The sequence below is a fragment of the Frankia sp. CpI1-P genome, from assembly GCF_001421075.1.
Lineage (GTDB): Bacteria > Actinomycetota > Actinomycetes > Frankiales > Frankiaceae > Frankia > Frankia torreyi.
Window position 1 is genome coordinate 57,672 of record NZ_LJJX01000025.1, and the last position, 50,635, is coordinate 108,306.

42 protein-coding genes and 25 pseudogenes (1 of these 67 running past the window's edge) are annotated in these 50,635 nt (G+C 73.2%); 33 read left to right on the plus strand and 34 right to left on the minus strand.

From position 1 onward, the window contains the following. On the minus strand, positions 1-140 hold the 5' end (the start) of the coding sequence (locus tag FF86_RS17385; RefSeq protein ID WP_052681148.1) for a hypothetical protein. It extends 259 nt beyond the left edge of the window; 140 of the gene's 399 nt are visible here — the first part of the coding sequence; the start codon lies at positions 138-140; its stop codon lies off the left edge, out of view. Positions 141-849: 709 nt separating this feature from the next. Between FF86_RS17385 and FF86_RS50950 the strand changes: the two genes are divergently transcribed. After that, positions 850-1,083 (plus strand): SpoIIE family protein phosphatase (locus tag FF86_RS50950; protein ID WP_396229921.1); only part of this gene is annotated, 234 nt, incomplete at its 3' end. A 1-nt stretch (position 1,084) separates the two neighbouring features. Next, a pseudogene (locus FF86_RS50955) lies at positions 1,085-1,536 on the plus strand (PP2C family protein-serine/threonine phosphatase); the annotation flags it as partial. A gap of 256 nt (positions 1,537-1,792) precedes the next feature. Here the strand turns inward: FF86_RS50955 and FF86_RS17400 are convergent. Then, the gene (locus tag FF86_RS17400; RefSeq protein ID WP_044885784.1) at positions 1,793-2,077 is read right to left on the minus strand and encodes a hypothetical protein; all 285 of its coding nucleotides are present in this window, start codon (positions 2,075-2,077) and stop codon (positions 1,793-1,795) included. Positions 2,078-2,165: 88 nt separating this feature from the next. On the opposite strand from FF86_RS17400, the gene FF86_RS17405 reads away from it, so the two are divergent. Continuing rightward, a complete protein-coding gene (locus tag FF86_RS17405) occupies positions 2,166-2,723 on the plus strand; it encodes a hypothetical protein (protein WP_044885785.1) in 558 nt (185 codons plus the stop codon). A 21-nt stretch (positions 2,724-2,744) separates the two neighbouring features. On the opposite strand, the gene FF86_RS50960 is transcribed toward FF86_RS17405, so the two are convergent. Beyond that, positions 2,745-3,006, minus strand: a 262-nt coding sequence (locus FF86_RS50960; RefSeq protein WP_242418947.1) for a cation transporting ATPase C-terminal domain-containing protein, incomplete at its 5' end; no start/stop codon positions are given. A gap of 1 nt (position 3,007) precedes the next feature. Then, positions 3,008-5,582, minus strand: a pseudogene (locus tag FF86_RS17410) (cation-translocating P-type ATPase); the annotation flags it as partial. A gap of 449 nt (positions 5,583-6,031) precedes the next feature. Between FF86_RS17410 and FF86_RS17415 the strand changes: the two are divergent. Next, a complete protein-coding gene (locus tag FF86_RS17415) occupies positions 6,032-6,736 on the plus strand; it encodes a CBS domain-containing protein (protein ID WP_044885787.1) in 705 nt (234 codons plus the stop codon). Here FF86_RS17415 and FF86_RS66855 read toward each other — a convergent pair. The 4 genes and pseudogenes from FF86_RS66855 to FF86_RS33420 form a co-directional block, all read right to left on the minus strand. Then, positions 6,724-7,141: cation transporting ATPase C-terminal domain-containing protein (locus tag FF86_RS66855; RefSeq protein WP_396229922.1), on the minus strand; the 418-nt coding region annotated here is incomplete at its 5' end. The two genes, FF86_RS17415 and FF86_RS66855, sit on opposite strands and share 13 nt — an antisense overlap. Before the next feature lies 1 nt (position 7,142). Further along, a pseudogene (locus tag FF86_RS66860) lies at positions 7,143-9,540 on the minus strand (cation-translocating P-type ATPase); the annotation flags it as partial. A gap of 3 nt (positions 9,541-9,543) precedes the next feature. Further along, positions 9,544-11,208 (minus strand): SulP family inorganic anion transporter, encoded by a 1,665-nt coding sequence (locus FF86_RS17425; RefSeq protein WP_199865406.1) that lies wholly within the window; start codon positions 11,206-11,208, stop codon positions 9,544-9,546. 38 nt (positions 11,209-11,246) lie between these two features. Continuing rightward, a complete protein-coding gene (locus tag FF86_RS33420; RefSeq protein ID WP_044885789.1) occupies positions 11,247-11,861 on the minus strand; it encodes a CBS domain-containing protein in 615 nt (204 codons plus the stop codon). Between the two features lie 219 nt (positions 11,862-12,080). Between FF86_RS33420 and FF86_RS33425 the strand changes: the two genes are divergently transcribed. The 5 genes and pseudogenes from FF86_RS33425 to FF86_RS50975 all read left to right on the plus strand — a co-directional run. Beyond that, the gene (locus tag FF86_RS33425) at positions 12,081-12,737 is read left to right on the plus strand and encodes a 2-oxoacid:acceptor oxidoreductase family protein (RefSeq protein WP_063870428.1); all 657 of its coding nucleotides are present in this window, start codon (positions 12,081-12,083) and stop codon (positions 12,735-12,737) included. Positions 12,738-12,816: 79 nt separating this feature from the next. Further along, a pseudogene (locus tag FF86_RS66865) lies at positions 12,817-13,358 on the plus strand (4-hydroxybutyrate CoA-transferase); the annotation flags it as partial. Positions 13,359-13,465: 107 nt separating this feature from the next. Then, a pseudogene (locus tag FF86_RS50965) lies at positions 13,466-13,691 on the plus strand (4-hydroxybutyrate CoA-transferase); the annotation flags it as partial. A 1-nt stretch (position 13,692) separates the two neighbouring features. After that, a pseudogene (locus FF86_RS50970) lies at positions 13,693-13,945 on the plus strand (acetyl-CoA hydrolase/transferase C-terminal domain-containing protein); the annotation flags it as partial. A gap of 1 nt (position 13,946) precedes the next feature. Then, positions 13,947-14,079: pseudogene (locus FF86_RS50975) on the plus strand (4-hydroxybutyrate CoA-transferase); the annotation flags it as partial. A 67-nt stretch (positions 14,080-14,146) separates the two neighbouring features. On the opposite strand, the gene FF86_RS17445 reads toward FF86_RS50975, so the two are convergent. Together FF86_RS17445 and FF86_RS50980 are read right to left on the minus strand one after the other, a co-directional pair. After that, positions 14,147-14,619, minus strand: a 473-nt coding sequence (locus FF86_RS17445; RefSeq protein ID WP_242418948.1) for a response regulator transcription factor, incomplete at its 5' end; no start/stop codon positions are given. Between the two features lies 1 nt (position 14,620). After that, positions 14,621-14,788, minus strand: a pseudogene (locus tag FF86_RS50980) (response regulator transcription factor); the annotation flags it as partial. A 219-nt stretch (positions 14,789-15,007) separates the two neighbouring features. Between FF86_RS50980 and FF86_RS17450 the strand changes: the two are divergent. From FF86_RS17450 to FF86_RS50985, 4 genes and pseudogenes are all read left to right on the plus strand, one after another. Next, positions 15,008-15,328 (plus strand): hypothetical protein, encoded by a 321-nt coding sequence (locus tag FF86_RS17450; protein WP_236705795.1) that lies wholly within the window; start codon positions 15,008-15,010, stop codon positions 15,326-15,328. Positions 15,329-15,369: 41 nt separating this feature from the next. Next, positions 15,370-15,537 carry a hypothetical protein gene (locus tag FF86_RS34280; protein ID WP_157866958.1) on the plus strand — a complete coding sequence of 56 codons (168 nt, stop codon included), beginning with the start codon at positions 15,370-15,372 and terminating at the stop codon, positions 15,535-15,537. 221 nt (positions 15,538-15,758) lie between these two features. Next, the gene (locus FF86_RS17460) at positions 15,759-16,649 is read left to right on the plus strand and encodes a universal stress protein (RefSeq protein ID WP_095212215.1); all 891 of its coding nucleotides are present in this window, start codon (positions 15,759-15,761) and stop codon (positions 16,647-16,649) included. A 280-nt stretch (positions 16,650-16,929) separates the two neighbouring features. Then, a pseudogene (locus FF86_RS50985) lies at positions 16,930-17,106 on the plus strand (serine/threonine protein kinase); the annotation flags it as partial. Between the two features lie 338 nt (positions 17,107-17,444). Here the strand turns inward: FF86_RS50985 and FF86_RS50990 are convergent. The 6 genes and pseudogenes from FF86_RS50990 to FF86_RS51010 form a co-directional block, all read right to left on the minus strand. Further along, the coding region (locus tag FF86_RS50990) for an amidohydrolase family protein (protein WP_242418949.1) at positions 17,445-17,763 on the minus strand (319 nt) is incomplete at its 5' end. Between the two features lies 1 nt (position 17,764). Continuing rightward, positions 17,765-18,602 (minus strand): annotated as a pseudogene (locus FF86_RS50995) (amidohydrolase family protein); the annotation flags it as partial. Position 18,603: 1 nt separating this feature from the next. Then, positions 18,604-18,734: pseudogene (locus FF86_RS66870) on the minus strand (amidohydrolase); the annotation flags it as partial. Between the two features lie 239 nt (positions 18,735-18,973). Continuing rightward, positions 18,974-19,149: SDR family oxidoreductase (locus tag FF86_RS51000; protein ID WP_242418962.1), on the minus strand; the 176-nt coding region annotated here is incomplete at its 5' end. Position 19,150: 1 nt separating this feature from the next. Then, a pseudogene (locus FF86_RS51005) lies at positions 19,151-19,315 on the minus strand (SDR family oxidoreductase); the annotation flags it as partial. Between the two features lies 1 nt (position 19,316). Next, positions 19,317-19,771, minus strand: a pseudogene (locus FF86_RS51010) (SDR family NAD(P)-dependent oxidoreductase); the annotation flags it as partial. Positions 19,772-20,156: 385 nt separating this feature from the next. Here FF86_RS51010 and FF86_RS17475 point away from each other — a divergent pair. Beyond that, a complete protein-coding gene (locus FF86_RS17475) occupies positions 20,157-21,368 on the plus strand; it encodes a CaiB/BaiF CoA-transferase family protein (protein ID WP_044885796.1) in 1,212 nt (403 codons plus the stop codon). A gap of 180 nt (positions 21,369-21,548) precedes the next feature. Here FF86_RS17475 and FF86_RS17480 read toward each other — a convergent pair. The 8 genes and pseudogenes from FF86_RS17480 to FF86_RS51030 form a co-directional block, all read right to left on the minus strand. Further along, the coding region (locus FF86_RS17480) for an SDR family NAD(P)-dependent oxidoreductase (protein WP_242418950.1) at positions 21,549-22,144 on the minus strand (596 nt) is incomplete at its 5' end. Position 22,145: 1 nt separating this feature from the next. After that, positions 22,146-22,367, minus strand: a pseudogene (locus FF86_RS51015) (SDR family NAD(P)-dependent oxidoreductase); the annotation flags it as partial. Positions 22,368-22,422: 55 nt separating this feature from the next. Then, positions 22,423-23,348 (minus strand): amidohydrolase family protein (locus tag FF86_RS17485; RefSeq protein WP_242418951.1); only part of this gene is annotated, 926 nt, incomplete at its 5' end. A gap of 1 nt (position 23,349) precedes the next feature. Continuing rightward, a pseudogene (locus FF86_RS51020) lies at positions 23,350-23,709 on the minus strand (amidohydrolase); the annotation flags it as partial. Between the two features lie 54 nt (positions 23,710-23,763). Beyond that, positions 23,764-24,639 (minus strand): pantoate--beta-alanine ligase, encoded by an 876-nt coding sequence (locus FF86_RS17490; protein ID WP_044885799.1) that lies wholly within the window; start codon positions 24,637-24,639, stop codon positions 23,764-23,766. Positions 24,640-24,882: 243 nt separating this feature from the next. After that, positions 24,883-25,779, minus strand: coding sequence for an enoyl-CoA hydratase (locus FF86_RS17495; protein WP_055407074.1), 897 nt, complete (start codon positions 25,777-25,779; stop codon positions 24,883-24,885). Further along, on the minus strand, positions 25,776-26,373 hold a 598-nt coding region (locus FF86_RS51025), incomplete at its 5' end, for a class I adenylate-forming enzyme family protein (protein WP_242418952.1). The genes FF86_RS51025 and FF86_RS17495, both read right to left, overlap by 4 nt. Before the next feature lies 1 nt (position 26,374). Continuing rightward, positions 26,375-27,416, minus strand: a pseudogene (locus tag FF86_RS51030) (AMP-binding protein); the annotation flags it as partial. 39 nt (positions 27,417-27,455) lie between these two features. On the opposite strand from FF86_RS51030, the gene FF86_RS17505 reads away from it, so the two are divergent. The 3 genes and pseudogenes from FF86_RS17505 to FF86_RS17510 form a co-directional block, all read left to right on the plus strand. Continuing rightward, a partial coding sequence (locus FF86_RS17505; protein ID WP_396229924.1) for a cysteine hydrolase occupies positions 27,456-28,009 on the plus strand: 554 nt, incomplete at its 3' end. Position 28,010: 1 nt separating this feature from the next. Beyond that, positions 28,011-28,103: pseudogene (locus FF86_RS63705) on the plus strand (cysteine hydrolase); the annotation flags it as partial. 241 nt (positions 28,104-28,344) lie between these two features. After that, positions 28,345-29,340 carry a VOC family protein gene (locus FF86_RS17510; RefSeq protein ID WP_044885802.1) on the plus strand — a complete coding sequence of 332 codons (996 nt, stop codon included), beginning with the start codon at positions 28,345-28,347 and terminating at the stop codon, positions 29,338-29,340. Positions 29,341-29,376: 36 nt separating this feature from the next. Here FF86_RS17510 and FF86_RS17515 read toward each other — a convergent pair whose 3' ends face one another. The 5 genes and pseudogenes from FF86_RS17515 to FF86_RS51040 all read right to left on the minus strand — a co-directional run. Continuing rightward, complete coding sequence (locus FF86_RS17515) at positions 29,377-30,003, minus strand: TetR/AcrR family transcriptional regulator (RefSeq protein ID WP_236705797.1); 627 nt, start codon at positions 30,001-30,003, stop codon at positions 29,377-29,379. A 78-nt stretch (positions 30,004-30,081) separates the two neighbouring features. Next, positions 30,082-30,828: acyl-CoA dehydrogenase family protein (locus FF86_RS17520; RefSeq protein WP_242418953.1), on the minus strand; the 747-nt coding region annotated here is incomplete at its 5' end. 257 nt (positions 30,829-31,085) lie between these two features. Beyond that, on the minus strand, positions 31,086-32,309 hold the full coding sequence (locus FF86_RS17525) for an acyl-CoA dehydrogenase family protein (protein ID WP_082121950.1): 1,224 nt from the start codon (positions 32,307-32,309) through the stop codon (positions 31,086-31,088). After that, positions 32,306-32,701 (minus strand): enoyl-CoA hydratase/isomerase family protein (locus tag FF86_RS51035; protein ID WP_242418954.1); only part of this gene is annotated, 396 nt, incomplete at its 5' end. The genes FF86_RS17525 and FF86_RS51035, both read right to left, overlap by 4 nt. A 1-nt stretch (position 32,702) precedes the next feature. Continuing rightward, positions 32,703-33,112, minus strand: a pseudogene (locus FF86_RS51040) (enoyl-CoA hydratase/isomerase family protein); the annotation flags it as partial. Positions 33,113-33,586: 474 nt separating this feature from the next. Here FF86_RS51040 and FF86_RS17535 point away from each other — a divergent pair. From FF86_RS17535 to FF86_RS17545, 3 genes are all read left to right on the plus strand, one after another. Beyond that, positions 33,587-34,084 (plus strand): Zn-ribbon domain-containing OB-fold protein, encoded by a 498-nt coding sequence (locus tag FF86_RS17535; RefSeq protein ID WP_044885842.1) that lies wholly within the window; start codon positions 33,587-33,589, stop codon positions 34,082-34,084. After that, positions 34,081-35,268, plus strand: a complete 1,188-nt coding sequence (locus FF86_RS17540) for a thiolase family protein (RefSeq protein WP_044885843.1) — start codon at positions 34,081-34,083, stop codon at positions 35,266-35,268. Before FF86_RS17535 ends, FF86_RS17540 begins: the two co-directional genes overlap by 4 nt. A gap of 63 nt (positions 35,269-35,331) precedes the next feature. Continuing rightward, a complete protein-coding gene (locus FF86_RS17545; protein ID WP_044885806.1) occupies positions 35,332-35,805 on the plus strand; it encodes a MaoC family dehydratase in 474 nt (157 codons plus the stop codon). Here FF86_RS17545 and FF86_RS17550 read toward each other — a convergent pair. Continuing rightward, positions 35,778-36,998, minus strand: a complete 1,221-nt coding sequence (locus tag FF86_RS17550; RefSeq protein WP_044885807.1) for a CoA transferase — start codon at positions 36,996-36,998, stop codon at positions 35,778-35,780. The two genes, FF86_RS17545 and FF86_RS17550, sit on opposite strands and share 28 nt — an antisense overlap. Before the next feature lie 199 nt (positions 36,999-37,197). Between FF86_RS17550 and FF86_RS17555 the strand changes: the two genes are divergently transcribed. After that, on the plus strand, positions 37,198-38,816 hold a 1,619-nt coding region (locus tag FF86_RS17555), incomplete at its 3' end, for an AMP-binding protein (protein ID WP_255355829.1). Positions 38,817-38,872: 56 nt separating this feature from the next. On the opposite strand, the pseudogene FF86_RS51045 reads toward FF86_RS17555, so the two are convergent. Together FF86_RS51045 and FF86_RS51050 are read right to left on the minus strand one after the other, a co-directional pair. Continuing rightward, positions 38,873-39,235 (minus strand): annotated as a pseudogene (locus FF86_RS51045) (TetR/AcrR family transcriptional regulator); the annotation flags it as partial. Position 39,236: 1 nt separating this feature from the next. Continuing rightward, positions 39,237-39,442 (minus strand): annotated as a pseudogene (locus FF86_RS51050) (TetR/AcrR family transcriptional regulator); the annotation flags it as partial. Positions 39,443-39,796: 354 nt separating this feature from the next. Here FF86_RS51050 and FF86_RS51055 point away from each other — a divergent pair. From FF86_RS51055 to FF86_RS17575, 4 genes and pseudogenes are all read left to right on the plus strand, one after another. Continuing rightward, positions 39,797-40,806, plus strand: a 1,010-nt coding sequence (locus tag FF86_RS51055) for an amidohydrolase family protein (protein ID WP_396229925.1), incomplete at its 3' end; no start/stop codon positions are given. Position 40,807: 1 nt separating this feature from the next. Next, positions 40,808-41,014: pseudogene (locus FF86_RS51060) on the plus strand (amidohydrolase family protein); the annotation flags it as partial. 4 nt (positions 41,015-41,018) lie between these two features. Beyond that, positions 41,019-41,954 (plus strand): LLM class F420-dependent oxidoreductase, encoded by a 936-nt coding sequence (locus FF86_RS17570; RefSeq protein ID WP_044885845.1) that lies wholly within the window; start codon positions 41,019-41,021, stop codon positions 41,952-41,954. Next, positions 41,951-43,165 (plus strand): amidohydrolase family protein, encoded by a 1,215-nt coding sequence (locus FF86_RS17575; RefSeq protein WP_044885810.1) that lies wholly within the window; start codon positions 41,951-41,953, stop codon positions 43,163-43,165. The genes FF86_RS17570 and FF86_RS17575 overlap by 4 nt, the downstream gene beginning before the upstream one ends. Here FF86_RS17575 and FF86_RS51065 read toward each other — a convergent pair. Continuing rightward, positions 43,143-43,475, minus strand: a pseudogene (locus tag FF86_RS51065) (Rieske (2Fe-2S) protein); the annotation flags it as partial. The gene FF86_RS17575 and the pseudogene FF86_RS51065 overlap by 23 nt on opposite strands. A gap of 1 nt (position 43,476) precedes the next feature. After that, positions 43,477-44,210 (minus strand): annotated as a pseudogene (locus FF86_RS17580) (Rieske 2Fe-2S domain-containing protein); the annotation flags it as partial. 302 nt (positions 44,211-44,512) lie between these two features. Here FF86_RS17580 and FF86_RS51070 point away from each other — a divergent pair. From FF86_RS51070 to FF86_RS51085, 8 genes and pseudogenes are all read left to right on the plus strand, one after another. Further along, positions 44,513-45,102: acyl-CoA dehydrogenase family protein (locus FF86_RS51070; protein WP_242418956.1), on the plus strand; the 590-nt coding region annotated here is incomplete at its 3' end. A 124-nt stretch (positions 45,103-45,226) separates the two neighbouring features. Next, positions 45,227-45,610 carry an acyl-CoA dehydrogenase family protein gene (locus FF86_RS51075; protein ID WP_242418966.1) on the plus strand — a complete coding sequence of 128 codons (384 nt, stop codon included), beginning with the start codon at positions 45,227-45,229 and terminating at the stop codon, positions 45,608-45,610. Positions 45,611-46,227: 617 nt separating this feature from the next. Beyond that, on the plus strand, positions 46,228-46,671 hold the full coding sequence (locus FF86_RS51080) for an acyl-CoA dehydrogenase family protein (RefSeq protein ID WP_242418967.1): 444 nt from the start codon (positions 46,228-46,230) through the stop codon (positions 46,669-46,671). 68 nt (positions 46,672-46,739) lie between these two features. Continuing rightward, complete coding sequence (locus tag FF86_RS17595) at positions 46,740-47,198, plus strand: Zn-ribbon domain-containing OB-fold protein (protein ID WP_044885814.1); 459 nt, start codon at positions 46,740-46,742, stop codon at positions 47,196-47,198. Next, positions 47,185-48,336, plus strand: coding sequence for a thiolase family protein (locus tag FF86_RS17600; protein WP_044885815.1), 1,152 nt, complete (start codon positions 47,185-47,187; stop codon positions 48,334-48,336). Before FF86_RS17595 ends, FF86_RS17600 begins: the two co-directional genes overlap by 14 nt. Before the next feature lie 59 nt (positions 48,337-48,395). Further along, complete coding sequence (locus FF86_RS17605) at positions 48,396-49,568, plus strand: acetyl-CoA hydrolase/transferase C-terminal domain-containing protein (protein WP_055867602.1); 1,173 nt, start codon at positions 48,396-48,398, stop codon at positions 49,566-49,568. A gap of 702 nt (positions 49,569-50,270) precedes the next feature. Then, positions 50,271-50,424, plus strand: a pseudogene (locus FF86_RS64185) (HNH endonuclease); the annotation flags it as partial. 1 nt (position 50,425) lies between these two features. Continuing rightward, a pseudogene (locus FF86_RS51085) lies at positions 50,426-50,635 on the plus strand (HNH endonuclease); the annotation flags it as partial.

Below are 50,635 nucleotides of genomic sequence, written 5' to 3' on the forward strand. Positions count from 1 at the left end.
TGGCCGACCGGTCGGGTCGGGAGTTGCCGGGTGCGCTGGGGGTTGGCCACCCCGGGGGCGAGGATGATCTTCGGGTCGAGCTCCGGGCGTTCCTGGACGGGTCGCGACGCGGGGCGGGCCGGGACGAGCGCGGCACCCATGGCTGCCACCTCCTTGCCGGAGTGACCACCGGCAGTGGCGAGTATGCGTCCCTGCCGGCCCGCGCGACATCTGCCCTGCGTTGGGCGGGCTCGGGACCTTCCGTCCGCCGGTTCGGGACCTTCGGCCCGGTCGGGTCTCCCGACGGCCCGCCCGAAGGAACAGCGCCGCCTGCACAGCAAGATCGACCGGATCACCGAGGATGTCCGCCCGGCCCTCGGCTTCACGCCGACCATCCGCTACTCCCCGCGGCAGGGTGACCCGGTCGTCCGCGGTGACCCGGGCGGGCCTCGGGGCTCGGTCCCGACCGGGGGACGGGGACACCGGGGTGCGTAGGCCCGAGACTCTGCTGTGCGCCCACCGTCTGCGCCGCAGCGCGGCGGCGTCGCGGGCCTTGGGCGCCGACACCGACGACCGGCTGGGGAACCTGACCGAGAACTCGTCCGCGGTGTCAGGCCGAGGCTAGCCGTAGCGGCACTGCGGACCGGGCGACCCGGCCTGCGTCGGCACTCCAAAAGTCCCTGGTTACGGCCCTGTGTCGTTGAGAGGCTGGTCACAGCAGCACGTCCCCCTGCGGAACGAGTCTGGAGACGTCCATGCGCCACTGTCTGGTTGCCGCAGCTCGGAACGAGGCCGATCCCGTGGCCCGGGCGTCCGGCCGCGTGGGTCGTCAGTCCCCCCGGATGGGGGGCCTACTGGCATTCGCTGGCCGTGATCCCCGGCTGCGGCGGGGACTGGGTGGACGTGCTGGACCTCGGCGATGGGCGGCTCGCGCTGTGCGTCGGCGACGCCGCCGGACATGATGAGCGGGCCGCGCGGTTCGCCCGACGCCTGCGGGAGGCGATGCGCCGGCATCTGTGCGCTGGTGTGATGCCCGATATCGTGGTCAGCCGGGCGATGGCCGACGTCGCCGCGGCCGGTGATCTCGGGGAGATGTTCGCCACCNCCTTCCTCGCGGTGGCCGATGCCCGGTCGGGCCGCGTGGACTACGTCAACGCGGGGCATCCGCCGGTCCTGTATCTCCCCGCGCATCCGGCCGCCGGCGGTGGCGGTGGCGGTGAACCATGTTCGCTTGGCCCGACCGGGCCGATCCTCTCCGATCTGTTCGCCGGGACCGAGATCTGGTTGACGCGTTCGTTGACCGTGGCGGTCGGGGACTGCCTGCTGCTGTACACCGACGGCATCAGCGAGGCCCGGGACGAGCATGGCGATCAGTTCGGCGTGCTTCCCCTGACCGCCGCGTGCGCCGGGACGGACTCGCCCGACGGGTTGCTGCACCGCCTGTTTACGCAGGTCGCCGAGCACGCCTGCGGGGCCGTCCGGGATGATCGCACGATCGCGGTCCTCGCGCGGCAGCCCCGGTCGATCCCGCCCCGCGGCGGCTGCGTCCGCGGGTGACCGTCACCGGCGATGCCGCAGCCGACTGTCGCGCCGCGCGCGCCGGCCACCGTGTCACCGGCCCTCGATGCTGAGCCTCTCGGTGTCGAGCCCTTCGGCACCTGCCGCTACGTGTGGTCCTGCTCGGGTGGCGCCGCCGTGGCACGACGGCCCGCCTACGGGCGGCCACGATTCCGAACGTCTCGGGAGACCAGAAAATAGGTCAGGCCGGGGCGCACCGGAATGCCCATGATGAACCGCCCCGAAAAAGGAATCGTTACGGATCGACGTCAGGTGCGAACCGGAACGAAAAAGGGCGTGGAACAATGGTTGCCACTTTATCCCGGTCGGCAGCGGCCGCGGTGGCCGCGATCCTGCTCGCGGTGCCGATGGCCGCCTGCGGCGACTCCCGCGACACCGCTGTTCCGGTGCCGGCCGCTACCACCACCTGCCCGCCGTCGGCCTCGTCGACCGGAAGGCCGCGTCCCTCGGCGACACCGACGTCGGCGGCACCTGCCTCTGCGGCGCCCCCGTCGGCGATCTCGCCGACGCCGTCGAGCACGCGGCGTCCGTCCTCGGCGGCCGACGGCCTCGCGGCGTTCCTCGCCGAGGCGGCGCGGAGCGATCAGCGGCTACGGGCGACCGCGGCATTGATCAACGGTGACGTCGGCACGTCGGGGACGATCCGCTTCCGGCCGGAGACGCTCGCCGCCATACGCGCCGCCTGGCCGCCCGACGCGGCGGCCAGGGCGATTCCCGCCGGGTTGCCGCCGCAGTTGCTCCGCTCCGTGCTGCTCGTCTACAGCGACCTGGCCGCCAGGGCCGCGTCGATCAGCATGGTGCGCCACGAATCCGACCGCGCGGACCAGCTACGCTGCCTCGGCTACGGTGCCGCGCCCGCCGCCCGCTTCTCCGGCGACCTCGCCGCGCTGCGGGCGCAGGCTGCCGCATCGCCGGCCGTCGTGATCGCCCCGGCCGACTCCCGTGCGGTCGCGGAGGTCCTGCTCCGCACGGCGTACATCGACGGGTCCAACGCCGGCTGCGGTAGCTGCGGCGGCCAGGTCTTCACCGACCTCACGCCGATTGTCTGGCGGACCCGGGTGATGACCGCCGGCCAGCCACCCGTGGACGGCACCATCGGCACGGCCTTGTTCCGGGCTCACTACCAGGCCGGATCAGGCTGGCAGGTCACCATCTTGGCCTGCTGATCGGGTGCGTGGGCGGTCAGCTCAGGGCCCGGTCGGCGGGATCGGTTCGCCGGAAGCCGTCGCCGCCCGGCGCCGCGACGCCCGCCAGAGTTCGTCGGCGCCCCAGACCAGGACCGGCAGCGGGAGCAGCAGGAGGAGATCGGAGGGCGGGACCGAGGCGGTGCCGAGAACGTGCTGCAGGGGCGGGACGTAGACCACCACGGCCGCGAAGGCGATCTCGAAGGCGATGCCGGCGAGGAGCAGCCGGTTGGTGAGCAGCCCGACGGCGCGCAGGGAGGCGTGCNCGGTGCGGGCGGCGGTGGCCGTGCCGATCTGGCAGGCCACGATCGCGAGGAAGGTCATGGTGGTGGCGCGCAGATAGCCCTCGTGCAGGGGGGTGCCCTTGTCGACGGAGTCGCCCGGGTGCCAGCCGATGCGCCAGAGCACGGCGAAGTAGACGGCCATGACGGCGGCGGCGGAGACGAGGCCGAGAACGGCCCAGGCGCGTAGCAGCATCACCGGCCGGATCACTCCCTCGTTGCGCGGCCTCGGCGGGCGCTCCATCAGGCCCGGCTCGGCCGGCTCCCGGCCCAGCGCCAGCGCCGGCAGCGTCTCGGTGCCCAGATCGATCATGAGGATCTGCAGAACGGTGAGCGGCAGGGGCACCGTGCCGCCGGACAGCGCGAAGACCAGGAACGGGACGAGCTCCGCAACGGCGTGGGCGAAGATGTAGACGATGAACTTCCGGACGTTGTCGTAAACCTGGCGGCCGGCCTCGACGGCGCGGACGATCGTGGCGAAGTTGTCGTCGGTGAGCACCATCGTGGACGCCTCGCGGGCCACGTCCGTGCCGGAGCGTCCCATCGCGACGCCGATGTCGGCGCGGCGCAGGGCGGGGGCGTCGTTCACACCGTCGCCGGTCATCGCGACGACCTCGCCGCGGGCGTGCAGGGCATCCGTGACCCGCAGTTTCGTCTCCGGTGAGCTGCGGGCGAAGACGATCTCGCGGTCGTCGTGCAGGAAGGCGTCGAGGTCGGCCTCTGTCGGATCGCCGAGGTCCTCCGTGGTGACCACCTGCAGGCCCGCCGTGCCCGGCCCGCCGATGCCGACCTGGCGGGCGACGGCCGCCGTGGTCAGGGCATGGTCGCCACTGACGACGTTGATCCTGATCCCGGCGCGGTGGCAGGCCGCGACGGCCTCGGCCACGCCCGAACGAGGCGGATCGGCCAGCCCGACGATGCCCAGCAACCGCAGATTCGTCTCGAGGGCGTCCCGGTCAATCCCACCGGCCTGCCCGCCGCCGAGCGCCGGATCCCCGTCCGGCAGCTCGCGGTCGGCCACGGCGAGGACCCGCAGCCCGTCGGCGGCGAAGTCGGCGAGCCGTCGGGTGAACCCGTCGCGGTCGGCGTCGGTCAGCGGGCGGGATCCCGCGGGCGTCAACAGGCTCACGCAGCGCGCGAGAACCGCTTCCGGGGCGCCTTTGACGGACGCGACGAGGCGCCCGGGCTCGACCTCGTCGACGGTCGACATCCGGCGCGCGCGGGAGTCGAAGGGCGCTTCCGCCCGCCGCCGGGCGGACCGCGCGGCCGGGTCCGTGTCGGCGCCGAGCCACCGGGCGGCGTGCAGCAGCCCGATCTCGGTCGGATCGCCGTGGGCGCCGCGGCCGCGGTCGGGATCGCCCAGATCGGCGTTGGAACAGGCGGCCAGGGCCTTCCCGAGCGGGCCGGACACCGACTCGGGCACCGACACCGGTATGGACGGGGGCGCCGGCATGGACGGGGGCTCCGGTAGGGACGCGGATGCGGTCACGGGCGCGGTCACGGGCGCGGGCACGCTGACGGGCTGGTCGCCCGCGGCCGTCCACAGCCGGACCGGCCGCATCCGGTTCTCGGTGAGCGTCCCGGTCTTGTCGGTGCAGATCACCGTGGTGGAGCCGAGGGTCTCCACCGCGCTGAGCCGGCGCACGACCGCGCCCCCGCGGGCGAGGACCCGCACGCCGACCGCGAGCGCGAGGGTGATGGTGGGCAGCAGACCCTCGGGTACGTTCGCGACGAGCAGGCCGATGGCGAAGACGAGGGCCTCGTTCACGGGGAGCCCGGCCAGGACGCCGAGCGGCAGGAAGGCCAGCCCCACTCCCACCGCGACCGCGGCGATCAGCCAGGCGACCCGACGGACCTGCCGTTCCAGCGGGCTGTCGTCCCGGGAGACCTGTTCGGTCAGGGCCGCGACCCGGCCGATCTCGGTGCGCATGCCGGTCGCCACCACGATCGCGCGCGCGGAGCCGGCGGTGCAGGTGGTGCCGCTGAAGACCAGGTCGCGCGCGGAGAGCAACGGGCCGGTGTCCGGCTCCTCGCCGGCCGAGCGCGGCACCGGGACCGACTCGCCGGTCAGCATCGACAGGTCGGCCTCGACGTAGCCGCTCAGCAGCCGGGCGTCGGCCGGGATCCGATCACCCTCGCTGATCACGATCAGATCTCCGGAGACGACCTCGCGGACGGCGATGCTCTGCTGGACACGGTCCCGGACCACCGTGGCCTGGGGCGGCAGGTAGGCGCCGAGTGCCTCCACAGCGTGCTCGGCGTGCCGTTCCTGGACGAAGGCGACCGCGGCGTTCAGCAGCACCACGGCGACGATCGCGGCGGCGAGCACGGTGCTGCCCGACAGCAGGGCCAGCAACGCGGCCAGCCACAGCAGGAGGGCCAGCGGGTGCACGAGCTGGCGGCCGATCTCCCCCGGCCAGGTGAGCCCCCGCCGCCTCGACAGTTCGTTCGGCCCGTCGGCGAGAAGCCGGCGGGCGGCCTCCCGGCTGCTGAGCCCGTCCGGACCGCTGCGTAGGTCACGGAACAGCAGCGCGAGGGGCTCCCGGGGATCCGACGTCATCGTGTCCGTAGCCGGACGGCTGTTTCCTGGCGTTTCGGTGCTCACGTCAGACATCGCCACGTCCGATCAGGATTTCGAAAGTTCGATCGGGATTTCGGATTTCGGCGTTCACTCGGTCGGGGCCGGGGCGGGATCCCGACCGGGTGCCGGTTCGGCGCCGCCGGAGTCGAGCCGAAACGGCGGGTACTCGTCGGTCATTTCCTGTCGGGACGGATGTTTCCTGGCAGGCCGGACGGTTTCAGGGGCCGTTGTACCCGCCGCCGCTGGTCCTGTCGGGGGGTGCACACCATCCGATCGGCCCCCCGGGAGGGCAGGGGTGCCGCGACCTTCGGCCGGCGCCGGTGGGTCACAGGTCCCGGGCCGGCCGGGAGCGACGTCTGTGTTGCCCGGATCCGCGAGGGGGGACATTGCACCGTGAGGTCGCCGCGCGGTGACAGGAGGAGTACCTCATGAGGCGTGAGATCACGTACAGGGCGCCGGTGACGGTGCCCGCGGACAGCCGGATCCAGCAGGCCGCGCAGCTCATGGACCGGGCCGGAGTCGGATCGCTGATCGTGACCGAGGGCCAGCGTCCGGTGGGAATTGTGACAGATCGTGACATGTCCCTGCGGGTCGTCGCCGGTGCCGTGCCGCTCGACGGCCGGATCGACGCCGTCATGACCTGCGGGGTGGTGAGCGTTGCGCACACGGCCACCTGGGAGGAGGTCGCGCAGGTCTTCGTCGGGCACGCGATCCGCCGCGTGGCCGTGACCGACGGCGATGCCCTCGTCGGCGTGATCACGCTCGACGACCTGCTGGCCGCCGGGACGGACGCGCCGGCCGCGGCCCTGGCCGCCGTGGCCGCCGAGGAGATCGGGCATCCGCGACACGAGGGCGGCCTGCCGCTGCCGTTGAGCGCGCTGCTCCCGCAGACGCGGGCGCTCACCCGGTGGCAGGCCCGGATCGGGGACGCGATCCTGGTCCACCCCGCCAGGGGCGGCGCGCCGCGGGACGGGGAGATCCTCGAGGTCGCGACGCCTGCCGGCGACCCGCCGTTCCTGGTCCGCTGGTCCGACGGCCGGCGCAGCTACGTCTACCCCGGCCCGGACGCCCAGATCCACCACTACGCCGAATCGGCGCAACAGGGGTCCGTGCCGGCCGCTCAGGACGCGTAGCGGGCCCGAGTGCCGATGCGGTGGCGGAACTTGCGGATCTCCTCCAGCCACAGCGCCGAGGAGGCGATGCCCGCCGCCAGCAGCCATTCCCGCCAGCCCAGCGGCGCGGTGTCGAAGAATCCGCGCAGGGCGGGGACGCTGACCACCAGGACCTGGAGCAGGACGACGCCGCCGATCGCCGCCAGCACCGCCCTGTTCTCCAGGGTCCGGGCGTTGAACACCGACGCGGTTTCGCTGCGCAGGTTCAGCAGGTTGAACATCTGGAACAGGGCGAAGGTGGTGAAGGCAACCGTGCCCGCGGTCGTCTCGGCGCCCTGCGCGGGCAGCGGGCCGGGCAGCACGCTGATCGCGATGAGGGTGCCGGCCGCCATCACGGCGGCAAGGCCGATGATGCGGGCCAGCCGGNGGCCCGTCAGCAGGCGTTCCCCGGCCGGTCGGGGCGGGCGGCGCATCGTGTCGGGGGCGGGCGGGTCCACCCCGAGTGACATCGCCGGCGGGCCGTCCATGATCAGGTTGACCCAGAGGATCTGCACCGGGGTGAACGGCGCGCCGGCCATGATGTCCGCGGATCCCGCGACGAGAAAGATCACCACGAAGGCGATCGCCGTGGTGAGCTGGAACTTCACGAAGTTCACGATGTTGTCGTAGATTCCGCGACCGGAGCGCACCGCCTCGACGACGGTGGCGAAGTCGTCGTCGGTGAGCACCATCGCCGCGGCGTCCTTGGCGACGTCGGTGCCGGAACGGCCCATCGCGACGCCGATGTCCGCCATGCTCAGCGCCGGGGCGTCGTTCACGCCGTCGCCCGTCATCGCGACGATGTCGCCGCGTTCCTGCAACGCCTGCACGATGCGGATCTTGTGCTGCGGCGCGACCCGGGCGATCACGGCGATGCCGTCGAGGCGGCGGCGCAGCTCCTCGTCGTCCCAGCCGTCCAGGTCTCGGCCGAGCACGACGTCGCCGTCGAGACCGAGCTGGCCGGCGATGGCCGCGGCGGTTCCGGCATGGTCGCCGGTCACCATCCGGACCCGGATGCCGGCCTCGCGGCAGGCGGCGAGCGCCGGTCCGGCCGACTCCCGCGGCGGGTCGACGATCGCGACGAGCCCGATCATCGCCAACCGCGCCACCCCGGACAGCGGATCGCCCGGCGGCAGCGCAACCGCGCCGGGAGGATCATCGCGGTAGGCCAGCGCCATCACCCGCAGTCCCCGGTCGGACAGGACGGCGTTGGCCTCGCGCCAGCTCTTCCGGCGGGCGTCGTCGAGCTCGACCACGTCGCCGGTGCGGTCGAGCTGGGCGGTCGACCGTTCCAGCAGCGCGTCCGGAGCGCCCTTGACGAGCAGGCGGGTCGACCGGCCGGCGCCGCCGTCGGCCGCGGGAGCCCGCCGCCCGCCGCCGGCCGCCTGGGTTCCATCGGCTCCGTCGGCTCCATCGGCTCCATCGGCGACATCCTCGACGGGATGCACGGTCGCCATCAGCCGGTAGTCCGCGTCGAACGGGACCTCGGCGAGGCGGGGTCGGCGCCGGCGCCGGGCGCCCACGTCCACTCCGCTCTTGGCGGCGAGGGCCACCAGCGCGCCCTCGGTCGGGTCGCCGACGAGCTGCCCGTCGCCGACGGTCGCGTCCGAGCACAGCGCGAGCACCTCGACGGCCACGGGTGGCAGGCTGGCCGGGGCACCGTCCCCGTCGTGGAGGCGGCCGTCCGGGCCGTAGCCGAGCCCGGTGACGCTCAGCTCCCGGCCACCGGACCAGATCGCGGTGGCGGTCATCTCGTTGCGCGTCAGGGTGCCGGTTTTGTCCGTGCAGATCTGCGAGGTCGACCCGAGCGTCTCCACCGCGGCGAGCCGTTTGACGATCGCGTTGCGTTTCGCCATCCGGGACGTGCCCATCGCGAGGGTGAACGCGACGACCGCGGGCAGCCCTTCGGGGATGGCGGCGACCGCCAGCGACACCCCCGTGAGGAACAGGTCCGCGAGGTCGCGTCCCTGGACGACCCCGAGCACGACCACGACGACGACCACGGCGGCGGCGATCGCCGCGATGGTCCGGCCGAGCTGGTCGACCTGACGCTGCAGCGGCGTGCGTCGGACCGGCGTCTGTTCGAGCAGCTCGGCGATCTGGCCGATCTCGGTGCCCCGGCCGGTCGCGGTCACGACCGCGAGCCCGCGGCCGCGGGTGACGACCGTGTTCATGTAGACCATGTCGGACCGGTCGGCCAGCGCCGCGTCGGGCGGTGCCGCGCCGGTGCCCTTGCCGACCGGTGCGGCCTCCCCGGTCAGGGTCGACTCGCCGACCGCCAGCGTGGCCGCCTCCACCAGCCGCCCGTCGGCGGGGATCCGGTCACCGGCGGCCAGCAGCACGATGTCGCCGGGCACCAGGTCCGCCGGGTCGATCTGTTTCTCGGTGCCGTCGCGGCGCACCGACACGGTCGCGGTCAGCATGCCGCGCAGCGCGGCGAGGCTGGCCCGGGCCCTGGTCTCCTGGATGAAACCCAGCGTGGCGTTCACCAGCACGACGACGCCGATGACGATCGGCGTCTCGAGCGACTTCGACACGACCGCGCTGACGATCGCCGCCACCGCCAGGATGGCGATCAGCAGGTCCGCGAACTGCCGGAGGAACAGCCTCCAGACCGGCTCGACGGCGGGCTCGGCGAGCGTGTTCGGGCCGTACCGCGCCAGCCGGCGGGCGGCCTCCACGCTCGCCAGCCCCTCGGCCGGATCGACGTCGAGGGCGGCGGCGGCCTCGTCGGGGTTGAGCGCATGCCAGACCCGGGCGGCCTGGCCGCCGTCACCGGAGAGCATGTCTCATCCCATCACGGCCAGGGCCACCACCGCGTCCTCGACCGTCATGAACAGGCGGTCCGGGCCGAGCGCGGCGAGCAGGCCGGCGTGCACCAGGTCGTGGTGGACGAGGTGGGACGACCGGGCGATCCCGACGGTGACGCCCCGTCGGCGCAGCCTGTGCAGCAGGTCCCGCAGGGTCTGTGCGGCCGTGTAGTCGATGTCGGAGATGCCGCCGGCGTCGAGCACGAAGGCGTGCACCGGTGAGCGCGCCGCGTCGACGAGGTCGCGGATGCGGGCGGCCGTGTGGTCGGCGTTGCCGTACCAGAGCGGGCCGTAGAGCAGGTAGACGACCACGCCGGGCACCTGTTCGGTGGGCTGCCCGACGTCGACCGGAATCCAGTGATCGGTACCGGGTTCGCGGCCCAGCACCACATCGGCGGGACGGGCGGCCCGCCAGGTGCGGTCCGCGAGCGCCAGCACCATCGCCACGATGACGCCCTGTTCGACCCCGACCAGCGCCACCGCCGCGGTCGTGACGACGGCCAGCGCGTACTCGAGCCGGTCGAACCGCCGGATCGTGCGCAGCTCGGTGATCCGCAGCAGCCGGGACGCGACGAAGACGAGGATGGCGCCGAGGGCGGCCTGCGGCAGATTCCGCAGCACGCCGGCGGCCCCGGTGACGAAGCCGAGCGTGAGGCCGGCCGCGACCACGGCGCAGACCTGCGTGCGGCCGCCCGTCGCGACCACGATCGCGGTCCGCGGCGGGCTCGCGTTCACCGCGAACGATCCCCCGAGACCCGCCAGCAGGCTGCCGGCACCCACGGCCACCAGGTCGCGGTCGAAGTCGCCCGCGGTCCCGGGGGCCGGGGCGGCCCCGCGCTCGGTCGCCGCCGTCTGGATCACGCACAGGAAGGTGACGACCAGCGCCGCCGGCAGGAGGTGGCGCACCTCGCTCCACGGCGCCGACGGCAGGCCGACGGTCGGCAGGCCGGCCTGGACCGGGCCGACCGTCTCGACGCCCCGGGAGCCCAGCCCGAGCCAGGCGACCGCCACGGTCGATCCGATCACGCCGAGCAGCGCACCCGGTATGCGGCGGTCGAGGCGTTCGCCCGCGACGATCACAGCGAGGACGAACGCCGCGATGGCCACCGCCCAGCCGTTGGTGTGGCCGAGCCGGCCGGCGACGGCACGTAACCGGCCGATGGTGTTCGTCCCCTCCCCGGGGACGCCCAGGACGGCGGGGAGCTGGCGGACGAGGATCTGCACGGCGATGCCCGCCAGCACCCCCGTGACCACCGGCGTGGACAGGAACTGGGAGACCCAGCCGAGCCGGAGCAGACCGACCGCGGTGACCAGCAGTCCGACCATCACCGCGAGGATCGCGAGGGACTGGACGTAGGGCGGACTGCCCGGGGAGCCGACGGTCGCCGCCGCCGCGGCCAGCAGCGGCGCGATCGTCGAATCGGCCCCCACCGAGAGCTGGGGATGGCGGCCGAGCACGGCGAACATCAGCGATCCGGCGACGAAGGCGTACAGGCCGGCCCAGGCCGGTGCGCCCGCCAGGCCCGCGGTGGCGACCTGCTCCGGTACGGCGACGCCGGCGAGGGTCAGCCCGGCGGCGAGATCCCGACCCAGCCAGGCGGCCCGGTAGCCGCGCAGGGTCGGGATGATCGGCCAGGAGGTCACAGTGCATCCCTGTATACAGGGATGCCGCCGGCCGGCGCCTACCCGGGCTGCTCGTCCTCGCCGGGGTTCAACCGGGCCGCGAGCACGCCCGGCACCGCCCGCACCAGCCGCAACGCCGTCTCCGGCTCGGGCAGGCCCGCGACGACGAGGGTCACCTCGCCCTCGGTGACCTCGACGGTCGGGCGCAGGCCGCCGTCCCACCGGGCGAGCACGTCCCGCACGTCCGCGGCGATCTCGGCGTCGGGGCGGGCCAGCGGACGGAGCAGGTCGCTGCGGCTCACCAGGCCGACCAGGCGCTGATCCTGATCAAGGATGGGCATCCGGGTGATGTGCTCGGACAGCATCGTCTGGATGATGTCCGCGACATCGGTGTCGGTGCGGGCGGCCACGACGGGGCTGGTCATCGCCTCGCCGGCGGTGAGCGGCACCCGGTCGTCGATCGGCAGGTCGCGGCGGAGGTGGCGGCGAGGGTCGGGGGTGGACTCGACCGCGATGAGGTCGGCCTCCGTGATCATGCCGAGCAGCCTGCCGTCCTCGTCGACGACGGGGACGGCGCCCACCCCGCGGTGGACGAGGAAGACGGCCACCTCCTTGAGTGGGGTGTCGGGGGTCACCACGCAGACCTTGGGTGTCATGATCTCGTCGGCGCGCACGACCTGCCTCCTGGACGTCGGCGGCACGGGGCCCGTGGGGGCCGCGCGGTGCCACGCGGCGGCCCTGTGTCGAGGATCTCCCCGCCGGCCTGCGGTGGACAGGGACGAACGACACACCGGCCCGGACCTTCGGCCCTCGATCGGGAGCCGTCTGCGGAGGATCGTCCCGAACGAGGGTCGCCGCAGGGAGGCGTCTCGCCGGCAAGGGGATGATCCTTCATGTTCACGGTTCGTATCCATGGGTTCGGCGGTCAGGACGTGCTGGCCGCCGCCGAGCTGCTGTCCGTCGCGGCGTACACCGACGGTCGGCACGGGCAGGCCTTCCGCGTCGGCGGCCAGGAACGGACCGGCTCCCCGACGGTCGCCTGCTGCCGGATCGACGACCGGCCGCTGCCCGCCCGGGAGCCGGTGCTCACGCCGGACGCCGTCGTGGTTCGCGACCCGGCGTTGCTGGGCGTTCACGAGGTGTTCGACGGCCTCGGCCCGGACGGCTACGTCCTGATCGACGCCACCGGTGCCGCCGGCCGGTTCGGGCTGGCGGCGGCCGCCGGCCGCCGGCCGGAGCGAACGGTGGCGGTGCCCGCGAGCGAGATCGCGCGGCGTGAGCTCGGGCTCGCGCTGCCCAACGCTGCCCTGCTGGGCGGTCTTGCCGCGCTGACCGGCGTCGTGTCGCTCGCTTCGGTCGAGACGGCGATCCGGGAGTCGTTCGGCGGCCGGTTGGCGCACGACAACGTCGAGGCGGCGCGGGATGCCTTCGCGTTCGTCCGGTACCAGCAGCGGGAGCGCCTCGGCGCCGCCGCGGCGGAGGCACCGGCACCGGCGGAGGTACCGGCGCCGGCGGAGGTACCGGCGCCGGCGGAGGTGCCGGCGCCGTAGGGGCTGCCCTCGGGCCGGCCGCGAGCGGTGAAGGCCGGGTACCTGATGCGCCGCGGCCGTGGATTGGGACGATGGGGGTATGCGAATCGTCAGCACGTCCCTGCTTGGCCAGCTGGTCGCGGGGCATCTTGCCGGCCGCGGTGACGGGGCCGCCGGGCGGCGGCCGGTGGTGGTGGCGTCGGGGAACTTCGCCAGTCCGGGGGTGGCCCTGCGGGTGGTGGACGAGGTCGTCGAGTCCTACCGGTTGTTCGTGCTCAATCCGCAGGCGGGCCTGCCGGTGCGGGCGGGGGTGTCGCATGTGACGCCGTTCGTCGGTCCCGGCATGCGGGGGCTGGCGACGTTGGAGTACGTGCCGTGCCGGTTGAGCCTGGTTCCCCGGCTGCTCGCCGGGCCCTACCGTCCGGATGTCGTCGTGGTGCACACCAGCCCGCCGGTGAACGGGCGGGTGTCGCTCGGCACCGAGGTCAACATCCTGCCGGCGGCGGTGGAGGCGGCGCGGGCCGGCGGGGGGCTGGTCGTCGCCCAGCTCAATCCGGCGATGCCGTACACGTTCGGGGACGGGGAGCTGTCCTTGGAGATGATCGATCTGGCCGTCGAGGCGGAGCAGCCGCTGTCACAGCCNGCGGTGAGAGCGGGTGACGAGGTGGGGCGGGCGATCGGGGAGCGGGTCGCTGCCCTGGTCGTCGATGGTGCGACCCTGCAGCTCGGGATCGGTGGGGTGCCGAACNCCACGCTCGCCGCGCTGACCGGCCGCCGTGGGTTGCGCGTGTGGACCGAGACGTTCTCCGACGGTGTGCTGGCCCTCGATCGGGCCGGTGCGCTCGATACCGGTGCCGATCTGGTCACCAGCTTCCTGTTCGGTTCGGCGGAGCTGTACGGCTGGGTGGATCGCAACCCGCGGGTGCGGCTGCTGCGTACCGAGACCGTGAACGATCCCGGCACGATCGCCCGCCGNCCGGCGATGATGTCGATCAACACCGCGTTGCAGGTGGACCTGCACGCGCAGGTGAACGCCTCCCACGTGCGGGGGCGGGTCTGGTCCGGCTTCGGTGGACAGCCCGACTTCGTCGCCGGTGCCCTGCACGCGGCGGGTGGCCATGCGGTGATCGCGCTGCCGAGCTGGCATGCCAAGTCGGACACCTCGACGGTCGTGGCGTCCCTCGGTGAACCGACGACCAGCTTCCAGCACAGCTACCTCGTCAGCGAGCNCGGCACCGCCTCGCTGTGGGGGCGCAGCGTGCAGGGGCAGGCCCGCGACATCATCGCCCACGTCGCCGACCCCCGCGCCCGCGACGGGCTCACCCAGCACGTCGAGGCCCTGGCCGTGGCGCCCTCGGGCTGAGCGCGCGATCTTCCTGCCGTGGCCCGGGGCGGGGTTGCGGCAGGGTGGCCGGTTCCCGGCAGGTCGGTCAGTCCTCGCCGGTCAGCTTCAGCGCGTAGACCGCGGCCTGTGTCCGGCTGGTCATGTCGAGCTTCTCCAGGATGCTGGAGACGTAGTTCTTGACCGTCTTCTCGGACAGGTGCACCCGGGTACCGATCTGCCGGTTGGTGAGACCTTCGGCGATGTACTGAAGGATCTCGCGTTCCCGGGCGCTGAGGGACGCCAGCGCCGGATCCTTCTTCGGCCCCTCGCGCATGCGTTCGAGCACCCGGCGGGTGACCGACGGGGAGAGCAGCGACTGCCCGGCTGCGACCGAACGGATGGCGCTCACGAGGTCGTTGCCACGGATCTCCTTGAGCACGTAACCGGCCGCGCCCGCCATGATGGCGGAGAACAGCGCCTCGTCGTCGTCGTAGGACGTCAGGATCAGACAGGCGATGTCGGGGTGGGCGGAGCGGATGTCCCGGCACACGTCGATGCCGCTTCCGTCGGGGAGCCGCCNGTCGAGGACGGCGACGTTCGGCAGGAGAGCCGGGATCCGGCGCAGCGCCTCGGCGGCGAGACCGGCCTCGCCGACGACCTCGATGTCGTCGTGGCGTTCGAGGGTCTGTCGTAGACCGTTGCGCACGATCTCGTGATCGTCGAGGATGAACACCCGGATCGTCTCCATGCGCAGGACGATACGGCGCTCTTCCCGCTCGGTCAGGCGGAGCCGCCAACGTCCCACTCTGGACTTCTGGCCTGGCCCCGGTGCGGCCCGGGGGATNGGGCACCGTCCGCGCCGCCACCCCGGTGTGGCATGCCCGACTCCGGGCGGGGAGACCGTTGGTCCGCCCGGGCAGGACGATCGGCCCGTGTGGCCGGGTGGCCGCCGCGGGATGGTCATCTCATGAATCTCCCCGGCATTCACCTGTCCCGGTCGGCCGTGGCGTCCAGCCCGGACGCGCAGAACGGTACGGCCGTCGTGGACCCGCGCCCGCCGCACCGGGCGATCGAGCCCGGCAGCCGGTCCTGCTGCTGCCCCTCCGAGCCGGTCGCGCAGATCGTGCTCGCCCCGGGCGAGACGCATGCCCATGAGGTCGACATCCTGCTGTGCGCCCACCATCTGCGCCGCAGCGCCCTGGTACTGAGATCGTTGGGGGTCGCCGTCTACGACCGGAAGGGCAACCTCATCGAGGACCCGGCCAGGGTGTTCGGCCGGGATCGCTGATCCCGAACACGGGCGGACGAGGGGCTGTGCCCGTGAAGTGGATGACCCCACAGAGGTATCTGATCGAGGAAGCGGTCGTCCGGACCGTTCCCGACCGCCCGTCCCGGGTCCTTCGGGTGACCCGTGACGGGCATGAGGTCGAGCGTTATGCCTCCTGGATCGACCTGATGGTCGCCCTGGACGTCCACCGGATGGTCGAGCTCGACTGACGAGGTCGACTGACGAGGTCGGCGGACGAGGGCGACGGACGAGGGCGATCGACGAGCTCGCCNCCGTCGGCGCCGCGGGCCTGTGACGAACGTCCCGAAAATCCCCTACCAACGCCGCGCGATCTCTGTTCGAAAGTCGGTCGTCCGCACGGCCGCCAATCGCGACAGTCAGTGCAGGAAGCAACCGGCTGCCCGGTGGGGCGAGGATGCGGGAGGCGCAGATGAGGACCGGAACCATTCTTGTCGGAGTCGACGGTTCGGCGGGATCCGAGAGCGCATTGCGGTGGGCCGTGCGGGAGGCGCGGCTGCGGCCCGGACCGGTCACGGCCGTGTTCGGCTGGACGGCGGAGGGTCCGCGCGGCGTGTACCGCGCCGCCCCCCACGCCGACCACGACGCGCTGGCCCGGGCCGCGGCGGCGGTCCTCGACCGGGCCGTCGTGGACGTGGTCGGCCAGGACGGGCGGGTCGGCCAGGACGGGCGGGGCGCGGTAGGTCAGCTGGTCGTCGAGGCCGACCCGGTCGAAGCACTGATCAAGAACGCGGGCACGGCCGAGATGATCGTGGTGGGGGCGCGGGGGCACGGGCCGGTGCACCGGATGCTGGCCGGCTCGATCAGTCAGGGCGTCGTGCACCACGCGCCGGTGCCGGTCGTGGTGACACGCGGATCCGTCCCCGCGGTCGAGGAGCGCGACAGCCGGCCGGTGGTCGTCGGGGTCGACGGCTCGCCGTCCTCGCTCGCCGCCCTGACCTGGGCCGCGGTCGAGGCCGAGGCGCGCGGCGTCCAGCTGCGGGTGGTGCACGCCTGGGGCAGCGGCAACGTCGTGGGCCCGGCCCTGATCGCCTCCTGGCAGCAGTCGCTGGTGGGACAGGCGCAGCGCACCCTCGACGCGGCGGTGGCCGACGGCGTGGGGGAGAGGGCGAACGTCGACGCGGTCGTCACGGGCGACCTGCCGGCCCAGGCCCTGCTGCGGGAGTCCGGCGACGCCCAGCTCCTCGTCGTCGGCAGCCGGGGTCGGGGCGGCTTCGCCGAGCTGGTCCTCGGCTCGGTGAGCCACCAGTGCGTCCTGCACGCCGCCTGCCCGGTCGCGGTCGTGCGCACCGGCCCGCGGTAACACGGTCGATCGGGCCAGGACCGACTTCGGCCGCCTCGACATCCTGGCCAACAACGCCGGTCTCGGGCGGCTACGTCTCGCAGCTGTGATCCCGTGACCGCAGGATCCCGTGACCGCAGCCTGGGCTGCGGCCGTCTCCGAGTCTTCCCGCGTGTCTCGGCGAACAGCGAGGTGAGTGTCTGGGCCTCGTCATGAGGACCGAGGACGGTAAGATCCTGCGCGAGATCATCGGCCGTGGCGACCGTTTGCGGATGCTCCTCTCCGAGCACGTCCTCGCAGCAAGCTGATCCGCCCGGATCTCGCCCAGCTGGCCGGGTTTCGCCGCCGGTTCAAGCACGAGGCGGACAGCGCCCGCCGCGTCGCGCGATTCTGCACGGCGGCGGTCCTCGACGTCGACACCACCGCCGACCCGCCGTATCTGGTCACCGAGTACGTCGACGGCCCGACCCTGGCCGAGNCGGTCGGTGGGCGGGGTCCTCATCTACGCCGGAACCGGCCGCTATCCGTGTTCAGCCGATCGGAGTGCGTCCCTTGCCGTCCAGCGGGACCGACGGCCACACGGAACGCCGGATCCGGTGCGGCCGACGAAGCCGAACCTTCGGGTGCAGCACCCCTGCCGGCACCGAAACATACGGCCGGATCGAAAGGGGAGAGCACTTTCAGCGGTCACCCGTGAGGCGCTCGGTCAGGTCAGCGGTTCGGATTCCGCCCCCGCCACCGTNCAGGCCTTGCAGGTGGACGCGCGGGCCGGCCGGGGCCGACCCGCGCGGATGGTGGGGGCACCTGCAGGTGGGACTACTGGCCTGCGCCCGTGGCGGCCACCGAGCCCAGCAGCGAGGCGTTGCCGGAGTCGGCCTCCGCCTTGCGGCGGCCCATGCTCTTGGGCTCGATGTCGACGTCGGCCGCCTCGGCGCGCAGCGCGGCGACGGTGGACTTCTCCCTCGGCCGGATGGCGAAGGGGTCGAACGAGAACGCCCGCATCGCGTTCTCGTGGGTGATCTTGTTGATGTCGGCGTCCGAGACCCCGGCGAGGTCCTTGAACAGCTTCTCGGGACCGTGCGGCCAGGTGGAGTCCGAGTGCGGGTAGTCCAGCTCCCACATGATCTTGTCGATGNCGACCTGGTCGCGCAGCTTCACGCCCACCGGGTCGTCGATGAAGCAGGTCCAGATGTGGTCGTAGAAGACCTGGCTGGGCAGCCGGCCGCCGAGGTCGGTGAACGTCCACGCGTGGTGGTGCTGGTAGACGTAGTCGGCGCGCTCGAGGGCGTAGGGCAGCCAGCCGATGCCGCCTTCGGACAGGGCCATCTGCAGGTTCGGGATCCGCTTGAAGATCCCGGAGAAGACCAGGTCGGTGACCGCCATCAGGCTGTTCACCGGGGTCAGGGCGATCATGACCTCCGGCGGGGCGTCCGGGGCGGTGATGTTCATCGACGACGACGAGCCGATGTGGATGTTGACGACCACGTTGTTGTCCGCGCAGGCGCGCAGGAACGGGTCCCAGTACTCGGTGTGGTAGCTCGGCAGGCCCAGCTTGGTCGGGTTCTCCGAGAAGGTCACCGCGTGGGCGCCCTTCGCCGCGACCCGGCGGATCTCCTCGGCGGCGAGCTCGGGGTCCCACAGGACGGGCAGGGTGATCGGGATCAGCCGGTCCGGGTGGGAGCCGGCCCACTCGTCGATGTGCCAGTCGTTGTAGGCGCGCACGCTGGCCAGCGCGAGGTCCTTGTCCTTCGCGCGCAGGAAGAGCTGGCCGCAGAAGTGCGGGAAGGTGGGGAAGTTGATGCCCGCGAGCACGCCGCCGGCGCTCATGTCCCGCACGCGCTCGTCGGCGTCATAGCAGCCGGGGCGCATCTGGGCGTACTCGGTCGGGTCGAGCCCGTACTCCTCCGGGGGACAGCCGGCGACGGCGTTGAGGCCGACGTTCGGGGCGAAGCCGTCCTCGAACGCCCACAGGTCNCCGCCGTTGGGGCCCTTGACGATGTGCGGAGCCCGGTCCTTGTACTTCGCGGGGATGTGCGCGTCGAACATCGTGGGCGGCTCCACGACGTGGTCGTCGACGCTGATCAGGATAAGGTCTTCGACCTGCATGACACTCCTTGACGCTTACAGAGGACGGAGGAACGCACCGGATTTCTCCCTGCTCCTCGTCGGTGAACGTGACGCAGCTCTATGAGCTGTAACACTACTAAGACTACCGTCAGGATGGAAGCGTTGTCGGCGATGGAAGCGTTGTCGGCGATGGGAGCGCTCCCGGCGATGGGAGCGCTGTCGGCGAGGGGAGGGGTGCCGGCCTCGGACCGGCTGCGGCGATCCGATCCCGGCGCGGATCAGAACGCCGAGCGGTGATGGCCGCCGTCGACCTCGATCCAGTTGCCGGTGACGTAGCCGGCCTGCTCCGAGCACAGGTAGACGATCATCGAGGCGATCTCGTCCGGACGGCCGAGGCGCGCGGCGGGCACCCGCGCGTTGGTGCGCATCCATTCGCGGCGGGCCTGCTCGTCGTNCACGCCGACGTTGGCGTCCATGTAGGCGATCGCGTTGGCGGTCTCGATCCAGCCCGGCGCGACCGTGTTCACGGTGATGCCGTAGCGGGCGTACTCGTCGGAGACGGTCTTGAGCAGGCCGATCGTCGACGGGCGGGTGGCGTTGGCGATGGCGTGGTGGATCGCNCCCACCGGCTCCTTGGCGGTCGCCGAGCCGATGTGGACGAAGCGCCCCCAGCCGGCCTCGCGCATCCCGGGCAGCACGGCGTGCAGCAGGTAGACCTGGCTCATCGTGTAGCTGCGGAACGAGTCGACGTAGTGCTCGGGCTCGGTGATGTCCTCGAAGTCGCCCGGGATGTTGAAGACGGTCTGGCCGATCACGATCAGCGGCGGGCCGAACGTCGAGGTGACCTCGGCGACCGCCCGGTCGACGTCGGCGCGGTCGGTGAGGTCGGCCGGGACCCCGATCGCGGTGCCGCCGTCGGCCGTGATCTGCTCGACCGCCTCGTCGATGGCGGTCTTCGTCCGGGCGACGATCGCCACCTTGCAGCCTTCGGCGGCGAGCAGGCGGGCGGCCTCGCGGCCCATCCCCTTGCTCCCGCCGGTTAAGAAGACGACCTTGCCGGCGATGCCGAGATCCATGCGTTGTGCCTCCTGGGCGTGAGTGCCCGCTCGCTCGCCGGCCTGCGGCCGGGGCGTCGGGTGGTCAAGCGGGGAACGTCGGTCGGCTCCGGGGCCCGCGCCTCGCCGCGGGGATCGCGGCGGGGAACGAGGTGTGGTCAAGCCGGCAGCCGCGATGTAGAACACAATTCTAGGAACGTCCTGGCGGGAGCGTCAACGCATCGGCGGCGCCNCCACGCGGGGCGTGGGCGGCCGAACCGCCCCCGTGCCGGGCTGGCGCGGGGGAAACTTGATGATTCCGTCAAGTTCTGGTCGCCCCGACGGACTGACGAGGTGATCCCGATCTTGGTGATCATCGTGGGGTGCGGCCGGCAGGCCGACCATAGGGAGACCAGGTGTTGATCTTATGACGTTTCCGCTCACGGGTATCAAGGTGCTGGAGTTCTCCGAGCACGGTTTCGTGCCGTCCGCCGCGGCGGCGCTGGCCGACTTCGGCGCGGACGTCGTCAAGCTGGAACGGCCCACCGGCGATCCGATGCGCCAGATCCACGCCAACCGCCTCGTTCCCGAGGCCGATGGCGAGGAGTTCATGTTCGAGCTGGTCAACCGCAACAAGCGGGGCGTCGCGCTCGACGTGGAGACGGCGGCCGGCCGGGCCGTGTTCGAACGGCTCGTCCGCTGGGCGGACGTCTACATCACCAACCAGTTGCCCCGGGTGCGGCGCAAGCTGCGCACCGAGCCCGCGGACCTGCTGGCGATCAACCCGAAGCTCGTCGTGGCCAAGGGCCACGGCCAGGGCCAGGCCGGCCCGGACGCCGAGGCCGGCGGCTACGACGGGGTCTCCTACTGGGCCCGCGGCGGCGTCGCCCACGTCCTCACCGCGCCGGACGCGCCGGAGCCGACGATGCAGCGCCCAGCCCTCGGCGACGTGCCGACGGGCATGTACCTCGCCGGCGCGGTCTGCGCCGGCCTCGTCCACGTCCTGCGCACCGGCAAGGGCGTCGTCGTCGACACCGCCCTGCTCAACGGCGCGACCTGGACGATGGGCCCCGACCTCGCCTACAGCTCGCTGACCGGCCGCCAGATGCAGATGACCGGCGGCGGCCCGCGCAGCCCCCTGGTCAACACCTACCGCACCGGCGACGGCCGCTTCGTCAACCTCGTGATGCTCGACGAGGCCCGCTACTGGGCGCCCGCCTGCACCGCCGTCGGCCTGCCCGAGCTGATCGACGCCTACCCGGACGCCGCGTCGCGCCGGTCCGCCTGGGGCGAGCTGGGCGACCGGTTCCGGGCGGCGATCGGCGCGCTCACCCGCGCCGAGTTCGACGCCCGGCTGCGGGAGCAGGACTGCATCTTCTCGTTCTACGCGGTGCCGGAGGAGGTCGTCGGCGACCCGGCCGTCGTCGACAACGGCTACCTCATGGCCCATCCGACCCGCCCCGGGCTGCGTCTGCCCGGCGCGCCGGCCCAGTTCGACGACGCGCATCCGGTGATGCGCCTGGCCGCGCCGGCGCTCGGCGAGCACTCCCGCGAGGTGCTGCGCGAGCTCGGCTACGACGCCGAGGAGATCGACCGGCTGGTCAAGGACGGCGTGCTCGGCAGCCCGCCGCCCGCCTGAGCGTCCCGCCCGGCTGAGTCGCCGCCCGGCTGAGTCGCCGCCTGCCGCCCGGCGGATGCGTGGGAGCGGGCCTTCCTGTCTCGTCCACAGGGTTGCACGTCCGAGATATCCCTGTGGAGGAGACAGCTGGCGCCGCTCCCACGCGCACCGTCCGCGGGGCGCGGGGCGCGGGGGCGCGGACTAGCCGGCGACCGGCTCGTTCGGGACGACGCGGGGGACGACCGGCTGGTGGCTGGTCGCGCCGCCGTCGACGGTGAGCTGGGTGCCGGTGACGTACTTCGACTCGTCGGCGGCCAGGTAGACCGCGGCCGCGGCGATGTCGGCGGGTTCGCCGAGCCGCGGCAGCGACAGCATGCTGCGGATGACGTGCATGTACTCCTCGTCGGCGAGCAGCTTGCGCATGGTGTCGCCGTCGGTGTTGATGAACCCGACGATGATCGCGTTGGCGCGGATGGAGTCCGGGCCGTAGTCGACCGACATCTGCCGGGTCAGCGAGTTGATCGCGCCCTTGGACGCCTGGTAGGCGGGTCGGGAGCGCACGGACAGGATGCTCGACGACGCCGAGATGTTGATGATCGAGCCGCCGCCCGCCGCGCGCATGTGCGGGATCGCGTACTTGCTGGCCCACAGCGTCCCGTACAGCGCGGTGCGGACGGTGTAGTCGAAGTCCTCGTTGGTGATCTCGTCGACGTGGTTGTCGACGCCGCTGATCGTCACGTCCGTCGCCGCCGCGTTGTTCACCAGCACGGTGACCGGGCCGTAGGCGTCGACGGTTGNGGCGATGGCGCCCGCGACGTCGGACTCGATCTGGTTGTCGGCGCGCACGAACGTCGCGGTGCCGCCGGCGTCGCGTAACTCCTTCTCCAGCGCGGTGCCGGTGGACTCGTTGCGGCCGGTGAACGCCACCGATGCGCCCTCGTCGACGAACATCCGCACGATCCCGGCGCCGATGCCGGCGGTACCGCCGGTGACCAGCGCGACCTTGCCCTGAAGCCTCATGTGCCGTCCTCTCGGTGCGACCGGTACGACCGGGTCTGCTGCTGGTGCGGGCCGCTCATCCCTTGCCCGCGGCCTGCACGGCGATCGCGGCGAGCTCTCCCGGGGTGCTGCCGCGGTGCTCGCGCAGGATGTGCCGCAGCGTCAGGTCGACGTCGGCGCCCTCGGCCCGCAGCGCCGCGACGGTGGAACGCTCGCGCGGGCGGTGGGAGAAGGCGTCGAAGTCGAACGCCCGCAGCGCGTTGAGGTGCGTGATCGCGTTGACCTCGTCGTCGGGGATGCCGGCCAGCGAGCGGGCCAGCTCCTCGGGGCTGTTCGGCCAGGTCGAGTCGCCGTGCGGGTAGTCGCACTCCCACATGATCGTGTGCAGGCCGACCCGCTCCCGCAGCACGAGCCCGGCCGGGTCGTCGATGAAGCAGCTGTAGATCTGGTCGCGGAACAGCTCGCTGGGCAGCCGGTCGCCGAGCTCGGTGCCCGTCCACGCGCGGTGGTGGCGGTAGACGTAGTCGCAGCGCTCGAGGGTGTAGGGGATCCAGCCGATGCCGCCCTCGGACAGCGCGATCCGCAGGTCCGGGTAGCGGGGGAGCACGCCGGAGAACAGCAGGTCGGTCAGGGTCGACTGGGTGTTCATCGGGCTGAGCGCGATGGAGACCTCCATCGGCGCGTCCTCGGCGGTCACCGGCACCTGCGACGACGAGCCGATGTGCAGGCAGACGACGACGCCCGTCTCCGCGCAGGCCGCCCAGAACGGGTCCCAGGAGCGGTTGTGCAGGCTCGGCAGGCCGAGCTTCGCCGGGTTCTCCGAGAAGGTCACCGCGCGGCAGCCCTTCGCGGCCACCCGGCGGATCTCGTCGGCCATGAGCTCGGCGTCCCACAGCGGCATGACGGCCAGCGGGATGATCCGGCCGGGGTGGGCGCCGGCCCACTCGTCGATGTGCCAGTCGTTGTAGGCGCGCACGACGGCGAGCCCGAGCTCGCGGTCGGNGGTGGCCCGGGTCAGGAACTGGCCGCAGAACTGGGCGAAGGTCGGGAAGTTCAGGCTGGCCAGCACTCCGTTGACGTTCATGTCCCGGATGCGCTCGTCGATGTCGTGACATCCCGGCCGCATCTGGTCGAACCGGGTCGGGTCCAAGCCGTAGTCCTCCGGGCGCACGCCGGCGACCGCGTTGAGGCCGATGTTGGGGGTGATCTGCCCCTCGTAGGTCCAGATCTGGTTGCCGTCCGCGGTCTCGACGACGTGGGGCGCGCGGTCGCGATAGCGGGCGGGGATGTGCGCGTCGAACATGGTGGGCGGCTCGACGACGTGGTCGTCGACGCTGACGAGGATGAGGTCACCGACATCCATGGGGCGCTCCTGTCAGGGGGCGAGCAGGCGAGTGGGCGAGTGGGTGAGCGGCGGTCAGGCGGTGGGGACGGTGACGCCGATGTTGTCGACCAGCGGCGTGGTGCCGAAGCGGACCGAGGCGAGCAGGCGGACCTCGCCGTCGCTGGGGCCGCCGTCCGCGGCCGGGTCGAGGGTGTCCAGCGGGCGCAGCGTCGCCGCCTCGACGGCGACGATGTAGTCCGGGTCGGCGACCGGGCGCAGCCGGGCCAGGGCGACCTCGGCCGCGGCGCGGGCATCGCGTTCCCCGGCGGCGATCGCGTCGGCCGCGGCGGTCAGCGCGGCGTACAGCGCCGGCGCGGCGGCGCGCTGCTCGGGGGAGAGCTTGGTGTTGCGGCTGGAGATCGCCACCCCGTCGGGCTCCCGGCGGGTGGGGCAGCCGATGACCCGCGACGGCAGGTGCAGGTCCTCGGCCATCCGCTGGAACATCACCAGCTGCTGCCAGTCCTTCTCGCCGAAGAACGTCAGGCAGGGCCCCGCGATGTTGAGCAGGGTGGCGACCATCGTGACGAGCAGCTCCATGTGCTCGCCCTCGGGCATGCCGGTCAGGTGCCGCAGCATCCCCGGCATGGCCATGAAGGTGTTCGAGGGCCGCTGGTAGAGGTCGTGGCGCAGCGGGATGTAGAACACGTCTACACCGGCCGCCTCGAACAGCGCCTGGTCGTGGGCGAGGTCGCGGTTGTAGGCCTGCACGCCGCCGGAGGCCCATTCCAGCTTCAGCGCGCCGTTCCAGAACACCGCGACGACGTCGCACTCCTTCTTCGCCTCTTCGACCAGGGAGATGTGCCCGGAGTGGGTGCCGCCGCTGGTGCCGACCATGGCGACCCGTCGCCCGGCCGCCCGCTCGGCGTCGAGCAGCTCGCGGACCTCGGCATGCTTCTCAGTGGTGATCATGACGCGCTCCAGGGTCGAGGATCATCGCCGCTCTCTTCCGGGGAAAAGGGGGCGGGGAAAGATGGTGAGGGGATGTGATGACACTCACGGATCGCTGTCGCCGTGTCAAAGTACCGTTCAGAAAGCTGAACAAGCGTTCAGTCGGCGGACATGCGTGAGCCACCGCGTCGCGACTGCTCGCGAACGCGGTGGCTCAGACGGTGCTGTACGGCGGTGCTGTACGGCGGTGCCGGGCGGTGGGCGCTAAGGCCGGTTCTTGTCGGCTGGCAGGATCGCGGGGGCGTTGCGCCAGTCGTCCAGGCCGTACTCGGCGGTGCCGACGTACACCTTGCCGCCGGAGACCTCGCTCCAGTGCGCGTGGTTGAGCTGGTGCAGGGTGAAGGCGGAGTCGAGCGCCGAGCTGAAGCCCATCGCGTCCTGCGCCTGGTTGACCGACTCCTTGACCAGCAGCGCCGCCATCGTCGGGACCTTCGCGATCCGGGCGGCGAACTCCACCGTCCGCTCGGAGATCTCCGCGACCGGGAAGACCTTGCTGACCATGCCGAGCGCGTGCGCCTCGTCGGCGCCGAGGGAGTCGCCGGTGAGCAGCAGCTCCTTGGCCTTGCGCGGGCCGAACTCCCAGGGATGGGCGAAGTACTCCACCCCGCACATGCCCAGGCGGGTGCCGACGACGTCGGCGAACACGGTGTTGTCCGCGGCCACGATGAGGTCGCAGCACCAGGCCAGCATCAGCCCGGCGGACAGCACGTTGCCGTGCACCTGGGCGATGGTGATCTTGCGCAGGTTCCGCCAGCGCTTCGTGTTCTCGTAGTAGTAGTGCCACTCCTGGCGGGTGCGGTTCTCCGCGCCGCCGTAGGAGGCACCGTTGCACAGGAAGGTCGGGTGCAGATCGGGGCCGTCCGGGTCGCGCTCGGCGAGGCTCTCCGGGGTGCCGAGGTCGTGGCCCGCGGAGAACGACGCGCCGGCACCGCGCAGGATCACCACGCGCACGCCGTCGTCGGCCTCCGCCCGCGCGAACGCCTCCCCGAGCTCGACGAGCAGGCCCCGGTTCTGGGCGTTGCGCGCCTTCGGCCGGTTGAGGGTGATCCGGGCGATCCGGCCGTCGGCGAGCGTGTCGTAGTCGATGTAGCGGTAGGTCATGCACGCACCTCTCGCGGCGCCTCTCGCGGCGCGGCCGCCAGCCGGGCACGCAGCGCCTTCTTGTCGATCTTTCCGGTCGGCAGGACGGGCAGCTCGTCGACGATCACCGCGTACCGCGGCGACTTGTAGCGGGCGATCCGGGTGGCCACGTGCTCGCGCAGTTCGCCCGAGATGAGCTCGGCGCCTGCGCCACTCTCGGCACCGGGCGCGAGGACGACGACGGCGCACACGGCCTCGCCCCACCGCTCGTCGGGCACGCCGACCACGGCGCACTGCACGACGGCGGGATGGGTGAGCACGGCGTCCTCGACCTCCAGGGAGTAGATGTTCTCCCCGCCGCTGATGATGACGTCCTTCTTGCGGTCGACGAGGTGCAGCAGGCCCTCTTCGTCGAAGACGCCGACGTCGCCGGTGTGGCACCAGCCGTCGGCCAGGGTCACGCCGGTGGTCGCCGAGTCGTTCCAGTAGCCGCGGAACATCGCCGGGGAGGCCACGACGATCTCGCCGGGCACGCCGGGCGGGCACTCGACGCCGTCGTCGTCGAGGATGCGGATCTCGGTGTCCGGGTAGGGGAAGCCGACGGAGGTGAGCCGGNGGTCCCGGTCCGGCCCCGAGCCGCGGTGCAGCTCGCGGGGCAGCCCGGAGGTGATCACCTCGGTCTGGCCGTACAGGTTGAGGAAGCCGGTGTCCGGCATGGCGGCGAGCGCCGCAGCCAGCGTCGGCGCCGTGATGGGCGCGGCCGAGTAGACGATGGAGCGCACCCCGCGCAGCGCCCCCACCGGCGCCGGGTCGGCCACCCCTGGCCCCGCCCCGGCCTCGGTCAGCACCGCCTGCAGCATGCTCGGCGCCAGGTGCAGCACGGTGATGCCGTCGGCCGGCACCGTGGCCAGCAGCGCCGCCGGCTCGAACTGCCGGTGCAGCACCGCGGTCCCGCCGCGAGCGTGCAGGCCGAAGGCCATCGCCATCGCGCCGATGTGGAACAGCGGCATCACCAGCAGGATCCGGTCGTCGCTGCCGGTGCGCATCTCGACGTTCATCGTCTGGCCGACGCGGAACATCTCCCGCTGGCCCATGATGCAGCCCTTCGGCCGGCCGGTGGTGCCGCTGGTGTAGATCAGGCAGGCGATGTCGTCGGGCCGGGCGGCGAACGGCAGCGCGTCGTCGAGCGCGGCGTCGCGGAACTCCGCCAGCCCCACGACCTCGCCGCCCGCGCTGCCCGCGGCCGGGTCGTCGAGGCGGACGACCAGCTCGAGGCCGAGCTCCGCGCGCAGCGCCGCCACGATCGGCAGGAACTCGGCGTCGACGAAGATCGCCCGAGGCTTCGCGTCGGTGAGGATCCGGGCGATCTCGGGCGCCGCGAGGCGGAAGTTGACGGTTGCGATGACGAGGCCGCTGAGCTGCCCGGCGGCCAGCACCTCGCCGAAGGCGATGCTGTTGCGACCGAGCAGGGCCACCCGGTCCTGGCGGCGCAGGCCGGCCCGGGCGAGGGCCGCCGCGATGGCCGTCGCGCGACGCAGCAGCTCACGATGGGTGACGCTGCGCCCCTCGTACAGGTAGGCGGGAACGTCGCCGAACCGCTCCGCATTGCGGTGCAGGATGTCGGCGAGGCAGGGATCCGGGATGTGTTTCGTCGGCACGGGCTACTCCGTCGAAGCTCCGAGCGTTAATGTTTGACGATGATGTCAAACAACGACACTCCGGGCAAGCGCCCCCCGCGGCCGATCGACCCCCGGACCAGCGCGGTCGTCCTGGTGGAGTGCCAGAACGGGGTGCTCGGCCCGGACTCCATGCTGCCGGCGCTCGCGGCCGACTCGGCCGACATCCGCGACGGCCTGCGCCGGCTGGTGACCGCCGCGCGGTCCGCCGGTGCGCTCGTCGTGCACGCCACGTTCGAGGGCTGGCTGGGTTCCACCGACCCCGGGACCGCGCCGCTGTGGCGGACCGCCGCCCAGAGCAGCAAGGACTGGGGCCCCGGCCACCCGGCCACCCAGGTCGTGCCCGACCTGCTCGACCCCACCGACCTGATCATCCCGCGCCACCACGGCCTGTCGCCGACCTGGGGCACCGAGCTGCTGCCGGTCCTGCGCGGGCACCGGGTGGACACGGTCGTCATCGCCGGCGTCTCGCTGAACGTCGCGATCCCGCTCGGGGTGGGGGAGGCCGTCCACGAGGGCTTCCGCGTCATCGTCCCGCGCGACGCGGCCGCGTCGACCCCGGCCGAGTACGGCGANCAGATTCTGGCGAACACCATCGCCATGCTCGCCCGCGTCACCACGGTCGACGACATCGCCGCCTCCTGGGCCGCCGCCACCGCCGCCGTCTGAGCTGCCGGGCTGTCTGAGCTGCCGGGCCGGGCTGACGCCGCGGGGCAGCCCGAGCCGGGTTCGGGACAAGTGTTGGCGGAAGTGTCAACTTTGGCTAGGGTCAGGCGGAGCCCGATGGCCGCGGTGCCGGGCCCGTGACGGTCCGCCGAGCGTCACCGCGTAGCCCTACCGAACGTGACCGCACCGCCGGACCGGCCGTGGTCCCCGCGGCCGATCCGGCTCCCCTTCCCGGAGGCGCCCCATGACCACCAGCACCGAGTCGACGGCGAGCGGCGCCCCGGCGCCGTCGCCGGCCGGCGACCCGGCCCAGTCGGCCCGCCCGGCCCACCACGCCCACGCCGTGCTCCACTGCAACCTCAACACCGTCGACGTCGACCGCTCCGCCGCCTTCCACCTGGCGCTGTTCGCCGGCGAGCCGCGGATGCGTTCGATCAGCACCGACGGCGACACCGCCACCATGGGCCTGGGCACCGGCACCGCCAGCGTCACCACGTTCCTCTACGACCTGCGCGGCCCGCGCTCGGCCCCCGCCGTCGAGCTGGTCGGCTGGACCAGGCCGCACACCACGCCCGCCACCGCCGACCAGCGGCCCACCGGGTTCTCGGCGCTGGGCTACCGCGTCGAGTCCCTGCGCATCATCACCGCGCGCCTGGAGGCCACCGGCGTCGAATTCACGCCGGTGCCCGAGGGCCTGGCGGTCCGCGGCGCCGTGCGCCCGGCGCTGCGGCTGACCGATCCCGACGGTGCCGTCATCGAGGTCGTCGAGATCCCCGCCGCCCCCGGCGACCCGCGCCGGCTGCCGCTGCTGTCCCACGAGCGGATGCGCTGCACCGACCTCGAGCGCACCATCGCCTGGTACACCGGGATCGGCTGGACGGTGCGCGACCGCGGCGAGAGCCCCGCGGGACCCACCGCGTCGCTGGTGCTGCCCGAGGACCCCACGTTCTCCCTGGAGTTCATCCAGCAGCCCGCGCCCGCCGGCGCCACGGCGACGCCGCCGGCCAACGTCCAGGGCCTGTACCGGATCGCGCTCGCGGTGGAGGACGTCCGCGAGGCGCACGCCTCGCTCGTCGCCGACGGCGCGCTCGGCGACGTCGACGACCCGGTGGTCATGCCGATGCCGGACACGCCGACCGGCGGCTTCACGGTGCTGTTCCTGCACGACCCGGACGGTGCCGTCGTCGAGTTCGTCGACCGCCCCCGCTCGGCGGTGCGCCGCCCCACCGAACCTGCCTGACCCCGGCGGCGGGCAGCCGGCCGGACGGGGGCCGGCTCAGCCGGGGTGGATCGTGGCGACGAGCAGGGCCGCGGCCTCGGCGATGATGTCGGCCTCGTCCATCCGGATTTCGGTGGCCCGGATCTTGTACCAGCAGCGGTCGAGCATCGCGAGCACGACCAGGCCGACCGCCTCCGGCGAGCCGGCGGGATCGCGCTGGCGGGCGTGCAGCAACTCGCCGAGCTTGCGGGCGACGCGGATCTGCGTGCGGTGGGAGTCGTTGCGGAAGGCCGCGTCCGTCGGCGCGGACAGCATCGCGGCCAGCGCGAAGGCCCCGTGCTGATCGAGATGGGTGAAGTAGAGCCGGATCCACTCCTCGACGGCGGCGGCCGGCCAGTCGTCGGGCACCGCGGTGAGCCGGGCGACGACGGCGAGGCTGGACTGGTATCCGGCCCGCCCGAGCTCGGCGAAGATCTCCCGCTTGTCCCGGAAGTAGGTGTAGAACCCGGCGCGCGAGATGCCGCACGCCTCGGTGATGTCGGCGACGCTGGTGCCCGCGTAACCGTGGCGCAGGAACAGCCCGCGGGCGGTGTCGACGATGACCTGACGGGTGCGCGCGGCGCGCGGTCCGAGGTCCGCCGCCGCGGCGGGGACGCGCTGTCGGGGGGTGTCGGACGGTTGCATGGCATTCATCTCGGCGCGTCGACCCTGCCGCCGTGGCCGGCGGCCGCACGGGGCGACCGCCGGCCACGGCGGCGGTGATCAGATCGCGACGACCGGTTCGAGCTCGGCGCCGGCGAGCAGCTCGGTGCCGAGCTGCTCGGCCAGGGTGCGGTGGTCGCCGAGCAGCAGGTCGAGCGCGGCGGTCCGGGCGACGAAGCGGTGCAGCTCGCTCTCCAGCGACAGCCCCATCGCGCCGCAGACCTGCACGGCATGGCGCATGACCTCGGCCTGGGCGAGCCCGGCCCGCAGCTTGACCAGCCGCGCCGCCCAGGCGCCGCCGTCGGCCTGCCCCGCGCTGCCCCAGGCCACCGTCAGCTCGGAGCGCAGCGACTCGACCGCCACGTGCGCCTCGGCGAGCCGGTGGCGCACGGCCTGGAAGGTCGCGATGGACCGGCCGTACTGGACCCGGGCCGAGGTGTGCGCGACCGCGATCGCGAGCGCCGCCTCGCAGCCACCGATGATCTCGGCGGCGAGCGCCCGGCGCCCGGCGGCCACCGCGCGGGTCCACGCGTCGCCGGCCGGGGTGGCGGGGCCCGCCGGTCCCGCCGGCGCCGCGGAGACGGTGAGCCAGCCCGCGGCGGTGTCGAAGCCGCGCACCGGCTGTGCGGCCGCCGCGACCAGGTCGGCCGGCAGGATCCGCAGCGTGGCGCCGGCGGTGTCGCCCGCGTCGGCCGGGTCGAGGGCGGTCGGGACGACGACCTCGGCGATGCCGTCGAGGCCGCCGAGCAGCAGCCCGGTCAGCGGCCCGCGCGGGTCGGCCGGGTGGTCGGAGTGCAGCGGGTAGAGNAGCGCCCGCGGGCCGGTCGCGGCGGGCAGACCGCCGGCGAGCTCGGCGAGCAGGACGTCGTCGAGGACGCGGGAGTGGGCCAGCGCCCGCCCGTGCTCGGTGAACAGCAGGGTGGTGGCGCGGGCCGGGTCGTCGGCGAGCACGTCGGCCCAGCCGAGCTCCGCCAGCGCCGCGGTGAGGTCGCCGCCCTCGGCGAGCACCTCGCGCAGGGAACCCGCCAGCAGCTCGGCGGTGGCGTCGTCGAGTCCCGGAGTGGTCACTTCGCCTCCTTCGGCAGGCCGAGGACGTGATCGGCGATGATCGTGCGCTGGACCTCGGCGGAGCCGCCGAGGATCGTCGCCGAGCGGGAGAACCACCACTCGTTGCGCCAGGCCCTGACCTCGTCCGTGGCCCCGAGGACGAACTCGGTGCCCAGCAGGTCGCGGGCGAGGTCGAACAGGGAGATCTCGACGGTGGCGAGCAGCACCTTGTCGACGCTGGCCTCGGGGCCGACCGTGTCGCCCGCGGCGAGCCGGCGCACGGTGCCGGCGCTGCGGGCGCGCAGCGCGATGATCTGCTCGTAGACGGAGCCCAGGCGCGCGGCCGAGCCGTCGGGCAGCCGGGCGCCGGCGGCGAGCCGGGTGGCGACCTGCCCGCGCAGGTCACGCAGCCGGCGCAGCGCGTCGGCGGCGCTGAGCCAGGCGTACATCGCCCGCTCCCACTGCAGCAGGTACATCGCGACGGCCCAGCCCTTGCCCTCGTCGCCCACGAGGTTGGACGCCGGGACCACGGCGTCGTCGAAGAACACCTCGGCGAGCTCGTTCTCGCCGCTGGCCAACGCGATCGGCCGGATGGTGACGCCCGGCGTGTCCGCGTCGAGCATGATCATGGACAGGCCGCGGTGGCGGGATTCCGGGGTGCCGGTGCGCACCAGGCACACCAGCCGGCTCGAGGTCGCGCCGTGGCTGGTCCACAGCTTCGACCCGGACAGGATGTAGGTGTCGCCCTCGCGCCGCGCGCGGCAGCGCAGCGACGCCAGGTCGCTGCCGGCCTCCGGCTCGGAGAAACCCTGCCCCCACCACTCCTCGCCGCGCAGGTAGGCCGGCAGGTAGGCGGCGGCGAGCTCGGGGGCGAAGTGCACCACCGGCGGCCCGAGGGTCTCCAGCATCAGGTGCGGCGCGGGGATCGGCAGCCCGGCGGCGGCGAGGCCGTCGTAGAGGACGGCGCGGTGGCGCTCGTCCCCGCCGAGCCCGCCGGCCGACTCCGGCCAGCCGTAGCGGTTCCAGCCGGCGCGGAACAGCACACCCATGAGCAGGCCGTGGTCGGCGATGCGCTCCTCGGTGTTCGGGTAGTGCCGCCCGCGCCACCGGTCCAGCGCCGGCTCGCTCGCCAGCCACGCGCGCAACCCGCGGGCGTAGGCGTCGAGGTCGTCGCGCAGGACCGCAGGATCGGTCACCGCCGCCTCGGCGGCCGTCGTGGTGGTGGCCGCCGTGGTGGTCATGAGGGGCGTCCCGCCGCGGCCGCGCGGGCCTTGGAACGCTCGAGGAAGCTGCGCACGAGCGCCTGGTGCTCGGGGGTGTCGAAGGAGGCGAACTCCTCGCCGAGGGCGTACTCCAGCACGCCGGCCACGGCCCGCTTGATGTGCATGTTCAGCGCCCGCTTGGTGCTCTGCACGGCCTGCGGCGGCTGGGCGGCGAGCTTGTCGGCGACCTTCAGCGCCTCGTCGAGCAGCTCCGCGTCGGGCACCACCCGGTTGGCCAGGCCCAGCGAGACGGCCTGGTGGGCGGGGATGCGCTCGGAGGTCAGCAGGTACTCCTTGGCGCGCAGCATGCCCATGAGCAGCGGCCAGGTCGGCGCGCCGCCGTCGGCCGCGGTCAGCCCGACGCCCACGTGNGGGTCGGAGATGAACGCGCTCTCGGCGAGCAGCACGATGTCGCTGCACACCGCGAGGTTGCAGCCGAGGCCCACCGCGGCGCCGTTGACCGCGGCCACCACCGGCAGCGGGAAGTCGACCATCTCGTTGAGCAGCCGGCGGGCGCCGTCGATCTCGGCGCGGCGCAGCTCACGGTCCTCCCACAGCTCGACGAAGTGCTGGAAGTCGCCGCCGGCGCTGAACGCCCGGCCCGCTCCGGTCAGCACGACCGCGCGCGCGCCCGGGTCCTCCGCCAGGTGCCGCCACACCCTGACCAGGGCGTGGTGCAGCGCCTCGTTCGTCGCGTTGAGCGCCTCCGGCCGGTTCAGGGTGACGAGGCGGACTGGACCCCTCTCCTCGATGAGCAGCTCCGGCGCGAACGGGTTGTCCATCAGTTCTCCTGTCGGTCCTGCTGTGCGCCTGCGATACGTCTGAAAGGTCTGTAGGTCCGCGGTGGGCCCGCGGCTTGCCGTGCCGCCCGCCGCGCGGAGCCGGGCCGCGGCGGACGCGTCCGCGGCCGGCTGCCGCCGCGTCGTCGGGTGGGCTACCAGGCCCGGCGCCCAGCCGTCGGGTGGTGGGCGTCCGGGAAGCCTCCGGCCGGCCTTCGTCCGCCGGGGGTGAATCTCCCGTCAACTGCCCGCTACCCTGCCTGGGAACGCCACCGGTGGTGCGCCACCCCGGCCATGAGACCGTTGTTTGACGGAAATGTCAAGTTCTCCTAGGGTGCTCCTGGTGGCGGCGTCAGCCGCCCCCGAGGTCCACTGTGGGACCTGCGGACGGCGGCATCGAGGGCGCCGTCCGACGAGCGCGCGGCCCGGCCGGTGCCGTCGACCGCGACGGCGCCGGGGGCCGTGGGAGGAGGCGGCGTGACGGATACGAGTTCCCCGGCACCAGCGAGTTCCCCGGCGTACGTGCGGCCCGAGCGGCGGCTGCTGCCGCAGCCGACCGCCGAGTCGGCGGCGTTCTGGACCGGCGGGCGCGACGGTCGGCTGCTGATCAGCCACTGTCGGGGCTGCGGACATTTCTTCCACCCCCCGGGCCCGGTGTGCTGGCGCTGCCGCAGCACCGACGTCGGCCCGGAGCCGGTCTCCGGCCGGGCGACGGTGGCCGCCTACACGATCAACCGCCAGCCGTGGATCCCCGGCTACCCGCCGCCGTACGTGGTGGCGATGGTGGAGCTCGCCGACGAGCCGGACGTCCGCCTCATCACCAACATCGTCGACGTCCCGCTCGACGAGGTGCGCGTGGGCCTGGAGGTAGAGGTGTTCTTCGAACAGTGGCCGGCCGAGCCCGGTCCGGATGACTCGCCGGTGTGGCTGCCGCTGTTCCGGCCGGCCGCGGCGACGGTCGGGGGTGCGCGATGAGCGGCGGGCCGTTCGACGGCAAGGCGGTCATCACCGGGGCCGGCAAGTCCCAGGTCGGCCGGCGCCTCGGCCGCACCGGGCTGGACCTGACCATCGAGGCGGTGACCCGGGCGATCGCCGACGCGGGCCTGTCGGTCGACGACATCGACGGCATCGCCAGCTACCCGGGGCCCGGCGTGCCGGACCTGGGCTTCTCCGGGGCCACCATCACCGAGGTCCGCAACGCCCTCGGCCTGCGCAGCCGCTGGTACCTGTCCTCGACGGAGACCGCCGGGCAGATCGGCCCGGCGATCGAGGCGTGCATGGCCGTCACCCTGGGGCTGGCCAACCACGTCGTCGTCTACCGCTCGGTGTGGGAGTCGACCGCGCAGGCCGGCGCCGGCCGGGCGTCGGTGCTGTTCGGCGGTGGGGCGGTGTCGGGGCACCTGGAGTACACGGGGCCCTTCGGCGCGCTGTCCGCGGCGAACTGGCTGTCCATGCCCGCGCAGCGCTACATGCACGACTTCGGCCTCACCCGCGAGCAGCTCGCCGCGATCCCGCTCAACGCCCGCGCCAACGCCGGGCTCAACCCGGACGCGATCTACCGCGACCCGCTCACCCTCGACGACTACCTCAACGCCCGGATGATCTCCGAGCCGCTGTGCCTGTTCGACTGCGACGTGCCCTGCGACGGGGCGACCGCGGTCATCATCTCCCGGCGCGACGCCGCGGCCGGGCTGCCGCACCACCCGCTGACGGTGGAGTCGGTCGGCACCGGGATGTTCGAGCGGGCCACCTGGGACCAGCGCGTCGACGTCACCACCATGGCGGCGCACGACGTGGCCGCCACCCTGTGGGAGCACACCACCCTGCGTGCCTCCGACGTCGATCTCGCCCAGCTCTACGACGGGTTCAGCTTCCTGACCGTGATGTGGCTGGAGGCGCTGGGCTTCGCCGAGCACGGCAAGGTCGGGCCGTTCATCGAGGGCGGGGAGCGCATCGCCCTGAACGGGCCGCTGCCGCTGAACACCTCCGGCGGGCAGCTCTCCGGCGGCCGGCTGCACGGCATGGGCTTCCTGCACGAGGCGTGCGTGCAGCTCTGGGGTGAAGGCGGCGAGCGGCAGGCGCCGAACAGCCCCGAGGTCGCCGTGGTGGGCGTCGGCGGCGGCCCCGTCGGCGGCGCGATGCTGCTCAGCACCCGCTGATCAACACCCGCTGATCCACCCGGGGACGACGCCACCGCCACGACGCAGAGGGAGAACGCCCAGATGGAGATCTACCGCAGCGCGGCCGACCTGGAGGCCGCGCTCGGCAGCGAGATCGGCCCCACCGACTGGCTCACCGTGGAGCAGTCGCGGATCGACCTGTTCGCGGACGCCACCGAGGACCACCAGTGGATCCACGTCGATCCCGTACGGGCCGCCGGCGGCCCGTACGGGGCGACGATCGCCCACGGCTTCCTCACCGCCTCGCTGGTGCCGTACTTCATGAACAAGCTGCGGACCATCGAGGGCATCCGGATGGGCATCAACTACGGCCTGGACCGGGTGCGCTTCCCGTCGCCGGTGCGGGCGGGCGCGCGCATCCGCGCCCGCGCGACCCTCATCGACCTGCGCAAGCTCGACGACGGAGCCGTCCAGGTCACCAACCGGGTGACGATCGACGTCGACGGCTCCGCCAAGCCCGGCTGCGTCGTCGAACTGCTGGCCCGGTACTACTTCGCCGACGCCGCCGGTTCCTGAGCCCCCGGTTCGTGAGGCGCCGGTCCGTGGGTCGCCGGTCCGTGGGTCGCCGGTCCGTGGGTCGGCGCGGCCCACTCGCGTAGGACCTCGCCGGTGTGCTGGCCCGCCTTGGGCAGCACACCGGCCTGCGGGGCGCCGCCCGTGGCCGGGTCGTGGGCGGTGCGTGGGGAGGGCGCTGGCACGGTGACCGTCGCGCCCTCCGGGGTGCGCAGCGTGCGCAGGGCCTGCCGGTGGCGCAGGTGCGGGTCCGTCACCACGTCGTGGGCGGTGTTGACCGGCGCTCCGGGCAGTCGCGCGGCGGCGAGGCGTTCCACCGCCTCGGCGCGGTCGAGCCCGCCCGCCCACGTCCGCACCGCCTCGCCGAGCTCCCCGCCGGCGGTCCCGGCCGGCGCGCCGACGACGGCGGCGAGGTCGCGTAGCTGGCGGGGGGTGGACACGCTCACCGCCAGCCAGCCCCCGTCCGCGCAGGCGAACACGTCGCGCAGGGCCGAGCCCGCGAGCCCGCCGCCGAGGCGCCCGGGCGGTGCGGCGCCGGCCGCGACCCCCGCCGCCGCCGACACCAGCGTCGGGCCGACGACGTGCAGCATCGCCTCCACCGGGTTGACGTCGACGACCCGGCCGGGCCCGCCGTTGACCCGCACGTCGTGGCAGGCCGCGGCGACCCCGAAGGCGCCCGCGTAGGCCATCACCGCGTCGCCGAGCGGGACCGAGGGCAGCATCGGCGGGCCGTCCGCGTCGCCGGTCATGTGGGTCAGGCCCGCGAACGCCTCGCCCATCGTCCCGTTGCCCGGCCGTCCCGCGGCGGGGCCGTCGGCGCCGTAACCGCTCACGTGCGCCACGACGAGGCCCGGGTTGACGGCGAGCATCGTGTCGGGATCCAGTCCGCGGGTGGCCAGCCGCGCCGCCGGCTCGTTGACGACGACGACGTGGGCGGCGGCGACCAGGCCCCGCAGCGCCGCCCGCTCGCCCGCGTCGGCCAGGTCGAGGACGACCGACCGCTTGCCCCGTGCGACCAGCGGCCAGAACCCGGTGGCCCGGTAGGCGTCCCCGCCGGGCGGCTCCAGCTTGACCACGTCCGCGCCCTGATCGGCCAGGAGACTCGCGAGCAGAGGCGCGGCATACAGGGACGCGGCGTCGAGCACCCGCAGCCCGGCGAGCGGACCGCCCACGTTCGCATCATCGCGTCGGACCATCCGGTGTCTCCTTCTCCGCCCCGTCGGTGACCGTCGCGGGCAGCCTGCCCCCTGTTGACAGAGGATTCAACTATTTGATGTGGTTGCCCTGGTCAAGGAGAGCACCCGTCCGGCACTGCCGTCACCCACGGACTCCCGCCGCGCCGCCGGAGGCGCGACGGTCTGCTCGCCGGACGCCGCAATCCCCAGGAGGCGCGTCATGACGTCCGTGTCGAGCGAGCAGCCCGCGGCGGGCGGTCTGGCCGCGACCGAGGCGGTGGACCTCGCGCGGGCCGCGGAGCGGTGGCCGTGGCTGCTGACGGCCCCCACGGTCGACGGGTTAGTGGCCCGCCGCGCGCAGGCGACCCCCGACGCACCGATGCTGATCGACGAGCATGACGCGCGGCTGACCTTCGCCGAGTTCGACGCGAAGGTCGACCGGGTCGCGGCGGCGCTGGCGGGCGAGGGCGTCACGGCCGGCACCCGGGTGGCCTGGCAGCTCCCGACGAGGATCAGCACCCTGCTGGTGATGATCGCGCTGCGCCGGCTCGGTGCCGTGCAGGCGCCGGTCATCCCGATCTACCGCGAGCGGGAGGTGGGCGCCGCGCTCGCCGCCGTCGACGCGGAGGTCTTCCTGGTACCGGGGACGTGGCGGGGCACCGACTACACGGCGATCGCCCGGGCGGTCGCCGCCGCCGGCGGGCCCGCGCCCCGGCTGCTGGAGATCGGCCACGACGCACCGGAGGCCGACCCACCCGGCGCGGGCGCGCGTCCGGACCATCGTCCGGACCATCGTCCGGACGAGGTGCGGTGGATCTACTTCACCTCCGGGTCCACCGGCATCCCCAAGGGCGCGCGCCACAGCGACGGCACGCTGCTCGCCACCGCGGTGTCCTTCGCCGGCCTGAGCGGTCTCGGCCGGGCGGCGGGGGAGGTCGGCGCGGTCGGCTACCCGGTCGCCCACGTCGGCGGTATCCAGTACCTCATCGCCGCGCTCGCCGCCGGCTTCCCGATCCTGCTGCTCGAGGCGTTCATCCCCGACCAGGCCGTGGAGCTCTTCCGCCGGCACGGTGTCACCGCCACCGGCGGCAGCACGCCGTTCTACACCGCGCTGCTCGACCTCGCCGCCGCCCGCCCGGGCGAGCGGCTGATCCCGACGCTGCGCTCCCTCAAGGGCGGCGGCGCCCCCTGCCCGCCGCATCTGGTCGGCGAGGTGGACCGCGTGCTCGGCGCGGTGCTCGCGCACGACTACGGGATGACGGAGGTGCCGATGGTGGCGGTGGCCGCCATCGCCGACCCGCCCGACGTGCTGGCCGCCACCGACGGCCGACCGGTGCCGGTCAACCGGCTGCGCTTCGTCGACGAGGGCGGCGCGGCCCTCGCGCCGGGCGCCGTCGGCGAGGTGCAGGTCTCCGGTCACGGTGTGTGCCACGGCTACACCGACCCGGAGGCGACCCGGGCGGCGTTCACCGCCGACGGCTGGTTTCGTACCGGCGACCTCGGCCGGCTGGTCCCCTCCGGCCACATCGAGATCGTCGGCCGGCTGAAGGACCTCATCATCCGCAAGGGCGAGAACATCGCCCCCCAGGAGATCGAGGCGCTGCTCGGTCGCCACCCCGACGTGGCCGAGGTCGCCGTGATCGGCCTGCCCGACCCCGATCGCGGCGAGCGTGTCTGCGCCGTCGTCGTCGCCCGGCCCGGACGGCCGGTGCCGTCGCTGGCGCAGCTGTCGGCCTGGCTGCGCGAGGCCGGGCTGATGCGCCAGAAGCTGCCCGAGCAGCTCGAACTGATCGACATCATGCCGCGCACCGGGCTCGGCAAGGTCGCCAAGGCCCAGTTNCGCGCCCGCTACGAGCCGCGCGAGCCCTGACCGGCACAGGGCGGTAGGGCCGGCGTCAGGCGGTCAGGACCGCCATGATGAACCCGGCGATGGTGGCGACGACGTCGGTGTCGTCGACCGGCAGGTGCTGACCGTGGCAGTGGTACCAGGCGCGGTCCATCATCGACTGGACCGCCAGGCCCAGCGCCTCGGGGGCGTCGGTCGGCGTGCGCTGGCGGCCCCGCAGGTGGACCCCGAGCAGCCAGACCACGCGCAGTTCCATCTTGGTGCGCGCGCTGCCGACGGCCTGGTCGCCGGGACCGGACTGGGCGGACAGGATGAACGCGCCGTGGCGGTCCATGAACGCGAAGTACTGCCACACCCACGTTGCGACGTCCGCGTGGGTGCACGGGCGCGGCATGGCCTCCCACAGGGCTATNACCTGCAGGATCTCGTGGTAGGTGGCCTCGCCCAGGGTGTCGAAGATCTCCCGCTTGTCGCGGAAGTACGTGTAGAAGCCGGCGCGGGAGATGCCGCAGGCGTCGGTGATGTTGTTGACCCGGGTGCCCGCGTAGCCGCGCTCCAGGAACAACCGGCGGGACGCGTCGAGGATGAGCCCGCGGGTGCGAGCCGCGCGGCGGCCCATGGTTCTGGGGGCCGCGTCGACCGCATCAGCCGTCTTGGCCGAGTCAATCGCGTCAACCGCATCGACGGCAGGGGGGTCGTCCATGATTCTCTCCAGTGTAGGAGGGCACGCCGCAGCCGGGTCTGACGGACCTGTCGAAGCCGGCGCCCGCCGACGGCTGAAGCGACCTGGCGGCGTCCCACATGTCCGTGTCAGCTACGTTCCGACAAAGTTGACAGTTTCGTCAAGTCGGCTTACTGTTGCCTCGCGCAGCAGTACCCGAGACAGCACCGAGGTGGCGAAAGCCCGGTCGCCCACGGTCGACGGCACGTGACGCCGACGGCGAGTTCCCCCGGGCAGCGAGGAGCAGCAGCCGTGACGCAGTTCACCGACGCGCCGATCTTCGACGCCGACCAGCACATGTACGAGACCCCGGACGCGCTCACCCGGCACCTGCCGGAGCGCTACCGGCGCGCGGTGCAGTTCGTGCAGGTCGGCCGGGCGACCAGGATCGCGATCAAGGGAAAGATCACCGACTACATCCCGAACCCGACGTTCGACCGGGTGGCGGCGCCCGGTGCCTGGGAGAAGTTCTTCTCCGGCCAGAACCGCGAGGGCCAGTCGCTGCGGGAGATGACCGGACGGGCCATCGAGTCCCGCCCGTCGTTCCGCGAGCCCGCCCCGCGCCTGGTGGAGATGGACGCCCAGGGTGTCGAGGAGGCGCTGGTCTACCCGACGCTGGCGAACCTGGTCGAGCACTCCGCCGCCGAGGACCCCGAGCTCGTCGTCGCGATGATCCACGCGCTCAACCGCTGGATGCTCGACACCTGGGGCTACACCCACGCCGACCGGCTGTTCATGACGCCGGTCATCAGCTGCGCCCTGGTCGACGACGCCCGCCGCGAGCTCGACTACGTCCTGGAGAACGGGGCGAAGGTCGTCCTGATCAAGCCGGCGCCGGTCAAGGGCCTGCGGGGCTGGCGCTCCCCGGCGCTGCCGGAGTTCGACCCGTTCTGGGCGGACGTCGAGCGCGCCGGCATTCCGGTGGTGCTGCACTCCAGCCAGCCGCCGTTGGACGACTACATCAACCGGTGGGAGCCGCCGGACTCCAACGACTTCACCGAGATGAGTGCCTTCCGCTGGGTGACGCTCGGTCACCGCGAGATCGCCGACATGCTCACCAGCCTGATCTGCCACGGCACGTTCACCCGGTTCCCGAAGCTGCGCGTCGCCAGCATCGAGAACGGCAGCGCCTGGATCCACCCGCTGTTCGACGACCTGGAGTCCGCCTACGGCAAGATGCCGCAGGCGTTCCCCGAGCACCCGCTGGAGGTGTTCCGCCGCAACGTGTGGGTCAGCCCGTTCTGGGAGGGCTCCGTGGCCGANGTGATCTCCACGGTCGGCTGGGACCGGGTGCTGTTCGGCTCCGACTTCCCGCACCCGGAGGGCCTCGCCGAGCCGCGCGGCTACTACGCCTACGCCGAGGGCATGGACGAGAAGCGCACCCGCGACTTCATGGGTGACAACGCGCGGCGGCTGCTCGGCCTGCCGGTGCGCGACCCCGCCGGTGACCGGACCCCGGTCGCGGTCTGACGCCGTGGAGCTCAACTACCAGTTCCCGACCCGTGCGGTGAAGCACTGGGAGCGGTGGATCGGCGAGCGTGACCTCGCCGACGTGGCGGTCGCCGCCGAGGAGAGCGGATTCGACATCGTCTCCACGACGGACCATCCCTTCCCGTCCAGCGCGTGGATCGACGGCGGCGGCCACCACTCCTTCGACCCGTTCGTGTCGCTGGCGTTCATGGCGGCGGTGACCCGGCGCGTGCGCCTGCTGACGTTCATCCTCGTCGCCGGCTACCGCAACCCCTACCTGACCGCGAAGTCCACGGCCAGCCTCGACCTGCTCTCCGGCGGTCGGCTGATCGTGGGCATGGGCGCCGGGTACCAGAAGCCCGAGTTCGACGTGCTCGGCGCGCAGTTCGACGGCCGCGGCGGCCGGTTCGACGCGGCCATCGCCGCGATGCACGCCGCCTGGACGGGTGAGGTCGTCGAGCGCGACGACCCGTACTTCCCGGCGTCGGGCCACGTCATGCTGCCCCGGCCGGCGCAGCGCCCCGGCCCGCCGATCTGGATCGGTGGCAACAGCAAGGCGGCGATGCGCCGGGTCGCCGAGGTCGCCGACGGCTGGCTGCCCTTCGAGCAGCCCGCGCAGATGGCGGAGATCACCACCACCCCGAGCCTGGCCGCCGACGAGATCGGCGAGCGGATCGCCACCCTGCGCGAGCTGCGCGTGGCGGCGGGCCGCCCGTCCACCTTCGACGTCTGTTTCACCCCGCAGGTCAGCCGGGATCCGGCGCGCGCCGCCGAGTCGCTCGCGGCCGCCGCCCCCGGGTACGCGGCCGCGGGCGTCACGCACCTGTCGGTCGAGTCGCACGCCCGCAGCATCGACGACTGCCTGGCCGAGATCGAGCTGTTCGGCAAGGCCCTCGCGCCCCCGCCCCCCCACGCTCCAGAACGAGGAGAGAGTTCATGACCACCCTGGCAGCCCCCGGCGACGCGGCCGTGCTCCCGTCGCTGGGCTACCCGCTCTACGACGCCGACCAGCACTACTACGAGACGGCCGACGCGCTCACCCGCCACCTGGCGCCCGAGTACAAGCGGCTGATCAAGATTCTGCAGACGCCCGACGGCCGGACCCGGATGGTGATCAACAACAAGCTCTACACCACCAACCCGGACCCGACGTTCCCGACCGTCGCCGCCCCCGGCGTGTTCGAGCAGTACTTCCGCAGCAACAACACCGAGGGCCGGGAGTTGGCGGCGTTCGTCGGCAGGCTGCAGGAGAGCCAGCCCGAGTACACCGACCGCGACGCGCGCATCGCCAAGCTCGACGAGCAGGGCGTCGCCGCGACGATCATGCTGCCGACGGTCGGGGTCGCCGTCGAGGGGCTGCTCACCGACAAGCCCGATGCGCTGCACGCCATCATCGAGGCGTTCAACCGGTGGATCGAGGACGAGTGGGGCTACTCGTACCAGGACCGCATCATCTCGACGCCGGTGCTGTCGCTGGCCGACCCCGACCTGGCCGTCAAGGAGCTGGAGCGGGTGCGCGACGCCGGCGCGCGGATCGTCGTGCTGGTGCCGGGCCCGGTCCGCGCCGGCGCGATCACCCGCTCCCCGGGCAACCCGGTCTTCGACCGGTTCTGGGCGACCGCGGCCGAGGCCGGCATCGTCGTGTCGTACCACACCGGTGAGGCCGGCTACGAGTGGGTCGCCGAGAAGTGGGGCGAGGGCGCCTTCGAGGGCCTGCGCACCACGCCGCTGCCCGAGATCATGCAGCTCCACGTCGAGCGGCCCATCCAGGACACCATCGCGGCGCTGGTCGGCCACGGCGTGTTCGAGCGGCACCCGGCGCTGAAGGTCGCCACCATCGAGGCCGGCTCCACCTGGGTGCTCGACCTCGTCCGCCGGATCCGCAACGCCTACGGCAAGATCCCGCAGAAGTTCGCCGTCGACCCGGTGGAGAGCTTCCGCGAGCACGTCTGGGTCGCGCCGTTCTACGAGGACGACCTGCTCGCGCTCAAGGACGCCCTCGGCATCGGGCACATCATCTTCGGTTCGGACTGGCCGCACCCGGAGGGCCTGCCGACCCCGGCCGCCTTCGCCCGCGACGCCGCCGTGCTCTCCGACGAGGACCGCAAGCTGATCCTGTCGGACAACCTCAAGTCCCTGCTGCAGCTCTAGCAGCTCCCTCCGGCACGGCGGCAGTCCTGCGGGCCTCGGGGCTGACCGCCGCGTCCGGGTAGAACTGCGCGGACCAGCTTCGCAGCGCGCGGAACCCGCGGGCCTCCTCGGTCGCCAGCGCCGGCGCGTCGAGGAAGGTCTGGTTGGCCCAGATGACGATGTCGTCAGGTAGCGCCAGCTTGGCGTCGGCCAGGCGCCGCTCGTAGGTCCCGTCGGCGAGGTCGCCGGCGAGCTCGTCGATCCAGTAGGTCGCGAAGATCTCCGTGCGGCCGTCCTCGACCGGCGTGGTGTTGATCGAGATGACCCGGACNCCCTCGCCCATGTGCTCGACGTTGACGCTGACGCCGGGGCCGGACCAGAGGATCTCGATCGTGTTCGCGGTGTCGGTGCGTACCCGACCCTCGGCGTCGCGGGCGTGCTGCGCCCAGCCGCGGCCGAAGCCGACCCGCGACCACCACTGCGCTCCCTCCACCCGCTCCTCGAGCACCACCGGGCTGGCCGCGGTGTGGTGGACGAACCGGAAGTGGTGCGGGTCGACGACGTTCTCCAGCACCATCTGCGGGTGGGCGCGCAGGTCGCGGAAGTGCTGGCGGCCCTCGACGCCGGCCGGGTGGAAACGCCGGCTCGCCGCGTGCGGGGCGTCGCCGAGCGCGTCGGGGACGTCCCACAGCGGTTCCCGGCCGGCCGCGTCGTGCCAGACGTAGATCGTCTCGTTGCGTTCGACCGTCGTCCAGGTCCCCAGCTTCGGGCCGCGGTTGGGCCGGTCCTGGTAGGGGATCGACACGTTGCGTCCCTCGGGGCTCCACACCCAGCCGTGGAACGGGCAGCGGATGCCCTCGTCGACGACGCAGCCGCCGTGGGCCAGGCTCGCGCCGAGATGCCGGCAGTACCGGTCGTGGACGCGGACCACGCCGTCGCGGCCCCGGTAGGCGACGAGGTCCCGGCCGAAGTACCGCAGCGGGACGACCTGCTCCGGGCCGATGTCGACCGACCACGCCACCTGGAACCACCCGGTCAGCGCCAGGTCCAAACCATGCAGTTTCATCGCCGCGACCTCCGCGTTCTCCCGGCCTGCGGGATCTCTCAGAATGAGTGCACCCTACGGGGAACGGCATTCCCAGACAAGCCGGCGGATGTCGAGCGGCACGCCGGGGCCCGTCCGCGCCGGCCCGGCGGCCAGCGCACCGGTTTACTTCTGACGAAATCGTCAACTACGATGTGCGGGCTGGATCGCNCCCCCCGGGCCGCGGTGCGAAGCATCCCGCCGACATCGGTGCGGGCGCCGTCCCGCGGCGGCTGCGCACCCGGAGGAACCATCATGATCGTCGTCCGCGACGAGGTCGGCTGATGGCCGATCCCCACGACAAGCTGCGCCGAGAGGTCCGCGCGTTCGTCGCCGCGGCCGGCATCGTGCCGCGCAACGACAGCTGGTTGCGTGGCTACGACCCCGACTTCACCCGCGCGCTGGGCCGCCACGGCTGGATCGGCATGACCTGGCCGACCGAGTACGGCGGCGGCGGGCGGTCGAACACCGAGCGGTTCGTCGTCACCGAGGAGCTGCTGCGCGCCGGCGCGCCGGTCACCGCGCACTGGACGGCCGACCGTCAGATCGGCCCGACGATCCTGCGGGTCGGCACCGAGGGCCAGCGCGCCGAGATCCTGCCGAAGATCTGCCGCGGCGAGGTCGTCGTCGGCCTGGGCCTGTCCGAGACCGAGGCCGGCTCGGACCTCGCGGCCGTGCGCACCCGGGCGACGGCCATCGACGGCGGCTGGTCGATCACCGGGGCGAAGGTGTGGACGACCTCCGCGCACCACGCCACCCACCTGTACATCCTCGCCCGCACCGGCGAGGGGGCGTCCAAGCACGAGGGCCTGACCGAGTTCCTCGTCGACGCCGACACCCCCGGCATCACCGTACGGCCCATCCTCGACCTCGTNGGCGAGCACCACTTCAACGAGGTGATCCTCGACGACGTGCACGTGCCCGACGACCGCGTCCTCGGCACGGTCGGCGCCGGCTGGAAGCAGGTCACCGAGCAGCTCGCCTTCGAGCGCGGCGGGGTGGAGCGCTACCTGAGCACCTATCCCGTGCTCGCCGCGATGATCCGCACGGTCGCGCGCCATCCCGACCGGGCCGCGACCGAGCGCCTCGGCGAGCTGGCCGCGCGCCTGACCGCGCTGCGCCAGCTCGGCCTGCAGCTCGCCGGCGCCCTCGACCAGGGCGAGGCGCCGGTGCGCCTGGCGGCGGGGCTCAAGCTCGCCGGCACCCGGTTCGAGAAGGACGTCGTGGAGACCGCCCGGTACGTCCTCGACGTCTGCGAGGGCGACGCCGAGGCCCACCGGCTGCTCGTCGACGGCCTGGCCGTCGTGCCCGGCGCGTCGATCCGCGGCGGCTCGTCGGAGGTCCTGTACACCGTCATCAGCCGGGCGGAGCTGCCACGATGATCTTCGATGCCGATCTGCGCCCCGTCGTCGACGACGTGCTCGGGGCGAACACCGACACCGCCCCCGGCGAGCTGTGGGCGCTGCTGACCGAGCTCGGCTGGCCGGTCGTCGGCGTGGCCGAGGACGACGGCGGCGCCGGCGGGGATCTCGCCGCGGTCGCCGAGCTCGCCGCGGGTGTCGGCCGCCACGCCGCCGCCGTCCCGCTGATCGAGACCGGCCTGGCCGCCTGGGCGCTGGCCGCCGCCGGGCTGCCCATCACCGCGACCGCCGAGCNCGCCGCGCTGGCGCTGGCCCCCACCGGCACCGTCGAGGCCCGCCGCGACCCGGCTGCCGGCGACGAGGCGGGCGACTGGGTCCTCGACGGCACCGTCCCGCGGGTGCGCTGGCTGCCCGAGGTGCCCACGGTCGTCCTCGTCGTCGAGCAGGCCGACGCCACCGTCGTCGCCGTCCTCGACGCCACAGCCGCCGCCACAGCCGCCGCCGCAGCCGCCACAGCCGAACGCGACCTGGCCGACGAGCCGTCGGGGACGCTACGCCTCGACGGGGTGCGGCTGCCCGCCGACCGCGTCGCCGTGGCCCCCGCGGGGCTCGCTGGGGACGTGCTCGACCGCGTCGCGGTGCTGCGCGCCGCGGCGATCTCCGGCGCCGTCGAGCGGGCCTGCGCGCTGACGAAGGACCACGTCACCACCCGCCAGCAGTTCGGCCGGCCGCTGTCGGCGCTGCCCGCGGTGCGCCAGCTCGTCGCCGGCCTCGCCGTCGAGCGCGACCTGCTCGACGCGGCGCTCACCGTCGCGGTGACCCGTCCCGGTCGCGGCACGGCGGCGGCGGTGCGCGCGGTGGCCGCCCGGACCGCCGGGACGGTGGCCACCGACACCCACCAGCTGCACGGCGCGATCGGCATCACCCAGGAGTACCCGCTGCACCTGGTGACCCGCCGGCTGTGGTCGTGGCGCGACGACGAGGGCACGCAGCGGCGCTGGGAGCGGCTGCTCGGTGACGAGGTGGTCCGCACCGGTTCGGACGAACCGCTGTGGGCGCTGGTCACCGGCGCGTCTGTCTGACGGCTCGACCGCTCGACCCGCGCACAGGCTCGACGCGCACAGGCTCGAAGGCTCGAAGGAGAGTGGGAATGGCACAGCAGGTACCCCTGGCCGAGGATCTTTTCACCTGGCCGGCGGAGGAACCCGCCCTGATCGGCGGTCGATCGTCGGACGGCAAGATCGTCTTCCCGTACCGCAGCCACAAGCTGGTCGGGGGCGTCAACGAGGAGCTGGAGCGGGTGGAGCTGCCGCGCCGCGGCACGCTGTGGACGTTCACCGGCCAGCGGTTCCGCCCGCCGTCCCCGCCGTACGCCGGCGATGACACGCCGAAGACGTTCGAGCCGTTCGCGGTCGGCTACATCGAGCTGCCCGGCGCGCTGCGGGTCGAGGCCCGGCTCACCGAGGCCGACCCCGACAAGCTGCACATCGGCCAGGAGATGGAACTGCGCATCGTCCCGTTCGGCACCGACGCCGACGGCAACCAGACCTTGATCTACGCGTTCGCCCCGGTCGGGGCCGAGGAGGGACACGGCGATGGCTCCGAGTGACGTTGCGATCATCGGCACGGGCCTGCACCCGTTCGGGCGCTACCCCGGCAAGTCGGCGCTGGAGATGGGCGAGGACGCCGTCATCGAGGCCCTCGCCGACGCCGGTGTCGAGTGGTCGGCCATCCAGGCGCTGTACGCGGGCAGCATGGAGGTCAAGAACCCCGAGGCGATCGTCGGGCTGCTGGGCCTGACCGGTGTGCCGGGCCGGGCGGTGTTCACCGGCTGCGCGACAGGCGCGACGTCGCTGGCGATGGCGGCGAACGCCATCCGCCTCGGCGACGCCGACATCGCGATCGCCATCGGTCTGGACAAGCACCCCCGCGGCGCGTTCTCCGACCACCCGTCGGTCTCCGGCCTGCCCGGCTGGTACGGCGAGGCCGGCCTGTTCCTCACCACGCACTTCTTCGGCATGAAGATCAACCGCTACATGCACGACTTCGGCATCACCCCGATCACGCTGGCCCGGGCGGCGGCGAAGGCGTTCCGTAACGGCGCGGCGAACCCGCGGGCGTGGCGGCGCACCCCGATGACCGAGGAGCAGATCCTCGAGTCGCAGTACCTGAACTACCCGCTGACCCAGTACATGTACTGCTCGCCGGACGAGGGCGCCGCCGCGGTCGTGCTCGCCCGCGCGGACCTGGCGTCGAAGTACACCGACAAGCCGATCTACCTGCGCGCCAGCACCCTGTTCTCCCGCCGCGAGGGCGCCTTCGAGCTGCTCAGCCCGTCGCTGCCGCTGGAGACGGCGCCGAGCCCCACCGTCTTCGCCGCGCAGGCCGCCTACGAGCAGGCCGGCATCGGTCCCGAGGACGTCGACGTCGCCCAGCTCCAGGACACCGACGCCGGCTCGGAGATCATCCACCTGGCCGAGAACGGTTTCTGCAAGGACGGCGAGCAGGAGACGCTGCTGGCCGAGGGCGCCACCGAGATCGGCGGGAAGCTGCCGGTCAACACCGACGGCGGCCTGCTCGCCAACGGGGAGCCGGTCGGCGCCTCCGGGTTGCGTCAGATCCACGAGCTGGTCACCCAGCTTCGCGGCCGCGCCGGAGACCGCCAGGTCGCCGGCACCCCGCGGGTCGGCTACGCCCACCTCTACGGCGCCCCCGGCACCGCCGCCGTCACCATCCTGTCCACCTGAGCTGGACCCGATTGCGAGGGTGATGGCGTGAGCGTCGGTGCTGGCGTGAGGACGTGGGCGTGAGGGTCGAGAGCGGGAAGCTGGCGGAGCTCGTCGAGCCGGGCAGCCGGGTGGCGCTGGCCGACGGGATCGGCGCGCCGCGCGCGGTGTCCGGCGAGCTCGCCGCCGCGGCCGCCGCGGCGGGCGGGGTGCGGCTGCTGCTCGGCTGGCTGCCCGTCGCCGACCGCGAGCTCGACCTCGCCGCCTTCGCCGACGTCCGCGCGGTGATGTCCGGCTGGGGGCTGCGCCGCCCGGTGGACGACGGTCGGGTGCGGGCGTTGCCGGTGCGGCTGTCGGCGGTGCCGGCGCTGCTGCACGGCCCGCTGCGCCCGGATCTGCTGGTCGCCACGGTCGTGCCGGCCCCCGGCGGCGGGTACGCCTTCGGCACCGAGGTGGCGTGGATGCGCGCCGCGATCGCCGCCGGCGCCCGCGTCGCCGGCGTCGTCGCCCACGCCACCCCGCACTGCGACGCGGGCCCGGCGCTGCCCGCCGACCGGCTCGTCCTGGTGGGGGAGACCGACACCCCGCCGATCGCGCTGGAGTTCAGCGCCCCCGGCGACGAGCACCGGGCGATCGCCGAGCGGATCGCCGCTCTCGTCCCCGCCGGTGCCCGGCTGCAGGTCGGCCCGGGGGCGCTCGGCGTCGCCGTGCTGGAGGCCCTGCGCACCCCCGTGCACATGGACTCGGGCCTGCTGCCCGAGGGCGTCGTCGACCTCGACCGCCGTGGCCTGCTCGCCGGCACCCCCGTGACGACGTACCTGGCCGGTGGCCCCGGCCTGCTGGCCTGGGCGGCGGGCCGCCCGCTGCTGCATCCCATCGAGCACACCCACGACCTGGGCCGGCTGTCCACCGGCCTGCCGTTCGTCGCGGTGAACACCGCGATCGAGCTCGACGAGCAGGCCCAGGTCAACGTGGAGGGCTTCCCCGGTGCGACCGTCGGCGGCGTCGGCGGCCACGCCGACTACGCCGCCGCCGGCGCCCGCTCGCCCGGCGGCCTGTCCGTCATCGCGATGCCGGCGACCCACCGCGGCCGCCCCACCCTCGTCGAGCGTCTGTCGGCCCCCGTGAGCACCCCCGGCCACGACGTCGACGTCGTCGTCACCGAGCACGGCACCGCCGACCTGCGCGGCCTCGACCGCCGCGAACGCGCCGCCGCCCTCCACCACCTCTGGGACCGCCCGGCGACCTCCTGATCTCCCCGATCATCATCCCGGCTCCAGTCCCGGCGCCGGCTCCGCGGAATCTGAATGACTGTGTCACGTGGTCGTGGGGGCGGCTGTCGGTCGGGTCGGGTGCTCCGCGCCAGGTGCGGGGGAGAGCGCCTACCCGGGTTCTTCTCGGGATGCGGTGTCCGGTTTGTCGCTGGAGTAGGACCCGGGTGGCCTCGTTCCCATGCGCGCCCCTCGCGCCGGCCCATCGACCCCGACCCGGATCGGCAGAGACAACCGAGGCGTCACAGCCGCAGACCGGGATGAGCGGCCCGCCCCGGCAACAGGCGAGGACAGCGCGCAGCGCCGGCCGCAGCGGAACCGGCGCAGTCATACGCCCGCCCTGCGGCGCGGGCGATGACCGTGACGCGGTTCCGCGGAACACCAAGATCGTCTTGGGGGTGCCGGCTTGGTCGCCGGCTGGGTCGCCGGCTTGGCTTCCAGGCGCCGCTTCCGGACGCTGCTGCCGGGTCTGCTGCCGGCTAGGAGCCCAGGTTCCGCGTCGCGGCCGAGGGTGCGGGCCGGTCCCGGCGGTGTGTAACCATTGCCCACCGGTTGATCTTGGTTGGGTTTTTGTCGGTGGGGGGTGGGATGCTGTTCGAGTCCTGTTCGAACGACACCCCTGGCCCGGTGATCATGATGGCTGTTCCTGTGTCCCCTGTTTCCGCTGATCCNTTCGTCTCGTCGGTGCTGGTGGGGGTGGATGTGGAGTCGGCGTCGTTGGGGGAGGTGGAGGAGGTGATCTGCCGGTGGGCGGGGCGGATCGCGGCGGCGACGTGTGCCTGGCTGCTGGCGGTGGCGGCGTTCGATCGGCGGGAGGGCTGGTCGGGGATGGGGATGGNCTCGTGCGCGCACTGGCTGTCGTGGCGGTGCGGGATCGGCCTGCGGACCGCGCGGGAGCATGTGGCGACCGGGCATGCGTTGGAGCGTCTGCCCGCGATCCGCGCCGCGTTCGCCGCGGGCACCCTGTCGTATGCGAAGGTCCGGGCGGTGACGCGTATCGCGGAGGAGGAATCCGAGCGGGTGTGGTTGACCCATGCCCGGTACTGCAC

What these genes read in the sequence shown, in the direction of transcription:
- FF86_RS17415 (WP_044885787.1), top strand. Translation starts at nt 6,032, where the DNA reads ATGAGGCGTGAGATCACGTACAGGGCGCCGGTGACGGTGCCCGCGGAC.
- FF86_RS33425 (WP_063870428.1), top strand. Translation starts at nt 12,081, where the DNA reads ATGTTCACGGTTCGTATCCATGGGTTCGGCGGTCAGGACGTGCTGGCC.
- FF86_RS17450 (WP_236705795.1), top strand. Translation starts at nt 15,008, where the DNA reads ATGAATCTCCCCGGCATTCACCTGTCCCGGTCGGCCGTGGCGTCCAGC.
- FF86_RS34280 (WP_157866958.1), top strand. Translation starts at nt 15,370, where the DNA reads ATGACCCCACAGAGGTATCTGATCGAGGAAGCGGTCGTCCGGACCGTT.
- FF86_RS17460 (WP_095212215.1), top strand. Translation starts at nt 15,759, where the DNA reads ATGAGGACCGGAACCATTCTTGTCGGAGTCGACGGTTCGGCGGGATCC.
- FF86_RS17475 (WP_044885796.1), top strand. Translation starts at nt 20,157, where the DNA reads ATGACGTTTCCGCTCACGGGTATCAAGGTGCTGGAGTTCTCCGAGCAC.
- FF86_RS17490 (WP_044885799.1), bottom strand. Translation starts at nt 24,639, where the DNA reads ATGATCACCACTGAGAAGCATGCCGAGGTCCGCGAGCTGCTCGACGCC.
- FF86_RS17495 (WP_055407074.1), bottom strand. Translation starts at nt 25,779, where the DNA reads ATGACCTACCGCTACATCGACTACGACACGCTCGCCGACGGCCGGATC.
- FF86_RS17510 (WP_044885802.1), top strand. Translation starts at nt 28,345, where the DNA reads ATGACCACCAGCACCGAGTCGACGGCGAGCGGCGCCCCGGCGCCGTCG.
- FF86_RS17515 (WP_236705797.1), bottom strand. Translation starts at nt 30,003, where the DNA reads ATGCAACCGTCCGACACCCCCCGACAGCGCGTCCCCGCCGCGGCGGCG.
- FF86_RS17525 (WP_082121950.1), bottom strand. Translation starts at nt 32,309, where the DNA reads ATGACCACCACGGCGGCCACCACCACGACGGCCGCCGAGGCGGCGGTG.
- FF86_RS17540 (WP_044885843.1), top strand. Translation starts at nt 34,081, where the DNA reads ATGAGCGGCGGGCCGTTCGACGGCAAGGCGGTCATCACCGGGGCCGGC.
- FF86_RS17545 (WP_044885806.1), top strand. Translation starts at nt 35,332, where the DNA reads ATGGAGATCTACCGCAGCGCGGCCGACCTGGAGGCCGCGCTCGGCAGC.
- FF86_RS17550 (WP_044885807.1), bottom strand. Translation starts at nt 36,998, where the DNA reads ATGGTCCGACGCGATGATGCGAACGTGGGCGGTCCGCTCGCCGGGCTG.
- FF86_RS17575 (WP_044885810.1), top strand. Translation starts at nt 41,951, where the DNA reads ATGACCACCCTGGCAGCCCCCGGCGACGCGGCCGTGCTCCCGTCGCTG.
- FF86_RS17595 (WP_044885814.1), top strand. Translation starts at nt 46,740, where the DNA reads ATGGCACAGCAGGTACCCCTGGCCGAGGATCTTTTCACCTGGCCGGCG.
- FF86_RS17600 (WP_044885815.1), top strand. Translation starts at nt 47,185, where the DNA reads ATGGCTCCGAGTGACGTTGCGATCATCGGCACGGGCCTGCACCCGTTC.